Source organism: Actinopolymorpha alba DSM 45243, from assembly GCF_000373925.1.
In the GTDB taxonomy this organism is placed as follows: Bacteria; Actinomycetota; Actinomycetes; order Propionibacteriales; family Actinopolymorphaceae; genus Actinopolymorpha; species Actinopolymorpha alba.
The window spans coordinates 1-56972 of the sequence record NZ_KB892774.1 but is presented as its reverse complement, the minus strand read 5'-3'; the positions used below and the strand labels follow the sequence as shown (position 1 = coordinate 56972).

Here is a 56972-nt window from a genome sequence, read left to right as displayed (position 1 = left end):
GAACTCGCGCGGCCACCTCGCGTACGAACTGCGCGAGGCTCCGCGCGGACCGCCACAGCACGCCAACGGAGGACGCGGCGCGGTCGAGGAAGGTGGAGGACACCGGGCGCTGGTCGGGCATCCCCACCGTTGTACCCCACCTCACGCGATCATGTCCCGTAGGGACCCGAGAGGGATCCGTGCTGGACAGGAATTGCTGTGGAGCGATCGGGAGGGTTATGGACGGGACCGACAAGAATGGCGGTGTGCTCGACATGTCCCGGGAGCGGTTCGAGGAACTCGTGGGGGAGGCCCTCGACGAGATTCCAGCGGAGCTTGCCCAACTCATGGACAACGTCGCGGTCTTCGTCGAGGACGAGCCGCCGCCCAACGATCCCGACCTTCTCGGTCTCTACGACGGTCTGCCGCTCACCGAGCGCGGTCACTCCTACGCCGGTGTCCTGCCCGACCGCATCACCATCTTCATGAACCCGACATTGCGGATCTGCGACACCTACGACGAGGTGGTCGACGAGGTACACGTCACTGTCGTCCACGAGATCGCGCACCACTTCGGGATCGACGACGCCCGCCTGCACGAGCTGGGCTACGACTAGCTGTAGCGGGTCAGGGCGCGGGGCCGCCGGTCAGCTGTTGATGGCGGCGGGCGCGCTCGGCGGCGTGGGCCGGGGCCGGATCGTCCGGCGCAACGCTGGGGAGGGAGCCGAGCCGATCCAGCCGCGCTCGGCCGCGCGGATGCCCGCCTCGAACCTGCTCCGCGCGTTGAGGCGGGCCATGAGCTCGGCCATCATCCGGCGTACGGTCCGCAGCGAGACGCCCAGCTGGCGGGCCGCCGACGCGTCCGTCATCCCCCGGCCGAGGAGGCGCAGCAGGTCGCGTTCCTGCGGACTGGGGACGTCGGCGGCCGGATCGGTGGCGGGGGTGGCCGAGGTGCGGGTCGGCGTACCGCTGACCACGCGGGCGTCTCCCCACACGCGGTCGAACAACAACGCCAGCGCCGCGGTCAACGCGCGATTGTGAACGACGAACGCCGCGGTCGTGCTCAGGTCGGCCGGAACCAACGCGGTCGTACGGTCGACCACCAGCATGGCCGGCGGGACTGACTGCGCGGTCCGGGCGCTGCCGCCCGCCGAGATCAACCAGCGGGCGTGGGCGCGGATCGCGTCGTCGTCGAGGATGTCGCCGGCGTAGACGGCGCGTACCGCGACGCCGCGGCCGATCGCGCGTTCGATGGCGTGGGACTGGACGCCGAGCGCGATCGTGCCCGCACCCTGGACCAGGAAGCACATGATCGTCGACCGCGACGACTCCAGCATGTCCTCGATCCGGACCTGGACGGCGGCCTGCCCACGGGACAGCTCGGGCGGTCGCGCACTGCTGGAGTCCCGGCCGTACGCCGCGTAGACCGAGGTCAGGGCGGCGAGCGCCTCCTGGGAGCGGATCAGCTCCTGCTGCGCGGCAATGAGACTGGCCTGCCGGTGAGCGATCAGGGGACCAAGACTCTGCCGCGGGTCGCGGGGGACCAGCAGGCGCGGCTCCCCGGGTGAGGGGGCGACCAGGCCCGCCGCGACCAGCCGGTCGAGGGCCTCCTCGGCACGTGCTCGCGGTATCCCGAGCCGCTCAGAGACCTGGACCGCTGTGCAGGCACGCTCGCGTACGAGCGTGTGGTAGGCCTCGCGCATCTGCCGATCGAGGCCGAGCACGTCTGACATGCCCGAACTCCTCCGGTTCTGCCCCCCGAAGAAACTCCTCCGATTGTGCTCGAAGTTCGGTGACGCTTGACGGCCGCAGATCGTGAACCTGTGGAAAAGTTCCGCGCACGGGACGTCTCGGCAGAAGGAAGGGGTTTGCGGGCGGGCGGACGGCGGGAGCCGGGCAGCGTCGAGCGAATCTCGGACCGCATGACATCGCACCCGCCAACCAGATCGGAAGGTCTGATCAGCGGGCGCGGTCTGCTTCCGCCTGTTGCGGCGGGGGAGCAGTCAGAGCGGGCGTACCTCGACGATCTCGACCGTCAGCTTGCCAACGGGCGCGTCGTAGGTGACCTTGTCGCCAACCCGGTGGCCCAGGAGTGCGCGGCCGAGAGGGCTGGTCGGGGTCAGTGCGACGACATCGCCAGCCTGCTCCTCGATCAAGCCCACCTGGTAGGTCTCGGTGCTGCCGTCATCGAAGCGCAACGTGACGACGGATCCGACGGCGACCGTGTCGTCGGGTGCGTCGGCGGCCACGGTCGTCGCCGACAGCAGATCGTGGATCCGCACTAGGCGCCGGTCGATCGACTCGATCTCGATCTGCTGCGTGGCGAAGGACGCCTGATCGACGAGATCGCCTCCGGTCTCGCTGCCCTGCTCGGCGACGAGCTCGGCGCGCCGTTGCGTGAGCTCGATCTCATCCTGCTCGAGACGCTTGCGCGCTGATGCGGAGAGCTGGTGGATCTGATGGTCGAGAAGACTCACGGCGACCACACTCCCTCGGTTGCCCCCAGACGTGGCCCGGTTGTGTGAGGACACACAGTGAACCGGAACCCCCGTCGTCGACGAAGGTCCCCATCCTCTCACGGTCCGCCGACATCGGCGGTGCCGTATCAATGCCTGGACGCCCTAAGTGAAGAAGTCGTTACGCACTGCTGGTACTGGAGTGATCATCGCGGCGTCGAACTCCGTTCATATGCCGTCTTCGCGGTTGCGTGACGTTATGCGCCATGCGTACACGTAGTCCTCTTTGGTTCCGGTTAGGGTTGCTCGCCGTGGTGTCCGCGGTGTCGATGTCGGCGGCCGGCGTCGCGTCAGCGTCGGCGTCAGGGTCCGCGTCCCAACCAGTGACCGACCAGCAGTCACAGCGTCCCGGTTCCTCCGCGTCCAAGCCGATCGTCATCGGCCACCGCGGGGCCAGCGGATACCGACCCGAGCACACGCTCGCGTCGTACGAACTCGCGATCGAGCAAGGCGCCGACTACATCGAGCCCGACCTCGTCTCCACCAAGGACGGCGTCCTGGTCGCCCGGCACGAGAACGAGATCTCGGGTACGACGGATGTCGCGGCCCACTCGGAGTTCGCCAGCCGCAAGACGACCAAGGTGGTCGACGGGCGCGGCGTCACCGGATGGTTCACCGAGGACTTCACCCTCGCCGAGCTCAAGACGCTGCGGGCCAAGGAGCGGATCCCCGACCTGCGGCCCGATAACACGAAGTACGACGGGAAGTTCGAGGTGCCGACCCTGCAGGAGGTCATCGACCTCGCCAAGCGGGAGTCCCGGCTCCGGGGACGCACCATCGGCATCGCGCCCGAGACCAAGCACCCGACGTACTTCGACTCGATCGGGCTCTCGCTGGAGGAGCCGCTCGTCAAGGTCCTGCGCCGCAACGGGCTCGCCGGCCGCAACGCGAAGGTCGTCGTCCAGTCGTTCGAGGTCGGCAACCTCAAGCAGCTCAACAAGCTGGTCGAGGTCGAGCTCGCCCAGCTGATCGACTCCTCGGGGGCGCCATACGACTTCGTGGCGAAGGGGGATCCACGGACGTACGGCGACCTGCTCACCCCGGCCGGCCTGCGCGAGATCGCGACGTACGCCGACTGGGCGGCGCCGTACAAGGACCGGATCCGCCCGCGGGATGCCCAGGGTCGTCTCCTCGGACCCACGACTGTCGTTCGCGACGCCCACCGGGCCGGGCTCCGGGTGGTGACCTGGACCTTCCGGGCCGAGAACACCTTCCTGCCACTGGAGTACAAGGTTGGTACGGGCACCGCCGCGCACGGCGATGCCGTCGGTGAGATGCGAGCGTTCCTGAACGTGGGCGTCGACGCGATCTTCACCGACTTCCCCGACCTCGGAGTCGCGGCGGTCCGCGGCTCCTGACGGGTCCTGACAGCGAGCGCGGCGGAGCTGCCGCGCTGGTGATCATGAAGGCGGAAGGGGCCATACGTCCCTTCCGCCTTCATCATCCGGATCATGATCACCGGACGTTGGGCGGGTTGGGTCGGGCGTGGACGGGTTGGGTCGGGCGTTGGGCGGGGTTGGGTCGGGGGCACCCTTGGCCAAGAGAGCCGTACAAGGGTGCCCCCGACCCAACCGAGGCCGGCATCCTGGGAACGTGCCTGAGAATGAGCCCCCTGCCGAGGAGCCCGGTGCGGCGATCCACGCCGACCATCCGTTCCTACCGCCGCCGCATGAGCGCAATCCGGTACGCCGGCTGCGCGGCCGGCTGACCGCGCCCGTCACGCTGTGGACCGCGACAGCCGGCGGCCGGCGGGCGGGGCTTCCGGTGTCAGGGCTGGTCGTCGCCGACGGTGAGCCGGGCAAGGTCCTCGGACTTGTCGACGGCGACTCCGAACTCTGGCCGGTCCTGGAGAGGGCCGGCAGGTTCGCCGTGTCGGCCCTGCGCTGGGAGCACCGCTCGCTGGCGGACGCGTTCGCCGGTCTCATGCCCGCGCCCGGTGGGGCGTTCCGGCTGACCGAGTGGCGCGACACCGAGTGGGGGCCGGTGCCGGCGACGGTCGAGACCTGGGCTGGGTGCCGGCTCCTTTCCGCGCGGCCGATCGGGTGGGCGCTGGGCGTCGAGGCGGAGCTGGAGCACATCGAACTGGGTGAGGAGCACGACCCGCTGCTTCACCGGCGGGGGCGCTACTTCACCATCCCGAACGGCTGACCCGAACGACTGACCGGCGGCGGTTGGCCGGCGCCGCCGGGCGAGGTCACAGGCCGTACGCCTCGAGCAGGCGGAGCCAGAACTCGCTGACGGTGGGGTACGCGGGTACGGCATGCCAGAGCCGGTCCAGCGGCACCTCACCCACCACGGCCACCGTGGCGGCGTGCAGAAGCTCGCCGATGTCGGGGCCGACTGCGGTGAACCCCACGATCACCAGGCGTTCCTGGTCGACGACCAGCTTGACGTGCCCGGTGTAGCCGTCCGCGCGCACGGCAGCGCCCGCGACCTTGCCGAGGTCGAACTCCACTGTCCGGATGGTCAGCCCCTGGTTGCTCGCCCGCTCCTCGGTGAGGCCGACCGAGGCGACCTCGGGCGAGGTGAAGACCACGTCGGGCACCGCGGTGTGGTCGGCAGTCGCGGCGTACGGCGACCAGGCGACCGGTGACGCGTGCTCGCCGTGGGCGCGGGCACCGATCGCGTCGCCGCAGATCCGCGCTTGGTACTTCCCCATGTGCGTGAACAGCGCCCGGTGGTTGACGTCCCCGGCCGCGTACAGCCAACCCCCCTCGACCGCTGTGACCCGGCAGCTGTCGTCGACCTCCAACCAGGAACCCGGCTCCAGCCCGACGGTCTCCAGCCCCAGATCGGCCGTACGCGGCGTGCGTCCGGTGGCGACGATCAGGACGTCGGCGGTCACCTCTCCCGTGTCGGTCGCGAGGGTGGTCGGCCCGTCGCCGTCGCGGGTCACCGACGTGACCTCACTGCTGGTACGTACGTCGACGCCCGCGGCTCTCAGGGAGTTCGCGACATACTCGCCGGCGAAGGGTTCCAGTGCGGGCAGGAGGTGGTCGGCCTGCTCCAGCAGCGTGACCTGGGAACCGAGGTCGCTCCAGGCCTGGGCGAGTTCGCAGCCGACCGGCCCGCCGCCGAGGATGGCGAGGGTGCGTGGCGCCTCCTTGGCGCTCGTACCCTCCCGGCTGGCCCACGGCCGTGCCTCGCGCAACCCGGGGATCGGCAGAATCAGCGGGTCCGACCCGGTGCAGACGGCGACCGCGTGCCGCGCCTCGAGGACCCGCTCGCCCGATCCGTCAGGCGGTCGTACGACGACCCGCCGGGGTCCGTCGAGCCGACTGTGCCCGCGGACCACGGTGATGCCGGCGTCCTCCGCCCACTTCACCTGGCTGGTGTCCTCCCAGTGCGAGGTGACGATGTCCCGGCGGTTGAGGACGGCTGCCACGTCGAGGTTCCCCGTCACGGCCTCGGCGGCACCCGGGACGGCGCGGGCCGCCCGCAACGCCGCGCCGCTGCGCAGGAGCGCCTTGCTCGGCATGCAGGCCCAGTACGAACACTCCCCTCCAAGGAGTTCGGACTCGATGAGGGCGGCCGAGAGGCCCCGCGCGACCACGCGGGCGGCGAGGTTCTCCCCGACGGCTCCGCCACCGAGGACGATGACGTCGAACGTGGTGTCGGCCATGCTGCCAGCGACCTCTCATCCGGCGTGACGGCACCTCGCGGCGCGTAGACGCGGTCGGCGCGTACAAAAGGTGGGTAACCGCTGGGCGCGCGCCGAAACCTAGGTGGGGTGGGTCTGACCCGGCTGCCGGCTGGCTGGGCCGGCGGGCCCGGGCTTGGCTGTGTTGGCCAGCGCGGTAGAGGGGCCCCGCATGGAAGGCTGGGCCCGTGCATGTCGCCGTGTTGGGGCCGCTGGAGGTGCGGGACGACGAGGGCCGGCTGGTCGAGGTCGGCGGGGCGCGGCTGCGGGCGTTGCTGGTCCGGCTCGCGCTGGACGCCGGACGGATCGTCACGGTCCAGACCCTGGTCGACAGCCTGTGGGGCGAGACGCCGCCGGCGGGTGCGGTCAACGCCCTGCAGTCGCTGGTGTCCAGGCTGCGCCGCGTCGTCCGGGACGCCGACGGTGACCGAGCCCTGATCGAGTCGCGCTCGGCGGGGTACCTGCTCGCGGTCGAGCCGGGGCGGGTGGACGCGTACCAGTTCGAGGAGTTGGTGGTACGCGGGCGGCGGGCGCTTGCGGCCGGTGAGCTCGCCCGGGCATCCGCCTGGCTGGCCGAGGCTGAGCGGCTGTGGCGTGGCCCGGCGCTCGCCGACGTCACGGCCGCGGTGTTCGCCCTGGCCAGCGCCACCCGCCTCGACGACCTGCGGCTGGCGGCCATCGAGGACCGACTCGACGCTGACCTCAGTCTCCACCGGCACCTCGAGGTGGTCAGCGAGCTGCGGCGCCTGGCCGAGCAGCACCCACTCCGCGAACGCGTCCAGGCCCAGCTGATGCGGGCGCTGTACGCCACTGGCCGGCAGTCTGAGGCCCTCGCGACGTACGAACGCGTCCGGTCCGCGCTGTCGGAGGAGCTCGGCATCGACCCGTCGCCCGAGCTCGCCGCGGTACACCTCGCGGTGCTGCGCCAGGACCCTGACCTCGCACTGCCGGCGGAGTTGCCGGTCGTGCCGCCCGAGTCGCCGGTCGGCTTGCCCGAAAAAGGGCTGTCGTCTGAGGTGGCCCGGCCGGTGGCGGGTGGGTGGGGAGGACTGCCGCGGACCCACCTGCGGACCCAGCTCAGCAGCTTCGTGGGTCGCGAAGCCGAACTTCGCCGGTTGGGTGAGCTGCTTGACGGCGCGAGACTCGTCACCGTCGCCGGTCCGGGTGGTGCGGGCAAGACCCGGCTCGCCACCGAACTCGCCGCGCGGCTACGCCCGGACGCCGGCGAAGACGTGCCATCGCACGGGTCAGCCGCGCGGCCCGCGCGTCCTGAGTCGCCGGAGAACCTGTGGTTCGTCGAGTTGGCCCCGCTGACCGATCCGCTCGACGTACCCCAGGCGGTACTCTCCGCGCTCGGCGTACGCGAGGCGGCACTGCTGGAGCGGGCCCCGCTCGGCTCCTCACCGGCGTACCGCGACGCGATGACCAGGCTGGTCGAAGCTCTCGCACACCGGCACGCGCTGCTCGTCCTCGACAACTGCGAGCATCTCGTCGACGCCGCCGCACGGCTCACCGACACCCTGCTCGCGGCCTGCCCACGGCTGCGGATCCTCGCGACGAGCCGGGAACCCCTCGGCGTGGCGGGCGAGGCGACGTACCCGATCCCGCCGCTGCCCTGGCCGCCGGAGGGTACGCCGGTCGCGGACGCGACGGCTCTGGCGTACCCCGCGATCCGTTTGTTCGTCGACCGCGCGACCGCGGTGCGCCCCGACTTCGCCCTCACCCCGGAATGCGTGCCGGCCGTGGTCGAGATCTGCCGGCGCCTCGACGGCATGCCGCTGGCCATCGAACTCGCGGCGGCCAGGGTGCGCTCGCTTTCTGTCGGCCAGATCGCGGATCGGCTGGACGACCGGTTCCGGCTGCTCACCGCGGGCAGTCGCACCGCCCTGCCCCGGCACCAGACACTGCGCGCGGTGATCGAGTGGAGCTGGGACCTCCTGACCGAACCCGAACGCATCCTCGCCCGGCGGATCTCCGTCTTCCCCGGCGGAGCGACGCTGGCGGCGGCCGAGCGGGTCTGCGCCGGCGACGGCCTGCCCGCCGCCGACGTTCTTGACGTTCTCTCCGCCCTGGTCGACAAGTCGCTGCTGGACGCGGTCATGCCCGGGGACGGCGGAGGCGAGGTCCGCTACCGCATGCTGGAGACGGTCCGGGCGTACGGCGCCGAATGCCTCGCCGAGGCCGGTGAGTCAGCGGCTCTCCAGGCGGCGCACGGGGCGTACTTCCTCGACCTCGCCGAGCGGGCCGAGCCCGAGCTTCGCGGGCGGGACCAGCTGGACTGGTTGGCGGTGAACCGGGCGGAGTACGACAACCTCGTGGCGGCCGCGCGCTGGGCGATCGGGACTGGTGTCGCGGATCCGGCCGTGCGCCTGTGCGCCGCGCTGATGTGGTTCTGGTTTCTCCAGGGGAATCGCACCGACAGCACCGCGCTGGCCCGGCCGGCGCTGGAGCTTCCGGGCGAGTCGCCGCCCGCGGCCCGCGCGATCCTGCTGTGCTCGTCCGCGGCGGTGGCCTTCTTCTCAGGAGACGAGGCCGACGCCTGGCGGTCCCTGGCTCAGGTCCTGTGGCTGGTACGCCGGCCGGGCGTGGTCGCGAGCCAGCCCATGCTGGGGCTGGTCCGTCCGGCGATCGAGGCGTTCCGGACCAGGGAGGCGGCCGCGATGGCTGACCTCGGCCAACTCCTGCCCCAGCTCCAACCCTGGGAGCGTGGGATGGCGCTGCTGCTCCGCAGCCAGGTCGCCGAGAATGGCGGCGACCTCGAGGCTGCCTACGGCGACCTACTCGATGCGCGCGCGGCGTTCGAGGAGGCAGGGGAACGCTGGGGGCTCGGCGCAGTGCTCCGCAACCTGGCCGGCGTCCATGCCCGCAATGGCGATCACGCCGCCGCTGTCGCCGCCCGTGAACAATCCCTGGCGCTGGTCTGCGAGCTCGGCTCGACGGACGATGCTCCGGAGATGCTCGCGATGATCGGCATCGACCGGATGCGCCTCGGCGATCTCGCGAGTGCCCGCGAGACCCTCGAGGAGGCGTTGGCGGCGTACGAGCGGGACGGTCAGCAGGATGCGGACGGGTTGTGGTTCGGCCTGCTCGGGCTGGCCGAGCTCTCGTGGCGTACCAACGACTTCGCGGCCGCCCGGCAGCACCTCGACGCGGCGGCCACCGCCATCGACCGCGTGCCGGTGGTCGTGCCGCAACGGCGGGCGATGCTGCTGACCAGCCATGGCTGGCTCGCCGTCAGCGAGTACGACGCACCGGCGGCGAGGGCGGCCTTGGACCAGGCGCTCCCGATCGCCCTCGCCGCGAAGGACATGCCGTGTCTCGCCGGTGCGATCCAGGGGATGGCGGCACTCGCCCTGCTGGAGGGCGAGCCGCCACGGTGTGCGTTCCTGCTCGGCGCCGCGACGAGCGTGCGGGGCGCCCTCGACCTGAGCAACCCGGACGTCTCGCGGCTGATCCGGGCGGCTCGGGAGTCGCTGGGATCACCGGCGTACGACGACCACTATGAACGCGGTGCCGGGTTGTCCCGCGAGGACGCCATCGCCGCGATCGTGCCGTCGTCGAGCACCTCGACCAATCGCTCAGCGAATGCGCGTGGCCGGCCGAGATAGCCCGCGTGATCCCCGGGAAAGTCTGCGAACTCGGTCCCGATGAGGTCGGCAAGGGTGGCGCCGGCGCGGTACGGGTAGTGCGCCGCCCCGGTCCGTCCACCACCGAGCACGACCCGGCATCCGGAGCTCCTGGCGGCCCTCAGGGCGTCGAGATCGGGTTCGTAGCGGACGAACGGGCGCATCTCGTGGGCGAGAAGAAACTCGAAGTTCCCGGCGAACCGTTGCTGGATCTCGGGGTCGGGAGGGAGCGTCGGGTCCCACTCCAAGTCCGGCGGTCCGTCGCCGCCGTAGCTGGCGATGAACTTCTCCATCGCCGGCTCCGCTCCTTCGCTGTGGTAGATGTCGTTGATGTCGTCGAAGAGGCGGAGGTACGTCCCCCGGTCGGGCAGGAGCGTCACCACCGGCGGCTCGTGGGCAACCAGTGCGCGGACTCGCTCCGGATGTTGCGCGACCAGATCGAGGCCGACGATGGCTCCGCCGCTCCCGCCGAACACGAACGCCGGCTCGCCTCCGAGCGCGTCCAGCAGCCGGATCGCGTCGCCGGTTTGTTCATCCATGCGCAGGTCCTGCGGCGGACTGTCGAGCGTGCTGCGCGAATTGCCGCGCCGGTCGTACGTCACGACGGTGAAGCAGTCCGCGAGCGTCGGCGCGACCGAGCTGTAGAAGCCGGCATCTCCAAGCCCGCCAGGGATCATGAGCAGAAGGGGGCCGTCGTCTCCGAAAACCTCGTGATAAAGCTGCGCGCCGGGCACGTCGAGCATTCCGGTCCGCTTTGGGTCCACAGGAGTTCTTTCCTTTCTTCGAAGAGGTCGTCCTTCTTCACTGCGCGGCAGCGACGGGCGCCGTACGGGTCCAGTCGTCTTCAGGTACGCCGGCGGTAGGCGCGGAGCGCGAGCGGGACGAAGGCCACCAGCAGGCCCGCCATCCACGCCAGGCTGGAGAGCACCGGCTGGGCCACCGGCCCGCCCAGGATCAGGCCGCGGGTGGCGTCGACGAGGTACGTCACCGGATTGACCGAGACGAACGCCTGCAGCCATCCGGGCAGCGTGCCGGCCTGGACGAACACGTTGCTGCCGAACGTCAGCGGGAACATCAGCAGGATCCCGACACCCTGCACACCCTGCGGCTTCTTCATCGTGACGCCGAGCCACACCCACGCCCAGCACAACGCGAGCGCGAAGCCCATCACCAGTGCACAGCCCGCGAGCGCGCCGAGGAAGCCGCCGGTGAAGTCGAAGCCGAGCACCGCGCCGAAGCCGAGGAGCACGGCGAGCGAGAGCGCGTACCGCACGAGATCCCCGAGGACCGCACCCACCAGCGGGCCCGAGCGGGCGATCGGCAGGCTGCGGAACCGATCGAAGACTCCCTTGTCGATGTCGGTGTTCAGCGCGATGCCGGTGCCCATCGTGGAGAAGACGATGGTCTGCACCATCAGCCCCGGCAGGACGAACTGCAGGTACGAACGCCAGTCGCCGCTGATCGCGCCGCCGAAGATGAAGACGAACAGCACCACGAAGATGATCGGCTGCAGCGTCACATCGATCAGCGCCTCGGGATTGCGGCGGATCTTGAGCAGGCTGCGCCAGGTGAGGGTCAGGCCGTGGCGCAGGGCGCGCAGGGGGTTCATCCGCCGGGGTGCCGTCGCGATGGCGGGCAGTGCGGTCATGCCAACCTTCCTTCTGTGGCAGCGGTCTCGTCGGCGGGGGATGGTGGTCCGGCTGGCCCGTTGCGTGGTCCGGTCGGCTCGTTGCCTGCTCCGATCGGCTCGGCACGGTGGCCGGTGAGGGCGAGGAAGACCTCGTCGAGGCTGGGCAGGCGAAGGGCGAGTTCGCGTACGACGATCCGCGCGTCCTCCAGCCGGCGTACGGCGGCGGTCATCACCGCGGGGTCGTGCACGGGTACGCCGAGCAAGCCCGGGTCAGCCCCCTCGGTCGGCGCCACACCGGCCAGCTCGGTCATGAGCCGGGCCACCGCCGGCAGGTCGCTCGCCAGCGCCGGGCGGATCTCGAGCCGCTGCGCACCAGCCTTCGCCTTCAGCTGGGCCGGCGTACCGTTCGCCACCACCCGGCCGTGGTCGATCACGGCGATCTCGTTCGTCAGCTGGTCGGCCTCATCGAGGTACTGCGTGGTGAGGAGGACGGTCACCCCGTCCGCGACCAGCCCGCGTATGACGTCCCACACCTCGGCTCGGGCGTGGGGATCGAGGCCGGTCGTGGGTTCGTCGAGATACAACACCGTGGGCCGCCCGACCAGGCTCGCGGCCAGGTCGAGCCGGCGGCGCATGCCACCGGAGTAGGTGCTGGCCGGCCGGCCAGCCGCGTCCGTGAGGCCGAACCGCTCGAGCAGGTCCCGGGCTCGTTGCCTGGCGTCCTTGCGGGAAAGCTCCAGCAGCCGGCCGAGGAGGATGAGGTTCTCCAGACCGGTCAGCTCCTCGTCGACCGAGGCGTACTGTCCGGTGAGCCCGATCAGCTCGCGCACCTTGTGGGCGTCGCGGATGGTGTCGAACCCACCGACGCGGGCCCTGCCCTCATCCGGCTTGATCAGGGTCGCCAGGACCCGGACCGCCGTGGTCTTGCCGGCGCCGTTCGGGCCCAGCACGCCCAGGATGGAGCCGGTGCGGGCGGCGAGATCGACACCGGCCAGCGCCGTGGTCGACCCGAACCGCTTCACCAGGCCCTCTGCCTGGATCGCATACGACATCGTGATTCCTCCCAGGTACCACCGCTTTCGGGGTGCGGCGGTACGCCACAGAGGCTGCCCGGTGCCGCTGAGAGATCACGCACAAATCACTGACAGCTAGCCCTTGGGATAGGCGAGGGCGACGTCATGCTGGTGGTTCTGGCCGCTGGTCACCTGGAGGACGCTGGCCGCGGGCGGGTAGATCGTCGTGACCAGGGTGTACTCGCCGTCGGGGAGTTCGTCGAAGCGGTAGCGCCCGTCCGGCCCGGACGCTGTGACGCTCACCACCCGACCCCAGCTGTCGACCAGCGTGAGCCGGGCGTCGGAAAGCGCCCGACCGCTGCCGCCGCGTACGACGCCGTGCAGATGGCCGCCGCCGGCCAGCTCGACGTCCTGGCGCAGGGTGCCGTTGGCGGGGACGTGCACGATCAGAGCGGCTGGGGGGTACGCCGGTGCGTTGACCACCATCGTGTAGGTGCCGGGCACCAGGTCGGCGAGGGTGTACGAGCCGTCGGGTCCCGTGGTCTGGCCGGCCACGACCGCTCCGCGGGGGTTGGTGAGCGTGACCGTGGCGTTCGCGATGCTGGCGGCGCTGCGCACCACGCCGTACACACCGCTCTCCCCGCGCAGGGTCAGGTCCAGTTCGCGCGGGCTCTTCTGGTCGTTCAGCTCGATGATCTGCGCGTGCGGGTGGAACGCTCTGGCGCTGGCGATCAGGAGGTACGTCCCGTTGCTTGGCCTCGTCAGCTCGTACCCCCCGTCGCCGGCGGCGATGCTCCGGCCCAGCTGCCGGCCGGCCAGGTCGCAGAGTGTGAGGACGACGCCGGGGATCGGCTCGCCGCTCGCCTGGCGGACCCGGACGAGGAGTGGGTCGGTGTCGCCCTGGGTGTCGCGCTCGGGGACATCGTCTGGGGCGCCACGCTGCTGGGCGGGCACGGTGACGTTGACGTGGGAGGTGTCGTCGGTACTCACGGTGGGGTTGGCGTACTCCTTGTCCTGTGTGCGGGCGGGATCCTGCTTGAGGGCGAACGCGAGAAGGGCGGCGAGGGCCAGCAGGGGAACGCCGTACCCGAGAAGCGGTGGAAAGACCTCGGCGACCGCTGTGGTGGAGGCGCCGGCGAGGCGCTCGGTGAGCCGATTGGCGAACGCCACGCCCAGCGCCGACGTGCCGGCGCAGCCGCCGAGCTGCCACCACGAGATCGGCCAACGGGAGACGGTGAGCGCCGGCGGCACGAGGCCGATCCCGATGCCGAGACCGCCCATGGCGGCGTACTCCTGCCAGCGCGGCGAATTCCCCAGCGTCACCGACAGCAGCGCCATTCCGGTGGCGGCCAGGATGGCGCCGAGGATGGCGAACAACCGGTGTTTTCCGAACCTGGATATGAGGGGAGTCGCGGTCAGCACGGAAACGCAGGCGCCCGCGATCATGGGCAGGAGGAAGATTCCTGCTTCTGTCGGGGTCGCGCCCTCGGTGAGTTCGCGGAATACCGGGAGGTAGGTAATGGTGGCGAAGGTCGCGGCGCCGACGGCGAATGCGACTATGCCCGCGACGATGGGGGTGCGGATACGCTGGCGTCGACCCATAGTCGTCGCGGCTGTGAGTTCTGGCCTTGGACGCTTGGGAATGCCGAATGTCATCAGGAGCGCGACTGCTCCGACCGGCACGCTGGCGTAGAAACCCGCCTGCCAGGTCTGGTGTTCGGCCAGGGCGCCGCCCAGGAGGACGCCTCCGCCGGTGGCCAGGACGAAGACCGCGCCGAGGAATCGCGAGAGCCGCGCACGTGCCTTTTGCTGTAGGTGTGTTGTGACGATCGTGTGCGCGCCGATGATGAGGCCGCCCGCGCCGATTCCCTGGGTCGCCCGGGACGCGAGAATTTCGGTCAGGGTGTCTGATCGGCCGGCCAGGACGGATCCGGCGACGAATATCAGAATGGCGACCTGAAAGAGCCCCTTATATCCCAGGTGGCGCCCGAGCCTTGTGAATAGCGGCAATGCGATCGCCGAGCCGAGCGGATATGCCGCGACGAGCCAGGCGATCTGGGCAACCCATGAGGTGGAGTCGATAATTCGTACGTCACTGGCAATTGTTGGCAGGGCAGTCACGACAATTGTCTGGTGAAGGGCCGCGATGAAGACCGCCAGCACCGTGCTGGTGCTGATGGCGAGCAATCGGCCCTTGCGAGGTGACCTGTCGCTGCCCGTCGTGCCCATCGGCACGCGGGTCGCCGGCACTCTCGTTGTCGTTGCCACGGCCGCACCCCCGGGAGGCTCGGTTGATCCGAATCACTCTACGGGTCTACGTACGTACGATCAGCCACCGCCTGCGGCGTGGCACCCGCGCGGCGGCGCCCGGCTTGTCGTGTTTCTTCCAGGCTCGGCGGCTGGCTGGCTCAGAAGGCGGTGTAGCCGCCGTCCACGACGAGCACCGACCCGGTCATGAACGCCGACGCCGGACTGGCCAGGAACACCACGCTCGGCGCGATCTCCTCCGGCAGCGCGTACCGCTGCTGCGGCGCGTCCTCGACCCAGTGCCGCCGGAACTCCGGCCGGTCCACCGGCGCCATGTCGGTCTTGACGTAGCCCGGGGCCAAAGCGTTCACGCGGATGCCCTTCGGCGCCCATTCCGCGGCGAGCGACTTGGTGAGCTGGTGCACAGCCGCCTTCGAGGCGTTGTACGCCGGCTGCCACTGCGGCCGGTTGACGATGAGGGCGGAGATCGAGCCGACGTTCACGATGGAGCCGCCGCCGTGCTCGGCCATGTGCCGGCCGGCCGCGACACAGCACTTCCACAGGGCCCGCACGTTGAGGTCGAACACCTGGTCCCACTCATCGTCGGTGACCTTCCAGGATTCGTTGTGGAAGCAGATGCCCGCGTTGTTGACCAGGATGTCCAGCCCGCCGAGGCCCGCCACGGTCTCGGCGACGATCCGGTCGACGTCGGCGGGTACGGTCACGTCGCCGGTGATTGCCAGGGTCTTGACGCCGACCCCGTCCAGCTCCCGCGCGGCGGCCCGGTTACGGTCAGCGTCCCGGGAGACGAAGGCCACGTCGGCGCCCGCCTGCGCCAGAGCCGCGGTGAAGGCCTTCCCGAGGCCGCGGTTGCCGCCGGTGACGAGCGCCTTGCGGCCGGCGAGGCTGAAGGTGTCCAAGACGTTCACGTGTCCTCCTTCTTGTCCCTGCTCCCTGGCCGCCACCTTCCCACGTGCGGCGGGTCGAGTGCCTGGCCGCTGTCCGGGGTACGCCACCGCGGCGGCACCTCACCGGGCCGGGGAGGGGCACGGCTAGGCTTGGCCCGGGTCAGACGATGGTCGGGTTCGCTCGACGCATCCCAGACCACGGGCCGTTAGCTCAACTGGCAGAGCAGCGGACTTTTAATCCGCGGGTTCTGGGTTCGATCCCCAGGCGGCCCACCGCATCTGACCTGAGCAGATGCCGCGATTTGCGGCTGGGGTCACCGACCTGCTGTCAACCTCACCGAGTCCACTCGCGACCGTCGCGAGGTCGAGAAGATCCGCATGAGACTGCTCGCGAAGGTCGACCAACAGCGCACCGGCTCGACCAAGGCGACGCTCGGCTACACCCTCGACGCATGGCTACAGGTGCACGAAGCAGACGAGCAGACCCTCGAGGGATACCGCGGGTACGCCGAACGCGCCATCAAGCCCGCCCTCGGCGACGTGCCCATCGCGAAGGTCAGCGCCCGCGTCCTGGAACAGTTCCATGCGCAGCTGCGGCGCTGCCGGGCCCGATGCAACGGAAAGGCCCACCTCGAGCACGTCACCGATGAGCCGCACGACGAGTGCAACCAGGTCGTTCACCGCCGGGTGCGAGACCACGACCCGAGCGCTGATCAACAACCCCGTCCGGACCGTGGGACCTCAATGCCACATCACTCGAGGTCTCCGCAGTGCCGCATGTCGGCGGCGGGGTGAGACAGCGGTGGGTGACGAGGAAGAGGACGACGGCGCCCCAGTAGCCAGCCCGGCGGCGGTCGCTGCATGGTCCTGTCCGAGGCGAAGGCCGGCGAAGTAGCCGGAGCTGACCGACGTTCCATTGCGGCCTCACCGCGGGTGGGGAACAGCGACCCGCTGGGGTCGGGCGTGCTGTAGTGCGATCCGCTGGAAGACCTCGGCCTGTGTCGGGTACTGGAAGACCTCGGCCTGTGTCGGGTAGCAGTGAACCGTGTTGGCCAGCACCTCCAGCGGCACCTGGTTCATGATTGCCAGCGTAAGCTCGGTGATCATCTCACCGCCGTCGCCGAGAGCTGCCGTGGCGCACACGTCTCAGGCGGGCTGTCGCACCGCCGTCTTACGACGATTGTCGATCAGATTCCGCCAGAGTGCATCCGCGCCGCGGCGTGCGATATCGCTTGCCGAGCCTTCGACGTGCGCGTGCAACGCCCACCCGAGCACGGTAATGTGGTCGGTGGCGGTATTCGAGCCCGCGTTCCCCACGCGGAGCAGCCTGACGAGCGCTTCGCTGTCGGCAATGTCGGGGCGGGCCAGGAACACCGGTAATGGGTGGTGGCCGTAGGTTTTCTTCCAGGTCGCCGCCGCGTTCTGTTGGAGTGGTCGATGGTGATGGTGGCATCGACATCGATGTGCAGCCACCCACCTGCGGCGGGTGCGGCATCGGCCGCCCACGCCAGTGCTCGCGCGGCCGCGGCGACCAGATCGGCGAACACCGCCCGGCTCGTACACCCGCGGACCCTTGTACGTGTCCGCGAGCACGGCCGTGACCTGCACCGAAGGTGTGGCCAGGTCGGCGAGTTCGCGCACCATGCGCATCCCGGCATGCGGCAGGGCACCCAGGCCGTCAACAGAGATTCGTACCCAGCCTGGCGTGTGGAACCCTTCAGAAATCCTATTGTGTCTTGCAGGACAGACACTTTCGCATTTCGCACGCACTCATCTGCGGACTTTCGCGAAAAATCCAGCCTTGACTGACGCCATACAGACAAGGAGCGAACGCATGGAACGGGAAATCATCCGGGTCGAACCCATCGACAGCAATTTCGAGAAGTGGGGCGCGCCGGTGTCGACCTGTACCCGGGCCGGCAACATGGTGTTCATCTCGGGCATGCCGCCTTTCGACCCCGACACCGGGGAACTCGTCCCGAACGCACCGTTCGAACGCCAGGTCGAGCTCATCCTCACCCAGATTAAGAAGGCGCTCGAGGCCGCCGGCTCGGACCTCGACCATGTGCTGAAGTGCAACGCAATGTGCATCTCGGCCGACCACTTCAACGCTTTCAACGAGGTCTACAAGCGCTTTTTCCCGAACAACCCGCCTGCCCGCATCTTCTTCTGCGTGCCGGAGTGGACGGGCCCCTTCGACATCGAGGTCGACTGTATCGCCGTCACGAAGGACTGAGGGCTGGGACAACATGACCGCGCCGCGCGGTGACGATCACGACCCAGACGGTGCAGGCCCTGGTCGCCGTCAACGTCGCCGCGGTGCAGGCGGGCCGGCCCGACGCCCCCTCGCCATGGACAGCACACCGAGCCTGGTGCCCTGACCTACCAGATCGCCGCCACGCTCTACCAGCACCGGCAGGTCGCCACCACCCATCTGCAGCGCATGCTCGCCCCACACATACACAGCATCCAGATCCTGCGCCGGACCAGGAAGCTGCGCGAGCAGGGCCTGGCCCCCGCCACCGAGAGCTGGGTCGCCGCCCAAGCCCGCAGTGTGCTGGCCGACGACAGCGAACAGGTCATCGCCGACATCCGTACCGCCGCCAAGACGGCCGTCCTCGGCGAGGACAAGCTCAAGACCATCGAGGCGGTCTGCGGCTATCTGGAGAGCAAGAGCCCCTACCTGCGGTACGACACCGCGCTGACCCGCGGCTGGCCGATAGCCACCGGCATCATCGAGGGCGCCTGCCGCCACCTGGTCAAGGACCGCCTCGACATCACCGGCGCCCGCTGGTCACTCGCCGGAGCCGAAGCCGTCCTGAAACTGCGAGCCCTGATCAGCAACGGCGACTTCAACCCCTACTACGCCTGGCACCTCAAACAGGAACACCGTCGTGTCCACCAAGCCCGCTACCAGGACAGACCCCGCCTCGCAGCCCCTCGCGCGTCGACTCACTCTCGGACTCAACATCAAGCAGCCTAGCGATCTTGAACGTTCGTCGTCCAACAGGCCGTCACCCAAGCTGAACAGCTACATCTGGGCTCTGGCGTACCGCAGTGCGATCTCCTGGAAGACCTGGGCCTGTGTCGGGTAGCAGTGAACCGTGTTGGCCAGCACCTCCAGCGGCACCTGGTTCATGATTGCCAGCGTAAGCTCGGTGATCATCTCACCGGCGTGCGCCGCCACAAGCGTCGCTCCTGCGATCTCGCTGCTGCCGCTGCGCGTGTATATCGCCCCGAATCCCTCCTCCTCGCCGTCGATGAACGCCCGCGCCACCTTGTCCAGGTCGAGCTGGTAAGCGTCGATGGCGACACCTTCGTTGCGGGCTCGGCGCGGTGTCAGGCCCACCTCGGCCACCTCGGGATCGGTGTAGGTGCAGTGGGGAATGACGAGCTCTCGTGCCGGGCGATGCGCCCCGTCCAGCGCGTTCGCGATACAGAGCCGCGCTGTCGCATTGGCCGCGTGCGTGAACTTCTGCGGGAAGGTTGCATCGCCAATGGCATAGATGTTGGGGTTGCTGGTGCACAGGTATTCATCTACCTCCACGCCATCCCCGTCGGCGTGCACCCCTGCCGCGCCCAGGCCCAGGTGCTCCACGTGCGCCTTGCGGCCGGTGCCGAACAGCAGCGCATCGTAGGGCAGCTCGCGCGTCTCGCCGGTGCCCTGCGCCAGCAAACGGCCGGCGCCCGCCCGTACTGCCTTGAACCCCAGATGGAGCCTTAGCCCCTCCTGCTCGAACCGGCGACGGATCAGCTCCCCGACCTCCGGCTCATCATTGGGCAGCAGGGTCCCGCTGTCGCTGACCAGGTCCACCTCGCTGCCGAGACGGCGGAAGGCCTGGGCCAGCTCGCATCCCAGCGGACCGCTGCCGATGACGACCAGCCGGGCTGGCAGCTCTGTCAGTGAGAAGACGGTCTCGTTGGTCAGGTACTCGCCGGTCCGCAGTCCCTCGATGGGGGGCACCACGGGGTCCGATCCGGTGGCGATCACGGCCGTCCGAAATCGCAGTAGCCTGCCCTCGACCTCCATGGCATTCGGCGCGGTGAAGCGCGTGTGCCCGAGGTAGACCTCCGCCCCCGCTTGCTCGGCTACCTCGACCGCATCGCCTGCGCTGCTGAGGGAACGCATCTTGCGGACCCGCTCCATGACCGAGCCGAAATCAGTTTGGGGTGGGGCGTCGAGCCGAAAGCCGAACTCGGCCCCGCGGCTCGCCTCGTGCACCGCGCGTGCGCAGCGAATCAGCGCCTTGCTCGGCGTGCAGCCGAAGTTGACACAGGTGCCCCCGGTCAGTCGCTGCTCCGTCATAGCGACGCGGTGCCCGCCTGCGGCAGCAGTCGTGGCGGCGGTGAGGCCGCCCGGGCCGCCGCCGAGCACCACCAGGTCGTAGTCACCACCTTCGCGGTTGACCCAGTCAGGTGGGTGGCCCTGGCGGATCGTGCGCTGGTTGTGAACGTCGTCGGGGTACAGCTCGATAGTCGTCATGGCGCATCATCCTCCCTGGGCCAGGTTGGTCTGCTTCAACGACAGCGAGCCGACCGGGGCGGGTTGCGGTCGGCTTCACGCGTCGAGCCTCTTGTGCGACGTACGACAGTTAGTTTTCGGGTGCATGGTCCGAAAACCCAGGGCCTCACGTCCCCCCATCAAGGGGCCCTCGGGCCGTCGGTCGTTGCGGTCGCGCGCCCACGTGTCGTACTCACACCAGATGGCCTTTGCACACCTCGCTGACGGTGTGGACTTGGAGCTGGCGGCCTGGTCGCCGAACGCGCCTTTCGGAGTCGCCTGCGCGCGCTCGAGCAAAACAAGGACAGCTGACGGAGCCAGCTTCTTCGCGATATCTCTCGCGGCATTGAACTACGGCGTCATCGAGGATGGCCCCGGGTACACCTAACGGCCACATCGACCGCCCCGGTCGTCACCAGCCGGCCCAGCGCGGAGCGCGCCGCCATCGTGGACGGGTTCACGTGAGGCTTGAGCGTGGAAACCTAATCTTCGGTGATACGGGCAGTTTCACCACGTGGCGAGGATCGTCGACGCCACGCTGAAGAGTGGGTCCATCGCCGAGAGCTGCCGTGGCGCACACGTGTCAGGCGGCCTGTCGCACCGCCGTCCCAAGACGATTGTCGATCAGGTACCGCCAGAGTCCATCCGCGCCGCGGCGCGCGACATCGCTTGCCGTGCCTTCGACGTGCACGTGCTTGCCGTCGGGACCTGTGCCATCAATTGACCAGTCCACCACGATCTCGGCGATATCGCCGGCAACGAACACATGGCGCGCCCTAGCCTCCAGCGGCAGGCCGAGGCTGAGATCGCGCTCGAGTTCGGCAGCGATCTCGGCTCGATCAGTTACGGTTCGCCCGTCGTCCGCGATGAGCACGGCTCCTTCGTACAAGCCCGCCATCGCGCTGACCTTGCCGGAGTTAAATCGCTCAACCAGCGACGGGATAACGCCTTCGGGTTTAGTGGGGAGTGAATAGGACTCGGACATCACCGTCTCCTGTTCGTGTTGGTTGAACTGCGATGCGTCCCACCGTAGCGCGGGTTATGGCCTGGGCTGGAGGAGAATCCGAAGGCATTCTTCCATTTCACCAAGAAGCTTATGAACAACAATGCCAGGGAAACCCATCAGAATTACGCGACACTAGCGTCGCATCGTTAGTTAGTTGACATTGTGTGATGATGCGGTATGTCATCTGCGCTGGAGCTGACGGATGAGGATCGGGCGATGCCTTCTTCGTGGACGCGGTCGAGCACGGTTCCCGGCTGGCCGTGCGGAGTGGGTCCGGATCGTGTTGGCCGTGGCGGCGTGGCACGTTCAAGGTCTCCACCGATTCGGCCCTGGAGGCCAAGGTCCGCGACGTGGGGTTGTGCCGACCTACCGCCCCACCGATCGCGCCCCCGAGTCCTCACGGACGAACGCGGATGATCGTCTTCCCCTTGATCCGCTCGGTCGGGTTGAGGGCCGTAACGGCGTCGTCGAGGGTTGCGATGTTGCCGATGTTCGTCCGCAGTCGTCCGTCCCGCACCCGCTGCACGATTTCACTCAGTTGGCCACGATCGGCCTCGACGACGAAGTCGATCGCCAGGCCGTCGGTGGGCCGCGCCTCGGGCGGCCCGACGACGGTCACCAGTGTTCCTCCGGCGCGAATCAGGCCTGCGGACCGATTCTGGATGTCGCCGCCGATCACATCGAACACCAGGTCGACGCGGCCGACGTCTTCCAGGGTGTCGTTGTCGAGGTCGACGAACTCCTGCGCGCCGAAGTCGAGCGCCTTCTGACGGTCGGCAGCGCGCCCCGTACCGATGACATACGCGCCAGCCTCGCGCGCGAGTTGCGTCACCATCGTCCCGACTGCGCCGGCCGCGCCGTGCGCGAGGACACTCTGCCCCGCCTGAAGCCGGCCGTGCTCGAACAGCCCTTGCCACGCGGTCAGGCCCGAGATAGGCAGGCTCGCGCCCACCGTGAAGTCGACGTCGCCCGGCAGCGGCGCGAGGTTGCGTGCCTCGACGGCCACATACTCTGCCAGGGTGCCGTCGCGATGCCAGTCCGTGAGGCCGAACACCCGCTGTCCCACAGACAGACCGGTCGTGCCGTACCCGAGAGCGGTGACCAGTCCGGCCATCTCGTGCCCGGGGATCGACGGTGTTCGGTCACGGTCGACGCGATCGGTCCAGGTCGAGGTCCACTCCAGCTCAGTCGGGACGAATCCCGACGCATGTACCTGAACGACGACGTCGTTTATCGCTGCCGGCGGCTCGGGCCGCTCCACCAGCGTCATCCCGGCCTTTCCCGCGGCCCGGTCCGTCACCACGATCGCCTTCATGGGAATTGTCTCCCCGGTCATTTGTCTCTTTGGCGGAAATGTTGCCTCGATGGGCGGGTGTCGCTCACGGACGGACGCGGATGATCGTCTGCCCGCTGATCCGCTCGGTCGGGTTGAGGGCCGCGACGGCGTCGTCGAGGGTTGCGATGTTGCCGATGTTCGTCCGCAGTCGTCCGTCCCGCACCCGCTGGACGATCTCACCCAGTTGGGCCCGATCGGGCACAACAACAAAGTCGATCGCCAAGCCGTCCGCGGGCCGCGCCTCGGGCGGGCCGGCGATGGTCACCAGCGTTCCTCCGGCCCGGATCACGCCTACGGACCGCCTCTGGATGTCTCCGCCAATGACGTCGAACACCAGATCGACGCCGCCGACGTCTTCCAGCGCGTCGTTGTCGAGGTCGACGAACTCCTGCGCGCCGAAGTCGAGCGCCTTCTGACGGTCGGCCGCGCGCCCCGTACCGACGACATACGCGCCGGCCTCACGTGCGAGCTGAGTCACCATCGACCCGACTGAGCCGGCCGCGCCGTGCACGAGGACGCTCTGCCCCGCCTGAAGACGGCCATGCTCGAACAGTCCCTGCCACGCGGTCAGACCCGGCATCGGCAGGCTCGTGCCCACCGTGAAGTCGACGTCGCCCGGCAGCGGCGCGAGGTTGCGTGCCTCGATCGCCACGTACTCCGCCAGCCCGCCGCCGCGATACGAGTCCGTGAGGCCGAACACCCGTTGTCCCACCGACAGCCCCGTCGTGCCATAGCCGAGAGCGGTGACCACTCCGGCCAGCTCTTGCCCGGGAATCGACGGTGTTCGGTCACGGTCGAGGCGATCGGTCCAGGTCGAGGGCCACGTCAGCTCGCCCGAGGTGAATCCCGACGCATGAACCTGAACAACGACGTCGTTTGTCGCTGGTTCCGGCTCGGGCAGCTCCACCAGCGTCATCCCGGCCGTTCCCGCAGGCTCATCTGTCACCACAATCGCCTTCATCGGGCACGTCCCTTTACCCAGTCCTCGCCTGTACGGCATTTTTCGGTTCACCAGTGTTAGTGGCACCAGACCTCGGCGTCTTACCACGCTGATCGGTGGGGGTTGTGGCGCGAGGGCGTCGTTGTCGAGCGACACTTCGAAGCGGCTCAGCACTTCTTCGGCGTTGGCGTACGTCTGCCGCATCTGCTCCGCCATCGCAGAAAGGTCGGTGATCGCGTTGTTCGTATCGGCTGGTGTTGGCGCGTGGAACTCTGCGTCGCGATGTGAGAACTGTCCGGACACGTAGACGTGTCGCCGTGCCGTACGGCCTGACGACCACGTACCCGGTCGGGTCGAGCACAAACCGGTCGACTGCAGGTAGGCCGGGTGCGGCGGGTGGGCGCCGTGCCCTTCTTCGTCGCGATGCCCTCAGCCCTGCCGTGCGTTGAACCGCGGGTTCAGCTTGTTGATCAGGTGGACGCGGCTGCGCCGGCGTACGGTCGAGCTCTCCACAGACGCGCGGGTCGTCGGCGGGGTGTCGCTGCTGTATCTCCCGCCGGGTGGGGAGGACCTGGAGATCGGTGCGGGACGGGCGGCGGAATGACGGGCGACGCCGGCTCCGCCCTCCGGGTTATCGATGCCCCTGATCATCACCGGTACGAGATCGTCCGCGACGGAACGGTCGTCGGCTATGCCGGCTATCAGAAGACCGAGCTCTCCGTCCTGACATTTGTCCCCGGATGGGCGCTGGCTGTCCGTAGCTAAGCGGTCAGGCCCTCTGCGTGGGAATCCGTGCGCTTTCCTTTGCCGCGAGTTCCTCGTCGTCGACGAAGGTGATCATTTCAACGCCGGGAGCACACAGCATAACGACGACAAACCGGCTCGTTCTGTCCGCGAGCAGGTTCGCGGCGGTGTAGTGGATGACCTCGCCGCCGGGTTCCCAGAAGGCCTCTCCGGCCTTGATCGGATATGGCGCCTGGCCTTCGAGCTCGAACAACATTTCGCCTTCGAGCATGTAGCCGAAAACAGGGCCGGAGTGGCGGTGTGGAGCTATGCCAGGGTCCCCTGGAGGCAACTCGAGGACTCGGACCATCGCGAACGAACCCTGCACGATGAACGGCGGCTCGACCTGCAGCAGATCCTTCTGTGTCATGTGCGTGTCAACAACAGGCATATGACAACGCTAGCTCCGCGCAGCCCGCTACCGGGGCACTCGGTCTCGCCTGAGCAGACCCGATCTCCGGGGTCGCGCACGAAGATTGTTGCGCTGAGATGACCCGCTCTGGAATCACATTTCGTGACCGACCCTCCCATTGAGTCCCCTCCGCGGGAGCCTCATACGGTGCCGGCGAGGCCGCCGACGCCGCGCCCGCACAGCCGGCCGCCGTGTATTCGGCATACCGCGCGGGAAGGGCCGGGTGACTGACCCGCCGCGTGTTCCCCGCCGAGGTACCTGACCCGCATTAGCTGACCGGCGACCACATCGCCGGCTCTCGGATGACCCCGGAGCTTCCCATGAAGGGGCTCTAAGGTCCAGATTTTTCGTGGCCTCAGCGTCGGTCGTGCAGTCTTCCGTTGAGCACGCGGATGATCGGTGGACCGGCGCCGATCATCCGGGCCGGTAGCCGACAAGGAGCAGCTGGTCCGCGCCGTGGTCCTGCTCCGCGCGGAAGAGATCACGGAGCGCGAGCATGCTGCGCTACAACGCCTCAGATCGTTCAATGGATGGTTCGGTGGAGGGACGCACTCGTCCAGCGCAACTCACTGCAAAAGGGCGCATACGGCTGCGTCCTCGGCTCGATCGCCGTGGGGAACCCGCCCGCCCGAGGGTTCCCCACACTCCGACTCGAGGAAGGGTCAGACCCTGGCCTCTTCCCCGACGCTGGCCTGTGGAGTCGAGACCGCCTTCGGTGCCCGGCGTCCGGGCATCCACCAGTTGGCCTTGCCGCAGAGTTCCATCACCGCGGGGACGAGGACCATCCGGATGATGGTGGCGTCGACGAGCACGGCGATGGCCATGCCCAGACCGATCTGCTTGACCGCCACGTCGGGGCCGAGTACGGCGGTCGTGAAGACGGCGATCATGATGGCGGCCGCAGCCGTGATGACCTTGGCGGTCCGCGCCAACCCGCGAGTGACGGCCACCCGGGTGTCGCCGGTGCGCTCGTACTCCTCACGGACTCGCGAGATCAGGAAGACCTCGTAATCCATCGACAAGCCGAACAGGAGCGGGAACATCATCATCGGCACCCAGGTCGTGACCGGCATCTCGGTGGGGAAACCGAGGGCCGAGCCCAACCATCCCCACTGCACGATCGCGACCAGTACGCCGTAGGCGGCGCCGATCGACAGCAGGTTCATCACGGCGGCCTGCAGCGCGATCGTGACCGACCGGACCAGCGCGACCAGCAGCAGCAGGGACAGCGCGATGACGACCGCGATCATCAGAGGCAGGCGCGAGCTGGTGTCCTCGGCGAAGTCGATCGCGCCCGCGTTCGGGCCCCCGACGTAGACCTTTTCGCCGCCGGATGCCTTGGGCAGTACGTCGTCGCGGAGCTCGTGCACCAGGTCCGCGGTCGCCTCATCCTGGTATCCGGTCTTGGGGAAGGCCATGAAGATGGCGGCCTGCCCGTCCTTGCTGACCCGAGGCGGTGTGGCATAGGCGATGCCCTCGGTCTTGCTGACCGCTTCGACGACGGGACGCAGATCGGCGTCCTTGGAGTCGACCTCGGTGGCGAAGATCAGAGGTGCGCCGTAGCCGGGACCGAAACCCTCGGAGATGATCGTGTACGAGGTGTAGCTGCTCCGGTCGTGGGGCTGGACGCTGGCGTCGGGCAGGCTCAGCCGCATCGACAGCGCGGGGGCGGCCAGCACCAACAGGCCCGCGCCGGCCAGAATCGCGGCGACCAGCGGCCTGCGCTGCACCACGCCGGCCCAGCGTTCGGCGGGGGTACGACGCTCCCGGGACGGGACACCGTCGGCCCCTTGTCGGCGGGACGTGCGACGTGGCGGTCGCAGCGAGTTGATCTTGTGGCCGGTGAAGCCCAGGAACGCCGGCAGCAGGGTCACCGCGGCGACCATCGTCACCAGCACTGTCACCGATGCGCCGATGGCCACGCCGGTCATCATCTTCTGTCCCATGGCGATCAGGCCCAGCAACGCGATCACGACGGTCGTGCCGGCGAACAGCACCGCGTGACCTGCGGTGGTAATGGCCTTGACCGTGGCGCTCTCTGGCGCGTCGCCCTCCTGCAGGCTGTCCTTGTAGCGGGTCAGGATGAACAGCGCGTAGTCAATGCCGACACCGAGCCCGATCATCGTGGCGACGAGCACGGTGAAGTTCGGCGAGGGGACCAGGTGCCCCACGAGCTTGGTCAGGGCGATGCCCCCCACGATCGCCATCAGTGCGGTCACGATCGGCAGACCCATCGCCACCAGTGACCCGAAGGCGATGAACAAGATCACCGCAGCCGTCAGAACGCCAATGCCCTCGGCCGGACCCTGCGGGGGTGTCTCGGCCTTCTCTGCCTTTTCCCCGCCCAGCCCCAGCGTCACGGCGTCACCGGAGGCGTTCGTGACCGTGTCCACTAAGGGCTTGACCTCGGTCTTTTCCACATCCTTGTCGGTCAGTGGGATGGTCGTACGGGCGATACGACGATCCTTCGTCACCAGAGCCTCGTCCTGATAAGGCGAGATCACCGGTCCGGTAATGGGTGAGGCATCCAGATCGGCGATGACCTTCTCGATCTTTTGTCGGGCGGCGGGGTCGTCGATCCCCTTCTCTGCCTTGATCGCGAGAGTCAGCGTGTCCCCTTGTTGCTCGGGGAAGTGCTTCTCGATCAGAACCTGCGCCTTGGCGGAATCGGAGTCTCCACCGGAGAAATCGTTGTCGGAGGCGGCGCCGTAGCCGAAGCCGGCGAACGCCACGGCTATCACGGCGACGATCCAGGTCAGGAGGACCAGGCGACGGCGCCGGTAACAGAACCGGGCTAGTCCCGCCAGAGCTCCATCATTATGGGGAGTCTCGGTTGTCTTCATCTTCTCCTCAAGCCATCTCACTCGCCGTGAATCACCTGTTTCCGTTCTCATGTCATCGGTGTTCATTCCGGCGAGGCTGATCGTGCATGGGGATCGTCGCGCAGGTGAGGCTGTCGTGACCTCTGACAGCGGATGGCAGCGTCTACGCAATTGGGCGTAGACGATTCGTGTCTCGCTACGCTCGTCGTCGTAGGTTTCTCCGCGCGAGAATCAATCGAGCAACAGAGAAGCGTCGACCTGGACGAGCACGTCTACGACGCCCTCGGCGCCGGGGCGAGCGGCTTCCTACTCAAGGACGTCACCGCCGAGCGGCTGTTCGACGCGGTGCGAGTCGTCGCGGCCGGCGAGGCGCTCCTCGCGCCGACGGTGACCCGGCGACTGATCGGGGAGTTCGCGCGACTGCGCCCGCCACCGCCCCGGCAGCCGTCCCCGCTCGGCGTGCTCACCCCGCGGGAGACCGAGGTGCTGCGACTGCTCGCCGAGGGCCTGTCCAACCCGGAGATCGCCGAGCGGCTCGTGGTCAGCGACGAGACCGTGAAGACGCTCGGCTTGCGGGACCGGGCGCAGGCGGTCATGGTCGCGTACGAGAGCGGGCTGGTCGTCCCGCGCGGCAACCGGAGCGGAGCCTGAGCGCCTAGAGATGGAGCACGATGTACTGCTGGTCGACCTCGACGCGGTAGGTCTCCGCTTCGTACGGCCCTTTCGTGTAGCCCGCGTCGACGAGATCTGCGTCGCTCGTGGCGAGTGAGGTCGTGGTTTCCACGGTGGTTTCGTACGCACGGACCCGGGTCTTCGCGGGGTCGAACCACGACTGCCCGGTCCTGACGTCGAACTCCCACTGATGCCAGGGACAGCGGACGATCTCGCCGCGCCGCACGTATTCGTACTCGCCGGGCATCTCTGACCGCACCAGTCCGGAGAGAACGCCCTCGCAGAGCGGGCCGCCTTCGTGGGGGCATTGGTTCCGGATGGCGTAGAAGTCGCCGTTGACGTTGAACAATCCGATCGAACGCCGTTCCACGGTGATGATCTTGCGTTGTCCCGGAGGGATCTCGTCGACGGTCGCGACCACGTATTTCGGCATCGTCAATCCTGGCTTTCTGACTTCACCGAAGCCCGTACAACGCCTTGGCGTTTCCGGCGAAGATCCGGCGGCGGTCCTCTTCTGGCAGGCGTACGCGGAAGGCGCGATCAGGGTCGTCGTAATCCCAGTGCGGGTAATCGGTCGAGAACATCACCCGATCGGAGCCACCCAGATGGTCGAGCACCTGCAGGAGATGACGCGGGTTGTGTGGCTCCTCGATCGGCTGCGTTGTCACCCACATGTGCTCGCGAATGTAGTCAGACGGCCGGCGCTTGAGATGGGGCACTTCCTCCTTCAGCCTCTTCCAGTGTTTGTCGAGTCGCCACATCAGAGACGGCAGCCAGGCAAAGCCGCCCTCGATGAGGACCACCCGGAGTCCAGGAAATCGTTCGAAGACGCCTTCGCAGACAAGGCTCACCACGTGCGCCTGGAACGCCTGTGCCATATCGGTGTGGTCCTCGATGTAGTAGGACGGCCAGCCGGATGCGGTGATGGGTACGCCGCGGGCGCCGCCGCCGAAGTGGATACCGACGGGCAGGTTGTTGCGTTCGGCCGCTTCGTAGATCTTCCAGTATTTCCGGCGACCGAGAGGCTCGGCCGTCCGTACGATCAGGAGGACCTGGACAAAGCCGGGGTGGTCGGCGAAGCGGTCGATCTCCTTGACCGCGAGTTCGGCATCTTCGTACGGCACGGCGACTCCGGCGCGCAGGCGGGGCTCCTTCTCCAGCCATTCGGCGATCTGCCACTCGTTGACCGCGCGGCACAGGGCCGAGGAGTATTCCGCGTTGAGTTGGGTGCCGGCCGGCCCGAGGCAGTTGAGGATGCCGTACTCGATTCCCTCCGGGTCGAGGTGCTGCTTGCGCATGAATTCCAGGTCACCACCGGGCGGGCGGCCCGAAGGCGGCCAGGCGTCATGACGGGCGGCGGCGGGGCTTCCCTTGGGATAAAGCGAGCCGGGATGCGTTCGCGAGCCAAAGAGTTGGCCGTGGCGGCGCCAGCGTTTCGCGAGGTAGGGATCGAGGGCCCCAGGCCAGACCGCGTTGTGGATGTCGCAGTCGACGACCGGGCCTCTGTTCTTTCTCGCGGTCGCGACCATAAGCCCTCCCCTTTCGTTGGTGACAGCGGCGTCAGAAGCGATAGGTCTCGAGTGCGTTGGTGGCAAGGATCCGGTGCTCGACCTCAGGGCGAAGTCCAGAAGGGAGCACGCCTTCCTCAGTGTCGAACTGCCAGTGTGGGAAGTCGGTGGCGAACAACAGCATCTCGTCGCAGCCGAGCTGCTCGATCGTCTCAATGAGCTGCCGCGGCTCGCCGGGTTCGTCCAGGGGTTGGGTGGTGAGCCTGAGGTGATGACGGATGATCTCCGAGGGCGGGCGGTCAACCCAGGGGACCTCCCGCCGCAGGCCCTTCCAGTTCTTGTCGAACCTCCACATCAGCGCGGGTAGCCAGGTGAAGCCGCTTTCGATGAGCACCACCCGGAGCGCCGGGAATTTCGTGAAGACGCCTTCGCTCACCAGGCTTACGACCTGCGCCTGGAACGCCTGCGAGAGGCAGACGTAATCCTCGAGGTAATAGGACGGCCAGCCAACGGGCGTTGGGGGATTGCCGCTCGCGCCGCCCGCGTAGATGCCCACGGCAAGACCGTGCCGCTCGGCCGCCGCATAGATCGGCCAGTAGCGACGTTTGCCGAGTGGAGCCTCGGCCCGCACGGGAAGGAGAACCTGTACGAATCCCGGATGCTCGGCGAGCCGGTCGATCTCCGCGGCGGCCAATTCTGGATTCTGGGCGGGAATGACGATCGACGCACGAAGGCGCGGCTCCGGGGCGAGCCATTCGGCGGCCTGCCAGTCGTTGACGGCTCGCGCCATCGCGAGCGCCCAGTCGTCGTTGTGGATCGCCGAGATCTCGAAGCCGCAGTTCAGAACGGCGTACCGGGCCTGCCATCGGTCGAGCACCTGCGCGCGCAGCAGGCCCAGGTCGCTGCCAGGCGGTCCTCCTGTGGCCGGGGCCGATCCGGGGAGGGCCGAGATCGGTGCGCCTTTCGGATACTGATGCGGGTCGATCGCGCGTACGCCACTCTCCGACAGGTAGTCGCGCCAGCGCTGGTCGAGATACGGCGCCAGGACGTCGACCGAGCCGACAGCGACCTGCACGTCGCAGTCCACGAGGTCGGCGTTTCCCCATCGTGGAAGTCGGCCGGGGTAGGTGGTCTCACGGGTGTCGACCATGTCGCAGTCCTTGTCCTTGCGCCTGTGGAGTCGGAGAGGAACTGCCGAGTGCTGGGCCCGTCTGTGGAATTCATATTCCACGATGCGACAAGCTAAGTCGACCAGACCTACGTGGTCAAGCCTGAACCTCGTGCCGGACAGCGCTGCCGAGCGTGGGTGACGTGCGTTTCTCGCTGTGCGGCTGGCCGCATGTGGACCCTGGCCGGTCTGGCTCGGAATGGAATGAAAGTTCTACGATACGAAATCTCAGCGTGCCTCGCATCGTCTGGAGAGGCCTGAGAGTTCGGGCAGCCTCGAAGGGTTTTCGAGGAGGCGAACGGGATGTCATCACCAGCACCGGGCTCGACCCGCGTCGGGACACCGCCCAACGCCTCGCCTGGTTCCGCCGACCGAAGTGGCGTGAGGAAGACAGACACTCGATCCTCGACGCCGGCCTGGCGGGGTACGAAGCGCAACAACCTGGTGGGGTACGCGTTTCTGGCGCCGTGGTTCGTGGGGCTTGCCGTGCTCACGGCCGGGCCGATGGTGACCTCGTTGTACCTGTCGTTCACCGACTTCGACCTCTTCACGGCGCCGTCCTGGGTCGGTGTCAGCAACTACGTCGAGATGTTCACCAGCGATCCGAGGTACCTGCAGTCCCTCACGGTGACCTTCGTCTATGTCGCGCTCTCGGTGCCTCTTCAACTCGGTTTCGCGCTGCTGCTCGCGGTGGTGCTCAACCGGGGCCTTCGCGGCCTCGGCTTCTACCGCGCTTTGTACTACGTCCCGTCCCTGTTGGGTGGAAGCGTCGCCATCGCCGTGGTCTGGCGCCAGGTCTTTGATCAGAAAGGCCTTGCCAACCAGGTGCTCGGATGGTTCGGGATCGCGGGAAAGGACTGGATATCGATTCCGGACACCGCGCTCCACACCTTGGTTCTGCTCAGCGTGTGGCAGTTCGGGTCACCCATGATCATATTCCTTGCCGGCCTCCGGCAGATACCCCGCGAACTCCACGAGGCGGCGGAGGTCGACGGAGCCGGTCCCGTGCGGCGGTTTGTTCAGATCACCCTGCCGCTGCTGTCGCCGATCATCTTCTTCAACCTCGTACTCCAGATCATCCAGGCGTTTCAGGCGTTCACCTCCGCGTTCATCGTGAGCGGCGGCACCGGCGGACCGTCGGATTCCACCCTCTTCTACACGCTCTACCTCTACACCGAAGGCTTCGGAAACTTCCGCATGGGATACGCATCAGCGATGGCGTGGGTGCTGCTCGCCATCGTGGCGGCGTTCACCGCGGTCAATTTCCTGATGTCGAGGTTCTGGGTCTTCTACGGCGACGAAAGGAGCTGACATGGCCACGGCGCGTACGAACGTACGACATGCGGGTGCACGCCAGCGCACATCGTCGCGCCTTGTCCCGTCGCCGCGTCGCCTTCTGCTCCACACGGCGTTGGCCTGGGGAGCTGCCCTGATGGTGTATCCGCTGCTCTGGCTGGTGAGTAGCTCGGTGAAGCCGGACACCGAGATCTTCACCCAGCTGGGTTTGTGGCCACGGACCTTCGATCTCGCCAACTACTCCGAAGGCTGGTCCGGCGCGAGTCAGTCGTTCACGGTCTTCTTCACCAACTCGCTGGTGATCACGGTGGGATGTGTCATCGGCAACATTCTGGCGTGTTCGGCCGCGGCGTACGCCTTCGCCCGGATCGAGTTCCGCTTCAAGAAGCTGTGGTTCGCGGTCATGCTTTCCACGCTCATGCTGCCGCACCACGTCACCCTCATCCCGCAGTACGTGCTCTTCTTCAACCTCGGCTGGGTCAACACCTATCTGCCGTTGATCGTCCCGAAGTTCCTGGCCACGGATGCGTTCTTCATCTTCTTGATGGTGCAGTTCATCCGCACCATCCCACGTGAGCTCGACGACGCGGCGGCGGTGGACGGCTGTGGTCCGTTCCGTTTCTACCTTCGCATCGTCCTCCCGCTCCTGCGTCCAGCGCTGGTGACGACCGCGATCTTCACCTTCATCTGGACCTACGGCGATTTCCTCAGCCAGCTCATCTACCTGACCGAGCCGGGGCTCTACACCGTGCCCTTGGGGTTGCGGATGTTCCTCGACTCCCTGGGCGGCTCGGCCTGGGGTCCCATGTTCGCGATGTCCGTCGTGTCGCTCATCCCGACCTTCCTGGTCTTTCTCTTCTTCCAGCGAAAGATCGTCGAGGGAATTTCCACCACCGGAATTCGGGGGTGAGCGGCGTACGTCTCCGGAAGGGGTACGCCAGATGAACCCGCACCTCTCGAGGCGTCGGCTCCTTGCCGTCGGCGCCCAGGCGTCAGCCGCCGCGGCCGTCCTCGGGTTGTCGGCCTGCGGCAGGAACGAAGCGAGCACCAACGGCAAGGTCCAACTCCGGATCAGCTGGTGGGGAGCGGCGGAGAGCCACAAGCGCCAGCTCGCCGGCGTCAAAGCAGTCGAGAAGCTGCACAAGAATCTCACCTTCAAGCCGGAGTACACCGACCCGGATTCGTACTGGAACCGCCTCGCGACACAGGTGTCCGGCGGCAACGCTCCCGACGTGCTGTCGATGTCGTGGAGTCGGTTGGCGGAGTACGCCGGTCGCAATGTCCTGCAACCGCTGGACGAATACTCGCCGGAGCTCATCAACCTCGACGACATGGACAAGAACTACGTGGATCTCGGTCGGGTCGACGGCAAGCTGTACGGCGTCGGGCGCGGGATGACCATTCCCTGCGTTCTCGTCGACGAAGACGTCCTCAAGAAGGCGAAGGTCGAGAAGCCGCCGGACACCTGGACCTGGAACGACTTCGGTGCCTTTGCGAAGAAGATTCATGAGGCGGTCGGGGGCGACTTCTACGGCTCCGAGGACGGCTCTGGAAAACTCGACTATCTGGAACTCTGGGTACGCGGGCGGGGTGGCCTTTTGTACGACGACGGAAAGATCGCCGTTCCACGGAAGGATCTCGTCGAGTGGTTGGAGTACTGGTCCGAGCTGCGCGCGTCCAAGGCGTGCGTGCCGGCGAACGTCCAGGCCGCCTACCAGAACGGCGTCCAGAACAGCCCGCTGGTGAAGGGCAGCGCCGCGATCCTGCTCCTCAACTCCGACGCGAGCATGAATTTCGCCGGGCTGACCGAACACCGGCTGATCACGCTGGTGGCTCCGACCGGAGGCAAGCGGGTGCAGTACTTCCGCGCACCCAGCATGCTGTCCTGCTTCGTGCGTTCCCCGCACAAGCGCGAGGCCGCGCTCACGATCGGCACGCTCGTCGCGAACCTCGAGGTGGCGAAGGGCTACGGTCTCGAGAGCGGCCCGCCGCCGTCGAAGAAGGTCCAGAAGCTGTTGAAGAGCGAGGACCTCGACGTCATGGAACGCCAACTGATCGACTTCAGCGATCACCTTCTCGCGACGTACGCCAGTGCGCCGCCGCCGCTACCACCGAAGGGAGCCGGCGAGGTGGGCCTGATTCTTGGCCGGGCGGCGGAGGACATCGCCTTCGGGCGGATTGACATCGAGGCCGGCGCTGACCGGTTCCTCGCCGAGGCCGCGAAGGAACTCGCATCCGCCTGACCGCATCGCCATTATCCGCATCCGCATTGACCGACTGCCGCCAGACGGACTCAAGGAATGAGGGACCACACATGAGCGCCCCGACCGGTCGTGGCGAACCTCCGACGATCGCGATCGTCTTCGACCCTTCGGATCCAGTCGTACTCGAACCACCCGTGCAGTGGGCGATCAGCCACCTCACCGGGGTCCTGGCCGATGCGGGCATCAGCGTGCGGCCAAGCCCGCCCGACCGCCGTACGCCAGCCGATCTGTTGCTTGTCATCGGTGGGGAGGGGACCGGCCCTGCCGAATCGTTCACGTTCCGCCGTCAAGCTAGCGTTGACGGCGCGGTGCAGGTCACGGGTGGGGATGCACGCGGTCTGATGTACGGCGTACTCGAACTCGCCGACCGGGCGACGTTCGCCAGCGACGCTCTCGCGGAGCTACGCGGGACTGAGCCGGAGACGCACCAGCCGGCAACACCGGTCCGGAGCATCTCGCGGGTCTTTGTCAGCGACGTCGAGGACAAGCCGTGGTTTCACGATCGGGACTTCTGGGCGGATTACCTGACGGAGCTCGCGACGAACCGGATCAACCGGCTGCAGTTGGCGTTCGGCATGCAGTACAACTACGGCCATCATCCGGCGACCGAGAACTACCTCTGTTTCCCTTATCCGTTCCTGCTTGACGTCCCCGGTTACCAGGTACGCGCTGGCGACCTGCCGGACGGCGAACGCGACCGCAACCTCGCCAGCCTGCGGTTCGTCAGCGAGGAGGCGAAGCGTCGTGGCCTGCATTTCCAGCTCGGCCTGTGGAACCACGCGTACGACCAGGGTGAGGGTTCGGAGCCGCATTACCCCATCCGGGGCCTGACACCTGAAACGCACGCGGCCTATTGCGCGGCCGCGTTGGCTCAACTGCTGCGGGAGTGCCCGTCCATCGACGGCCTGACGATCCGAGTCCACTACGAGGGTGGCATCCCCGAGCCTGACCACGAGGAGTTCTGGCAGACCGTGATGACCGCGGTCGCTGGCGTCGGCCGGCCGATCGAGATCGACATGCATGCGAAGGGAGTCGACGATGCGCTGCTGGAGATCGCCCGTGGCACGGGAATGCCGATCCTGGTGTCGGCGAAGTACTGGGCCGAACACCAGGGTCTGCCGTACCACCAGACGACGATCCGGGAGCGCGAACGTGCCACCAAGGACCCGGGCAGCGGACTGATGGCGATCACCGCGCATCAGCGGCGCTTCACCCGCTACGGGTACGGCGACTTCCTGCGGGAGGGAAGCGATGTCGGGCTGCTGTTCCGGATCTGGCCCGGCACCCAGCGGGTGTTGCTGTGGGGCGATCCGGTGTTGGCTGCCGGCTACGGACGGCTCGGCACCCTTGGTGGTGCGCTTGGCGTGGAGTTGTGCGAGCCGTTGACATTCAAGGGCCGCAAAGATACCGGCGAGCCGGACGGTCGGGACCCGTACGCCGATCCCGCGTTGCGCCTCGGCGGTCAGGAATGGAAGAAGTACCGCTACACCTACCGGCTGTGGGGCCGGCTGCTCTATGACCCCGACGCCGATCCTGAGTCCTGGCGACGTTTCCTGCGGGGGGAGTACGGCGATGCGGCCGAGGCCGTCGAGCAGGCATTGGGGCCGGCCAGCCGGATCCTGCCACTCGTGACCGTGGTGCACGGCATTGGCGCGTCCAACAACGGCTACTGGCCTGAGATCTACCTCAACATGCCGATCGCCGACGGCCCGAACGCCGACCACTACGCGCGAGACACCGCGGAGCCTCCAACGCTCGGCGGCGTGACTGCGTTCGATCCGAGCCTGTTCTACCGCATCGATGAGTACGCCGACGACCTCCTCGCCGGTCGGCGGGACGGCCGGTACTCACCGGTCGAGGTGGCTGGCTGGCTGGATCGGCTGGCGGAGAACGCCGAGCGCAACCTCGCCGGCGCGGTAGCCCGGGTCGCGGATTCCCAGGCACCGGAGTTTCGTCGCCTCGCGGTTGATGTCGCGGCGCAAGCGGGGCTTGGCAGGTTCTTCGCCGGGAAGTTCCGGGCCGGTCTCGCGTACGCGTTGTACGAACGCACACAGGACCGCCGCTATCTGGACGACGCCGTCGCGGCGTACCGCAGCGCGCGCGACGCGTTCGCTGCCGTCGTCGAGGTGACCACCGGTGTCTACCGGGCCGACCTGACGTTTGGCGACCTGCGTTCGGAGCACGGACACTGGGCGGACCGGTTGCCGGCCATCGAGGCGGACCTGGCTGACCTCGAGCGCCGCTACGCCGCCGTGCGCACCAGCTCCGCCATGCCGAGCAAGGCCGACTTGACGGAGGTACGCCGGAGCGCGCGGCCGGCGTTCGACCACGCCCAGCCGGGGCCGTTCGTACGCGGCGACGAGGTGCCGATCGAGCTTGTCCCGGCCGAGCCGGCGTTCGAGGGCAAGGTCGTCCTGCACTACCGGCATCTCAACCAGGGCGAGGATTTCGAGACCGTGGAGGTGAGCCGGAACGACGCAGGTTACGAGGTGACCATCCCCGCTTCCTACACGGATTCGGCGTACGCCCTCATGTACTACTTCACCGTCCACGACCCGGCCGGAGATGCCTGGATCCTGCCGGGGCTCGACGAGTCGCTGGCCAACCAGCCGTACCACCTGCTCCGGCAGAAGATCCGCTGAAAGGAGCGACCTGTGCCCAACGAACGCGTGAACGTCCCACACGTCCTCGGTGATCCACCGCCGTTTCACCGCAAACTCCTCGACTACGGCGAGCGGCCCTACTGGTCAGCGGACGGGAGCAGGATCGCGTTCATCGAGACCAACTACGGCGACGCCTGTGAACTCGATCTCGAGACCGGCAAGGTCCGCCACCTCACCAAGGGCCTCGGCAAGCACCATTCGTTCCTGCGGGTGCTGATCCTGTCGAACGGCGACTACCTCCTGATCGGTCCGCAGGCGTTCAAGGATCGCGACACCAGCCGGCACGTCGAGGCTGAGCTTTGGGTTCTCGACAAGAACGCCAGCCGGCCGCCGAAGCCCCTTGGCCGCCGCATCTTCGAAGGCTGCGGCGTTTCGACCCACACTCCACGGATCACCTATGCGGTGAGTGGCCGGAACGACCCGAGCCTTGGCGGTCCAGACAGCTACGAATGTCACGTCACCGAGATCGTGTACGGCGACGACGGGCCGGAGTTGGGGGACGACCGGGTCTTCTACCGGACGCGGGGCAGCCTGCGTCCGGAGCCACAGGATTTCCGCCACGACGACACCGAGGTGGTGTTCGCGGAGTACGTCGCGAACGCAGGTCCCCCTCATCCGCGCTGCGTGGTCAAGGGCTGCCGGCTCGACAGCGGGGAGTTCACGACATACCTCGACGAGGCGATGGTGCACAACGAGTGCGAGGGCATCTTTCCCGACCACGAGTACATCTGCCTCGAGTCGTCCTGCGACACCCAATGGCCGCTCTTTCCGCCGCGAGACCTGTGGAAACTCAAGCTTGACGGTTCGCAGGAGCGGGTCCGGATGACGTCGATGCCGGTCGACCACACCTGGAAGGCGACCAACTCCAACGTGAGTCCGGATGGTCGATGGCTGGCGTTCATGGTGGCGTTGCGGACAGATGAGGCGGGCTTCGGTCGTGGACTCGGCCTCCTCGATCTCGAGGCGTGGCAACGCACACCGGAGGCGGAGCAGTGGGAAACCCCCGCGGATCGAGCCGGCGAGCACGCGGAGAAGTTCGTCAGCTTCCTTTCTCGTGGTAGCTGAACTCGGCCGAGAGTTTCCGCGCGGCCTGCAGGAGGAGCGGAGCAGCCTGGGCGACCACCTCGTCGGTGATGCGGGCGGCTGGGCCGGACACTGAGATCGCCGTAGGGGTTGGCGTTTCGGGTACGGTCACCGCGATGCAGCGGACGCCGACCTCCTGCTCGCCGTCGTCGACGGCGTACCCCCGCGCGCGGATCGCGGCGAGTTCGTCGAGAAGCTGGCGAGGTTTGGTGAAGGTGCGGTGTGTCCGCGCCGGCATGCCGGTGCGCTGGAGCAGCGCGGTGACCTCGTTGTCGGATTGCTGTGCCAGAAGGGCTTTGCCAACGCCAGTCGAGTGGAGCGCGACCCGGCGTCCTACCTCGGTGAACATCCGCATCGCATGCCGGGATGGAACCTGCGCGACGTAGACGGCCTCATCGCCGTCGAGCAAGGCGAGGTTGGCAGTCTCGCCGAGCGCGTCCATCAGTGCGGTCAGATGGGGGCGCGCCGAGGCGCCCAGCATGCGGCTCGCGGTTTCGCCGAGCCGGATGAGCCGAGGGCCCAGGGCGTATCGGCGGGATGCCTCCCGGCGCACGTATCCGCCGGCGACGAGGGTGCGTAGGAGCCGGTGGATCGTGGGTGCTGGTAGGCCGGATGAAGACGCGAGCTGGCTGAGGGTCACCTCGCCGTCGGCGTCCGCCATCAGCTCAAGCAGGTCAAGCGAACGCTCGACTGACTGGACGCCGCCCCCGGACCCGCCGGGAGATGCGTCTGTCGCGTTCTGCTTCCGCTCAGTCGGGCGCTGCTTCCGCATGGCGAAACACTACTGGTCGGTCAGGTCGTTGATCCGGATGCCTTCAGATTCCGTAACACGAAAAGTATCATCCACATAAAGAAACAACGAGGGGAGTGGCGCAGGTGGTCGACATCTCGGTGACGGGCGAGGTCATCGCACGTGGGCAGGAGATCCTCTCAGAGGAAGCCTTGGCGTTCGTGGGCGAACTACACGCGCGTTTCCGTCCGCGCCGGGACGAGCTTCTCGCCCTCCGGACCAAACGCAGGGCGGAGGTGGCCCGGACCGGTCGGCTCGACTTCCTTCCAGAAACAAAGGCGATCAGGGAGGATCCGGCCTGGCGGGTCGCGTTGGCGCCGAAGGACCTACGCGACCGTCGGGTCGAGATTACCGGCCCGACTGACCGCAAGATGACGATCAACGCGCTGAACGCCGGCGCGCAGGTATGGCTGGCTGATCTGGAGGACTCGAACACCCCGCACTGGAGCAACGTGGTGGGAGGCCAGGTCAACCTCGCGGACGCGATCCGGAGGCAGATTTCGTTCAGCTCACCCGACGGGCGGGAGTACGCCCTGCGGGACAACGGCCAGCAGACCACGATCGTGGTGCGTCCGCGGGGTTGGCACCTGGACGAGCGGCACCTGGTGGTCGATGGGCGTCCGGCGGTCGGTGCGCTGGTGGACTTCGGGCTTTACTACTTCCACAACGCGCACGAGTTGCTGGCACGCGGGAGTGGGACGTACTTCTATCTTCCCAAGCTGGAAAGCCATCTCGAGGCACGGCTGTGGGCCGAGGTCTTTGCCTATGCTGAGGAGCGGCTGGGCATCAACCAGGGCACGATCCGGGCAACCGTCCTGATTGAGACGATTCCCGCAGCGTTCGAAATGGAGGAAATCCTCTACGAGCTGCGCAGCTATGCGTCGGGCCTGAACGCCGGTCGGTGGGACTATCTTTTCAGCATCATCAAGTACTTCCGCGATGCCGGGCCAGACTTCGTGCTGCCAGACCGTAACGCCGTGACCATGACGGCGCCCTTCATGCGGGCCTACACCGAACTCCTGGTGGCGACCTGCCATCGGCGCGGCGCGTTCGCGATCGGCGGCATGGCGGCGGTCATCCCGAGCCGGCGCGACCCCGAGGTCAACGAGCAGGCACTGGCGAAGGTCCGGGCAGACAAGGAACGCGAGGCCAACGACGGCTTCGACGGCTCCTGGGTGGCCCACCCGGACCTGGTGCCGGTGTGCAGGGAGGTGTTCGATGCCTGGCTTGGCATCCGGCCCAACCAGCTCGACCGGCTGCGTGAGGATGTCAACGTCACCGCCGAGGACCTTCTCGACGTGGGTTCTACGCCGGGAGAGGTGACCGAGGCGGGCCTTCGTAACAACGTGTCCGTGGCGTTGCAGTACCTCGCCACCTGGCTCGGGGGCAATGGCGCCGCCGCCATCTTCAACCTGATGGAGGACGCCGCGACCGCCGAGATCTCCCGCTCCCAGATTTGGCAGTGGATCCACAACTCAACCCGGCTCGACACCAGCGAAACCATCACGGCGGACCTGGTGCGCCGCGTCGTGGACGAGGAGCTTGCCGGGATTCGAGACATCGTGGGGGTGGACTTTTTCGCGGCTGGTCATTACCCGCGGGCGCGCGAACTCTTCGAGAGGGTCGCGCTGGCAGACGAGTACGCGGACTTCCTCACCATTCCGGCCTACGACCTCATCAGGTAGCGGCCGACCCATTGCTGCGCCGGATAACCTTCATGGCAACGGCGAGCACCAGGCCAATGAGAGCGACAACGCTGGCAACGGTGAGCAGGGTGAGCAGATTGGTACGCAGTGAGTTGGCGAACGACTGATAGATGGCAAGAGCGAGTGCTTGGGTCGGGCCCTCCGCAATTCCGGCCACATACTGATCCCGGGCCGCGCCAAGTGCGTAGATCGCGACGAGGGCGGCAAGGGCTGTTCCTATTCCCACTGCGGCGAGGGTGACCCATCGATGTTTGGAAACCAGCAGCGCGAGCGCCAGCAGGATGGCTGGGGGTATCCAGATCCACGGTGCGGTGTCGTCAATGAACCGAGCGGCCTCTCGCGCTTGGGCGACTGACTGGTCGTTCATCACGACGACCCGCGTGTATTCCTTCGGTAACGGAGGTAGTGGGATGCTCTGGGCTCGTAGCCTTTCTCTTAACGGCTGGACCAGTTCGGAAACGTCAATGGCGACCTCGCCGCCTCGACCGCTGAGCAGTTGGTCTCGGACGAGCAGCGTCGCGTCGACCCAGACCTGAGTGGCCTCCGGCGTGTTGAGCACAACCGGAACCTGCGCCGTGATGATGCTCATCACCCCGGGTGGAACCTGCTGCCCGCTCGACTCCAGCCCGTTGGTAATCAGACCGACAAGGGCGCGATGTACCTGGGAATCCTGAGGAAGTGAACGCATCGTGTCGGCGTAGGCAGCCGAGTGTAGCTGCGAGTCGGCCCACCTGATCGGCACGGCGGCGGCCGTCGCTATGCACGCGAGCAGGACAAGCAGACCGGAAACTACGTTGCGCATATCCTCGCCAACTTTGAGTGTCAGAAGCGGCGCCTGACTCCAGCATTTGGTCTGACGTTTTACCCGAAATTGAGCGTCTGGGAAATCCTAGCCGGGAAGGCTGGTCGGGGGGCTACGTACGACCGGGGCCCTACGCCGCAATGATCACCAAGGATCAAGAGGACAATGGGAGAGTGAGGCGCAGGAAGAAGGTGGGTCGTCACGCCACCATCACCGAGAGTGTCGAGTCTGCTGAGGCTGCCGACGCAGGAACGTGCGGAGCTTGGGTCGCCTTCGCGTCTCCGCTCGCCGAGAGGGAGTTCGTGGACGAGGACGGCGTCCGATGGCAGCTTCGCCGCGGGACGCTCAAGGTCCCTCGTCTCGAACAACTGCTGCGCGATCCGTATGTCCGCGTACTCCACCAGCAGGGAACAGATCTTCGGGAGGTTCCAGTCGAAGACCGAGCGGCGTTCCTCGCGTTGATCCGGCCGTACCTCAAAGGGGTGAGGGGCCCGTCAGCTCACGATCTCACGGACTTCGTGATCGGCGAGTTCAAGGACGATGGGCACCGCTCCCTTCTCTTCATCGAAGAGCACTGCTAGGTGCTGCCGCCGACTGGGGCGCGGTGCTGGCGTTCCTGCCCGTGCGGGCGTCGATTCTGTCATGATCGCGCCATGAATCAGTCGCGTCGCGTCCGTGTTCCGCCACACCTGGCGGCGGTCGTTGTGATCCTGGTCTTCATGCTGGCCAACCTGCGACCGACTGATAACCCTCCGTCGCTCGATCAACGCGAGACCGTTGCCGCCGAGCTGGATCAGGTCCCTGGGATCACGATGGTTCTGCCCGTCGAGCTCCCGCCTGGATATGAGTTCGGCCGCTACTACAGGTTCGGCGATGCCAGCCTCGAAGAGCCTTTGCGAGTGGAAGCTCGCGAAGTCACCTTTCTGACCGATCACGGGAAGCCTGAGAACGGGCTGCCCGTCATCGTGCTGTGCGTTGAGTACGCGAACGCGAAGCAGTCACGCTGCTCCGCTGGGAATCCAGCTGATCGCATTCAACGCCGGCACGGACCGGCTCTGCTCACCTTTTATGCCGCCAGCGATGGCTCCCGCGAGTTCGAGGCCTGGAAGAACGTCCAGCTCACCACCGACCTTGAGAAGGTCCGCTGGCTCCACTGACATGTCGCCGGTAGCGGTAAGGATTGAAACTATGGTGAGGATCGTTGTGGATGACCTGTCCGGGCCGCGGATCGCCGCGTTCCTCGACGAGCACGTCCAGGAGATGCGGTCCATCACGCCGCTCGAGAGCAAGCACGCTCTCGACCACCTTCGGTCGGCTGAGCCTCGAAAGCGGTTCGGCCGAGTTCTTTCTACCTGCCAGGAAGTTGTACGAGAAGTTCGGGTTCGACTACTGCGAGCCATTCGCGGACTGCCGGCCTGACCCCAACAGCGTTTTCATAACGAGGCTGCTCTCAGGCTCGTAACCGACTCCCGCACCAGGGAAACCTGGTTGCGACTGCTGGTCATGCCAGGGCAGGCTGCTGGGAATGGCGGCGGTATTGGTTGTCGGCGGTCCGGGGTCCGGAAAATCATCGGTAGCGAACGGGCTGCGGCGTCGTGGCCTGCGTTCGATCGACTGTGACTACGGGCTCGCTCGTTGGGAAGATCCGGAAGGCATACCGGTCGAGTTCCCGGCGAATCCAGACCTGGAATGGCTGCGGAGCCACCACTGGCAGTGGATCGACGAGCGGTTTGAGCAGGTCCTGAGCGAATGTCGAGAGCGCTCGACAGCGCTGTGCGGAGCTTCCTACAACCTGGCCAACTATCTGCCGCGCTTCGAGCTGCTGATCCTGCTCCAGGTCGATGACGCGACGACGGCACAGCGACTCGCGGATCCGCGGCGCAACAACGACTTTGGAAGGATCGGAGCGACCCTCGAATGGTCGCTGGACTGGCGTCCACGGCTGGAAGCGGAGATGCTCGGGGCCGGCGCTCATGGTGTCGATGCTCGGCAGCCACTAGAGCAGGTCGTCGATGATGTGATCCGGATAAGCCGAGCGTACGGCGTCGACCTCGCTAACAACTAACGATGCCCATCCCAGGCTGGCCAGGACGGTAGTTCCCCGGAATTAGGGATGTCACTTCTCGGGCCTGATGTGCGAGAACGCCGAGATTCCTAGCGTTCTGGCTGTGGTCGTGCGACTCATTCTCGTCTTGCTTATGGCCGCCTCGGTGCTTGCTGGGGCGGCAACCCCAGCGTCGGCGCACGGGATCAGTGCCGGGGATGATCTCTCACTCGCCGCGACGGTCGCGGGCACCGAACTCACCTTGACGATTCGTCGTACGCCGGCGGCGCCCGGCCCTCTTCAGGTCGACGTGATCGCCCACCAGCCCGTGCGCGATCTCAAGCTGGGGTTGAAGGTCCGGTCCACCGAGACCGGGTTGATCGGCATGCGGGAACGCGTCGAGCTGCTCGGTGGCTCGCTGCGTACGGGCTCCCACGCCGGGGGAGGATTCGAGGTGCTCGCCCGCCTACCTCTGCGAGGTGCCTCATGACTGCCATCAGCGTGGTCGTCTGCGATGACGAGCAGTTGCTTCGCGAGGCGCTGGTGCGGTTGGTGAGTAACGCGTCCGACCTACGGGTGGTGGGGACCGCAGTGAATGGTTGGGAGGCGGTGGCTGCTGCCGCCGAACACCGGCCGGATGTCGTCCTCATGGACATCCGGATGCCTGTCATGGATGGCATCGAGGCCACCCGCACGATCATCAAGGCCCGCGGCGAGGCGGCGACCCGTGTCCTCATCCTCACGACGTACGACCTGGACAGCTATGTGTACGAGGCGTTGCAGGCGGGTGCCAGCGGCTTCCTGCTGAAGGACGCGCCCAGCGAACGCCTGCGTGACGGCATCCGGATCGTCGCGTCCGGGCAGGCCGTGCTAGCGCCGGAGGCGACCGCGCGGATGATCGAGGTGCTCCGGCCCGATCTGCCCACGGAGGCCGATCGGGCTTTGCTGGCCGCGGTGCGCCGCCGCCTCACCGACCGGGAGCGGGAGGTTTGCGAGCTCATCGCGGAGGGATTGTCGAACGACGACATCGCCAGCCGGCTGGTGATCAGCAAGTACACCGTGAAGGGGCACGTGTCGAACATCCTGGGCAAGCTCGGGTTGCCCGATCGGGTGCAAGTCGTCCTTGCCTGGTCCCGCTTCCGCGCCCAGCTGTGAATACTGATCGCCGCGGTGGATGGTCGCTGTCCCGGGGCGGATCAGGGTGGGCAGAGGGGGCAGCAGTACGTCGCGAGCCAAGAGGTCAAGGGATGCAGGTCGTCGAAGGTGGCCCGCACGTGGTCGACGGCGCGTGGCGTGTGTAGCCAGTCCGGCGCGCCAAAGTCACGTTGGGCGAACAGTCTTCGGTAGCGGAGCAGGTTCGCCCGGGGGTGGTCAGGCGGGTATGCCCGTGGGACCCGCTTGAGTTTCTCGCCCTGGATCTCGTAGCCATTCTGTTGCAGGCACGCGGTGATGTGCGCGAGTTCGGCGCCGGTGTCGGCGGCCACCGCCGCGCGGTACCGCTCGACCTCTGTGGTGTCAGCCTTCCACCACGCTCCTTCGACGGAGAGTCCGCTCAGGTTCAGCTCGAGCCAGAAGACAACATGTGGAGCGATCTGGAACACAGCGATCTGGCGCTGCCACGACTCGTGGTGGCGATGGATCGTCCAGACGTGCCCTTCGCCGGTGTAGCCATCAGCGACTTCGGCGCACAGCGCGATCATCGGGTCGCGGACGAGCCGTTCACGTTCAGCCCGGTATGGCTCCAGGGTTGACAACGCCGGTACGCCGTCGAAGCGTAGTAGGAGATCGAACGCTTCGACCGGCCAGCCGTTGAAGGGCTCGGGCATCCTCCCACCACCTCCACGCATCGCCACCCCAGAACGTGTCACAGGCAGCAGTTGCCGCGTGGCCAGCTCGCTCGCATGGAGGAGAAGGAACTGCTGATCTCGCCCCGGACACTGTCCGAGAGTTCGAAGTCGTCGAGGAGGCGTTCGAGTGCACGGTCGAGTGCCGCGACCACTGCCGACGACGGGTCGATCTCACGGCCGGCGAGCTCGGAGAGCCCACGAGTCAGTGCGTGGACGCTGGCCACCTCATCTTGGGTGAGGGTCAGTGCGAGGTCTTGGTCGATGGGAGTCGCGGCATTCGGCATGGCACACCTCGATCAGAGTGGCAGGCTCCAAATGATGCCGATAGTGAAACATGGACGTTTCAGATTTGCAATGGATACGATTCAGCGTGTGGATGAGAAACTGCTCGATGCGACCGTGGAGGTCCTCGCCGAGCTCGGCTTTGGCGGCGTGAGTCTCGAACGAGTTGCGGAGCGGGCGGGGTCGTCCCGCGTCAGCCTGTGGCGCCAGGGTGTGACGAAGGAAGCGCTCCTGAACGGGCTTCTCTCCCGACTTGCCGTCGACTTCCGCGACACGATGTGGCCAGTCCTGACGATGGCTGGCACCGGCGCCCGCCGGCTGGAGGCGACGCTCGATGGTTTGTTCGACGTGATCGATCGGCACCTGGACCTGCTGGCCGTTTCCGATGAGGTCTTCCACTGGGCGGCTGATCACGTGATCGACTCGACCGGTCGGCAGGTCGGGTTCCTCGATCCGGTCCTCGCGGCGCTGGAAGCCGGCCGCCATGACGAGACGCTCGCCGTTGAGCGTGACCTGACCGATGCGGCCGAAACGCTCTTCAACACAGCCTGCTGGGGATACGTCCATCTTCGTGCCCGGCACCGCTGGTCGCGAGCGCGCGCCAGGCGCAACGTCAGGGCCCTTGTCCTCGGCGGACTCCTGCGCTGACGGGCCTGCGTCCCTCGCGTACCCGTGATCGTTAGGCCGTAGCAGGTATGGGTCCGGCCCCCGATTGCCGGGGCGGGTGAGCGATGAGTTTTCTCCTCCTGTCGGGTCTGTACCCCTGAACCTGAACTACGGAGGACCACTGAATGGATACGAACACGCGGACAGCCGGGCGGCGGGAGTGGATCGGGCTGGCTGTCCTGGCGTTGCCGACCTTGCTGCTGTCCTTGGACATGAGTGTGTTGCACCTCGCCGTGCCGCACCTGGCCGCCGATCTGGGGCCGAGCAGCACCGAGCTGTTGTGGATCTTGGACATCTACGGATTCATGATCGCCGGACTCCTGGTCACGATGGGCACGCTCGGCGACCGCATCGGCCGGCGCAAGTTGTTGTTGCTCGGCGGTGCGGGGTTCGGAGTGGCCTCGATAGCTGCGGCATACTCCAGCAGCGCGGAGATGCTGATCGTGTCGCGGGCGCTGCTGGGTGTGGCGGGTGCGACATTGATGCCGTCCACGCTCGCCCTGATCAGCAACATGTTCCGTGATCCGAAACAGCGCGGCACGGCGATCTCTGTATGGATGACCTGCTTCATGGGCGGCATGCTGATCGGGCCCCTGGTCGGAGGCGCCCTGTTGGAGTACTTCTGGTGGGGATCGGTCTTCCTGATGGGCGTACCCGTCATGCTCTTGCTGCTGCTCACCGCGCCGGCGTTGCTGCCGGAGTACCGTCACGCGGATGCCGGCCGGTTGGATCTCAGCAGTGTCGCGCTGTCACTGGCCGCGATCCTGCCGATCATCTACGGCCTGAAGGAGATGGCTCGAGAGGGCGTTCATGGTACGGCGCTGGGGGCGCTTGTGATCGGGCTGGTGGTTGGAGCTGTGTTCGTACGACGTCAACGCAGGCTTGCCGACCCGATGCTGGATCTGCGGTTGTTCCGGTTGCCTGCGTTCAGCGCGGCCCTGAGCATCATGCTGGTCGGCGCCATCACGATGGGCGGGGTCTTCCTGCTTGTCAACCAGTACTTGCAGCTGGTCGAAGGGCTTTCGCCTTTGCAAGCGGGGTTGTGGATGATTCCGCAGGCGGTGGCCGTCGTTGTCGGCTCGCTGCTGGCTCCGCGGCTGGCGCAGCGGTTCCGGCCCGAGTACGTCCTTGGAGTCGGCATGCTGATCGCGGCGGCCGGCGTCCTTCTGCTGACCCAGGTTGGTGGCGGGGGCGGCCTTGGACTCGTGGTGGCCGCGATGGTGCTCGCGTCGTTCGGCATGGGCCCGCAGGGCGTACTCTGCACCGAAATGGTCATAGGCTCGGTGCCGCCGGAGAAGGCTGGAGCGGCGTCGGCGATGTCGGAGACAAGCGGAGAGTTCGGCATCGCGATGGGCGTCGCCATCTTCGGTAGCGCGGGCACTGCCATCTACCGCGCGCAGTTCGACGTACCCGCTGGTGTTCCTGAGTCGGTCGTCCTGTCCGCACGGGAGAGTCTGGCCAGTGCTGTAGCTGTTGCAGACCGTCTGCCCGACCAGCTTGCGGCCGCCTTGTTGGGTCCGGCCCGGGATGCGTTCGCTGCTGGACTGAACGTCGTGTCGGCCCTGGCGGCGGCCATTGTGATCGTGTTTGCCGTGCTGGGGATCCTTCTGCTCCGTAAGGCGCGGCCAGGATCTCCCGAATCTATGAACGAAGAGGGCGCGTCCATTTCCGAAGGTCCCGAAGAGGTGCCGGTAGCGTAGAAATTCTCGAAGAGTCGGCTTACCGGTCTCCCGTGAGGCGGCCGGTCGCGAAGTACGCCTTGCACACGCCGTCCTCGGCATAGTCGGTGGCGATCTCCAGGATGCTGCGGCCGTCGGGTGAGGGAAGGAGCGCTGAGCTGTAGTTGGGGCAATAGTTGTTGTACGCGCCGGGGACGGCGACTGGTGCGGCGACTTCCCGCCACGGCCCTTGCCCGCCGCGTTCGTTGATCATGAGCGTTGCGCCGTTACCAGCGGCGAGCCGGCCATCGGCCTCCTGCAGGAGTTGGCCGACCAGCACCAGCCGCGGCTCGCGTCCGGGGCGCGGAACCACCGCTATTGTGGGGGTGTGACTGAAGTACCGTCCGGTCGCGCTCACGATCCGCTTCCCTGCGTCGGCTGGGTCGCCCCAGTCCGTGCCGTCGGGCGAAGTTCGCGAGTACACCGCGCAGTCGTACTGACCTGGAACGCCGCAGATCTCGTAGATCATCACGTACCTGCCGCTGGGCAGCCGGCGTACGATCGGCATTCCCGGGCGGAACGCACCCGCGCGGCTTAGCACACTGACCTGCTTCGCACTCCATGTCACACCATCGGTCGAGACCGTACGCACAAGCTGTTGGCTGCCCGCCGGGCCTTCCGACTCATCAGCGACATGGCAGACCAGTCGACCGTACGCATCGACGGACAGCTCGGGTTCCCACATGCCACGGGCATTGGGTGACTCTGCGCAGGTGGAAAGATACGTCCACGTCCTGCCCAGATCGCTGCTCCGCCAGACTCGCTGGGTCATCCGCCGATCCGGGCCGGCGTCGGCGCCGACACTGCCTGCCCACAGAAGTGTCCCGGCGGCGAGGTTACCCACCTGCCGGGGAAGCTCGATGATGCTGGCGCAGCACAGGCCGTTCGTCCCCGCCTGCTCTGATGCTGGGATCGCGCCGACCTGATGGAAGCTGCGACCGTCGTCGACGCTCTCGAGGATCGCCCCCTCGCCGCCGCGAGCGGTGAACGTGACGACACTCGCGATGATCCGTCCGTTGGCAGGGCCGGAATGCTGGAGGCGGAGGACACGTGGATAGAGGGAGACGGTGCCAGTGAGTAGGGTCCTGGTCGTTTGCGATTCGCCCGCGGCGACGGGGCTGATGGCGGCGGGGCGGTCTGATGCGGCTGCGGATCCCATGGTGGACGGTCCGGTGATGGCCAGTGCGAGTACGCCGATAAGACCTGCGGGCAGCAACCGCCGACGCATCTTGACCATCCCCTCCAGCCGAGCTCCAAAGCTCGCCGGTCCAGTGAATCCGGCCGGCGCTGGGCCGATCCCGCCATGCTGAGTTCCTCACTGTGCAACGTCAAATCTATTCCTGGCAAGCGCCTGGTCCGGTTCAGGTCGCACGGGTGGCAACCGGAAATGTGTGTTGCCGGATCGAATTACGTCCGGATGGGGCGTTGGTTGATGTCGATCCAGGGTGGGGGTATGTATTCGGGTCTGCCGTTTGGTCCCATGCGGACTTGCCAGTCGCTGTTGTGGATGAGGTTGTGGTGCGCACCGCACAACAGCACGCCGTTGTTGAGGTCGGTTCGGCCTCCGTCGACCCAATGGGTGATGTGGTGGGCATCGCACCATTTGGCGGGGCGGTCACATGAGGGGAAGTTGCATTCCATCCCGTCGCGGATGCCTAGGGCGTGGCGTTGGGCGGCGGTGAAGAAGCGGGTGGTGCGGCCGAGGTCGAGGACTTGGCCTTTGCCGTCGAGGACGGCGGGGATGACGTCGGCGTCGCAGGCCAGGAGTCTCGCGGTTTCGGCGGAGATCTGTTCACCGCTGTCGAGTGTCGCGTAGCCGATTCCGGTGACGAGTTGGGCCAGTGTCATGGTGATGATGATTTGTGGCTTCGTCCCACCACGCGTGGGCGCTTCACCGGCGGCGAGGGCAAGGTCGAGGAGTTCGACGAAGGCGTCGCCCAGGCGGCGGGAGGCGGTGCGGGTATCAGGCCCGTTCGCGTCCGTCTTCCGTGGTCTGGCCAGCGGGTCGAGGAGTGCTTTGAGCCGGGCCATTTCGTCGGTGGGCAGTTGCACGCGGGCGGACTGCAAACCTGGACCGGAGTGGGAGAAGGTGATGGATCGCTTCTGCTCGGCGCGTTTGCGTTCCCGCTCCAACTGCTCACCCAGCCGCCGCTCAGCATCTTCGGGGTCGATCGTCTCGTAGAGGTGGATGCCCAACTGCCGCAACTCTTTCGGATCGTGGCGGGTCGCCAACTGCAGTAGACGCGCTTCACCCTCGCGTTTCTGGTCGTCGCTGATGTCCTTGGGCAGAAGGTTGATCGACTCGCGGATGATCTTGGCGTGCAGCGCTGAGATCCTTCCCGCGGCAAGAGCTTGTCCGGTGGCTTGAAGGTTGGTCTCCAGCGCTTTGGCGAGCTTGACATCCGCGCCGACAGTGGAGGGGTGCAGCTTCAGCTTGTGCCGTAGCCACGCAGCCGTCGACGTCGCACCCGCCTGGGAGGCGAGTTCGCGCGTGTCAGCGTCGTGGATGAGCCGCAGCCGTAATGCCTCAGCCATAGCGACGATCTGGTGTGCCTGCTGCAGCCCGTCAGTAGACTCGGCGTCCGTACGTGACCAGACAGGGGAGTTCAACGCCTGAGCAAGCCCGTCCTGAACCATATCCAGTAACCCGCGCAGTGGCTGCGTGGGCGGGGCGCCAGTCGTGACATCCATAACCGGAACACTATCGGCGACCACCGACAAAACCCCGCCCGAAAGAGGCCATTTCAAGACCTGCGGGAATGTAATTTTCCGTGCCTCTTAATAGCTCTCCGTAACTCTGAATAAGAACTCTGCTGAATGAACCGTAGGTTCATTGAATGGGCCACCGTCCGGCCGAAGAGGGAACTCTCTGCTGTGGATCCCGCAATGCGGCAGCTCGCAGAGCTGACGCAAAATCAGTTCCGGTTCTCGTGGCCTGTCCGCTAAGCATGACCACGAGAACCCTCACGGACGAGAGGCAGTGGCAGGATGGTGGCGGAGAAGACGCTCGTGCTCGAGCTCACTCTGACCGTACGTGACATGACGACCGACGATCTTCCTGGACTGGCTTGGTCCGGTTCGCCGCTCCACATCGAGAACATGGCAGGGCAGTTGAAGCGTGCCCGCGTGGGAGTAGTCGACTACCTGGTGGTCTGTATTCCTTCAGGAGCAAGTGTGGCGAAGGGCGGCATCGACTACGAAACCAAGCCCGGCGCCGGATCACTCACGCAGTTCGCCGTACGCGCCGAGTTCCAATCGCTCGGAATCGGTACCTTCCTCATTGGTGCGACGGAGGACCGCATCCGTGCCCGCGGGTTGTGCTCCGCCGAACTCGACGTGGAGGAGAACAACCCGCGGGCGCGGGCGTTGTATGAACGCCTTGGCTACGTCGCATTCGGACGCCAGCTGGAGTCCTGGGATCAGCAACGCCCAGACGGCACCATCGAGCACTACGAAACCATGTGCACACTGATGCGGAAGGACCTCTAAAGCCAAGGTGGATAGCTACGCGTATGCGCGCGCCTGCAGGGTGAAGAGTTCGGCGTAGTGACCTGCGGCGGCCATGAGTTGTTCGTGGTTACCGACCTCGACAATGCGCCCGTCATGCAGCACCACGATGAGGTCCGCCATCCGTACGGTGGAGAACCGATGGGACACCAGCACGGTAATGCCACCAGGATCGCCTGAGGCGGCACGGGATGCGTTGGCGAAGCGCTGGAAGAGCGCGTGTTCGGATTCTGGATCGAGCGCTGCGGTGGGCTCGTCGAGGACCAGCAGTAGTGGGTGAGTACGCATGAACGCGCGGGCGAGAGCGAGGCGTTGCCATTGCCCAACAGACAGGTCGACACCCCCCGACCATGCCGGACCCAACTGAGTGTCAAGCCCGGCGCCAAGCTGGGCGACGACTGCGGTGGCGTCGCCGCGGTCGAGCGCTTGCTGGATTGCCTTGGTGTCACCTATTCGCGCGAGATCTCCCACCCCGACGGTTTCCATAGCACGGAACTCGAACCGGTCGAAGTCCTGGAAGCCCGCGGTGACGCGGGTCCGCCATCCAGTGGTGTCAATGTCGGCAAGGTCCATGCCGTCGACGGTGATCGAACCCGAGGTCGGCTCGTAGAGCCGTAGGAGAAGCTTGACCAGCGTTGTCTTGCCAGCGCCGTTCTCGCCTACGAGCGCGATGGTGCTCCCAGCTGGCAGGTGGAGGTTGACATCCTGGAGTGCGGTGGATCCCGCTTGTGGGTAAGTGAACTCCACGCCGGACAGGGTGATACCTGTGCGCAGCCGATCAGGCGCATCGCGCCCCGTACCGATCTCCATACGCTCCTTGGCATACGTCACGAACGCCGCATAGGTCTTGAACAGCCGCCAGGTAGCGGACGTGCCGCGAATGTGGTCGGCCACCATCCCAGCGGTCTGATCGACCCGCGTGGCGAGCAGGACGAGCAGGGCTATGTCGCCCGCGGGAGCCGCACCATTTCGCACCAGGATGATGACGTAGATGATCGCGGCGCCATAGCCGAGTCCGAACGCCACTCGTGCGGCCAGTTCGACACCGAGTGCCCGCGAGCTGGCCTGGATCTTCTCCCGCCGTTCGGCGGAAAGAAGCTCCCCGGAACGCTCGAGAAGCAGCCGAGCAAGCCCGGAGGTCCGGACTTCGACGCCGTGCCGAGAGGCCCGGGCGATGTCACCAAGCAGGGTACGCCTGCGCACATGTACTGCGACCCGTTGACGTGCCTCCTGCTGCCAACGTCCGTTGAGGTTGCCCGACCAGATCCTGAGTAGCCCGAGCACGGGAAGCAGGAGGAGTTCGAGACGCACACTGGCCAGCAGGGCGAAGGTCGCGGCGACATCCATGACGGCGACCATCGTTCCGACCAGAGCGGTGGCGATGAAGCTCATGTCGCTGGCCTGGCCACGCAGGTAGGCGACCCGGTCGGCGAGGGTGGGATTCTCGTGATGGTCAATGCTTGGTATGCCGGAGACCAGCGACATGAGTTCGCGATGGATATGGACATGGCCTCTGTCGTTGACGGTGGACTCAACGGGATTGAGGATCGGCGAGATGAGAAGGGTGAGCGCCAAGCCCACCACGAGAACGCCGGTCCCCATTCGCACGGACCCCGTATCGCTGCCAGCGATTGCGTCGATGACGAGTTTCAGACCCACGAGAACCGCCAACGGGGCAAGGGCTCGCACCGCGGTCAGGAGGAGCTGGAGGCAGGTGAGTTTCGGGCTCGGTGTGAACGCGAAGCCGAGCCAGAGACGCAACGGAAGCAGCCGCTCAGACATCGCGCCCTCCTGCCAACGAATCGTCGCCGGAGGTTGGCGCGAGCGCGTACCGTTGCGCCTGCAACGTGAACATGTTCGCGTACTCCCCGCCGAACGCCATCAGCGCGTCATGAGTCCCCGACTCCGCGATCCGCCCGTCCGCGAGGACGACGATCCGGTCGGCTGGGCGTACGACGGAGAACCGGTGCGAGATGATCAGGGAAGACACTCCGGCCGTATGGTCGAGGTAGCGTTCAACAAGCGAGGCTTCGGCGCGGACATCGAGCGCGGCCGCTGGCTCGTCGAGAATCAAGAGTCCTGCCCCCGTTTCGACGGCGGCCAACGCCCGGGCGAGTGCGAGCCGTTGCCATTGACCAGTGGACAGGTCAACGCCGCCCTCGAACTCCGCCGAGAGTTCGGTGTCCCAACCACGGGAGAGCCCCTCCAGCAAGGCCGCAGCACCTGATCTTCGCGCTGCGGAGATAGCCGAGTGCCGCAGGTCTGAGGAGGAAGTACGTTCCGATCGCAGCAGGACGTTCTCTGTGACAGACAAGGGAAGTCGCACGAAGTCCTGCGCGATGGTGGTAACGCGCGCCTGCCAGCGCGAGAGGTCCGCATCGCTCAGTGCGGTCAGTTCGATGCCGTTGACCAACACCCGGCCAGACGTCGGGTGATACACACCGGCGAGCAGCTTGACAATGGTGGACTTTCCGGCGCCGTTGACGCCGACCAGGGCGAGCCGCTCCCCAGGCGCGATCCGCAATGACAGCCCGCGTAGGACATCGCGATCCTGGTGGCGATAACGAAAGCTCACATCCTCCAGGACGATCTCGATCGGGTCATTCCAAGGAAGGGCCTCACCCAGAGTGGACGAAACGCGAGCTGAGGAAGGAAGGGATGTGGATGCGGCGGCGGGATGCGACGAATGGTCGACCTTGGCGGAGAGATCTTGAAGGGCGCGCAGCGCCTGCCGCCCGGTCTGGCCGCTGCCCAGGCCGGAGTCCCACATCATGGACGCGCCAATCGTGTTAGGTGCCATCAGGAGAGCGGGAATGACGGTGCTGGCCTGCGTGAGCGTCAGGTCTCCCGCCGTGGCGGCATTGATACAGCTCACTACCCCGAACAGCAGGATTGCCAGGTACCCGATGAACGCCACGGTCGTGATTGCCGCCGAACGCCTCCGCGCGTTCCAAACCATCGCGATGGTCGAGTTCCAGGTCTCGACGTAGCGCCCGGTCAACCAGGATGCGAGGCCGAAGACCCTTAGCTCCTTGGCGGATCGGCCCATGGCGAGGTCGAACACATAATCTGCGCGTCGTTGTCCCTCGGTGTCGCCAGCCCAGACAGCACTCTCGACCCTGCGCAGGCGTGCGAGCCAGGCTTCTATCAGCAGCGTGACCACGACCAGCAGGACGGCGTACCACCAGGCGTAGAGCGATCCGATCAGCAGACAGATCCCGGCCAGCGACAGATGGGTGGTGATAAGACCGACCTGCGATGCGAGCGCCAGACTGATCGAGGTCCACCCCACCCCCGCTGAGGCGGCGTAGAGGTTGTGCACGCCTGGGTCGTCAAGATGGCTGACTCCCCGGGGACGCACGAACGGCTCCAACCGCGCGAGATCGGTCGCGGCCTCCGCGGTCGCGCGCAGTGCGGCAGTCAGATGACTTTGAAGAAGTGGGAGCGCGGAGTTCGCCAGAAATGCGGCGACGAGGAGCGTGACCAGCCGGAAGAACGACGTGAGCTCAGCACCCGAACCAGTGGCGATCCGAGCACCCGATCCGATCACGAGTCCGGTCACATAGAGCAATGCCACCCCAGTGAGCGAACCCAGTACGGCGCATGCCACGGCCACCAGAAGGTAGCCACGAGCGACGCGATATCCGTACGCCAGAACAGCAAGCAACAGCGGTCTCCTTCACCTCGATACGTGCTTGATCAAAAGGGGAGCACGTGAGGTGTCGGGCCCAGATCGATCGAGGCGCTAGGAGCTACGACGACGAGGCGGCACCGCACGTGTCGAACGCGACATGGCAACCACCTCCAAAACCGAGGTCTTTGACCTTGGGGCAGGACTCTACACAGCTCCCGGTGAGATTTCGCGTGATTAAACGACGAGCTCGGCGCTGGGTGTGAGTAAAGGCTTCGATCAGCACGGTTGCTCGGCAGTTACAGGTCGCCGGGATGATCGAGCGGTTCCCGGCGCCGAACCGCGAGCATCGCTATCGCATCACACCCGGCGGATGGGCCCAGGTCCTGAAGATCCAGATGGCTGGTCCCTGCTCAGGTGCGAGGAGCAGACGCCGTTCACGACCCATTTCGCGATGATCCCCGTACGCCGCTATCGAATCCTCTATCGTGTGGGGAACTCTGTCCCACCCTGGAGGAACATGTTCCACGAATTCCGGTTCAGCTTTGCCAGGCCAGGGTTCTCGCCCAGCGTCTCATGAGAGCTCAGGTCCGGCACAGGTCACGTAGGTGCGGGATATGGAGCCCGAGCCCCTCACCGCCATAGCGCCCCGCGAGCTTCGCTGGCCCGCGTCCGCCCAGGTGTGGCGGGACGTGATCTTCCTCCACTGGCCCTGCGCCCCTGATGCCGTTCGCCGGCTGCTTCCGGCTGGCACCGAGCCGGACGTGATGGACGGCGTGACCTGGGTCGGTGTCGTTCCCCTGCATATGCACGCGGTACGCCTGCCCGGTCTGCCTCCTCCGCCGTACCTCGGCGACTTCCTCGAACTCAACGTGCGCGTCTATTCGCGCGACGCGCGAGGCCGGCGCGGCGTTGTTTTCCTGACCATGGAAGCATCCCGGCTGGCCTTCGTTCTCGGAACTCGCGCGGTCGGCCGACTGCCATACACCTGGTCGACCATCGAGCGCGAGCACGATGGGGAAACCTTCACCTACCGCGCGCGGCGTCGATGGCCGGGTCCCTCCGGGGTGGGCGTCGCGTTGCGCGTTCGAACCGGGAAGCCCGTAGCCCCGTCCGAGGTCGATCAGTTTCTCACCGCGCGGTGGGGGCTGCATTCGCGGTGGTACGGCCGAACGGTCTATACCCCGGTCACGCACGAGCCGTGGCCCCTGCATGGTGCGGAGCTTCTCGACTGGGCTGATCACGGCCTCCTCGCGACGGTTGGACTTCCGGTCGAGGGCGCGCCCACGAGCGTGCTGTACGCCCCCCGAAGTCCACGCCCGTACGGGCTTTCCGTCGCCTGTCAGATAGCTGTCAAGCTGCCCTTGCCTCGACTGCCCGTTGCCCGTCAGGCGTGTAGGGGGTGTTCGTGGTCGGAGTGTCCGGAGGGTTCGACTTGGAGGGTTGAGTGTTCGAGGTCGAAGTGTCCGGTGAGGCAGGTTTGGAGTTTGTCGAGGATTTGTGGGGCGTGGCCGTCTTGGAAGCATCCGGTGTCCAGGACGATGTGGGCGGTGAGGATGGGTAGGCCGGAGGTGACGGTGTGGACGTGGAGGTCGTGGACGTCTTGTACGTGGTCGACTTGGAGGAGGTGGCGGCGGATTTCGTTGAGGTCGACTTGGGTGGGTGCGGCTTCGAGGAGGATGTTGACGGCTTCGCGTAGGAGGCGGATGGCGCGGGGGAGGATGACGAGTCCGATGACGATGGAGACGAGTGCGTCGGCGCGTAGGAATCCGGTGGTCGCGATCACTCCGGCGGCGATGAGGACGCCGATGGAGGTGAGGGTGTCGGTGGTGACTTCGAGGAACGCGCCGCGCATGTTGAGGCTGGCGTCTCGTGCGCGGAAGAGTAGTGCGACTCCGATGAGGTTGCCGGTGAGGCCGATGAGGGCGAAGAGTGCCATCCCTGCGGGTTCGACCGGCGTCGGTTC

General features: G+C 66.8%; 52 protein-coding genes, 1 tRNA gene and 3 pseudogenes (1 of these 56 running past the window's edge). 27 read left to right on the top strand and 29 right to left on the bottom strand.

All coding sequences use genetic code 11. The features are described from left to right. A protein-coding gene (locus B141_RS52335; RefSeq protein WP_020578032.1) for a metallophosphoesterase family protein crosses the window boundary here: on the bottom strand, positions 1–121 show its start. 1601 nt of this gene lie to the left of the window's left edge; 121 of the gene's 1722 nt are visible here — the first part of the coding sequence; its start codon is at positions 119–121; its stop codon lies beyond the left edge, outside the window. 97 nt (positions 122–218) lie between these two features. On the opposite strand from B141_RS52335, the gene B141_RS0125540 reads away from it, so the two are divergent. Next, positions 219–596 (top strand): metallopeptidase family protein, encoded by a 378-nt coding sequence (locus tag B141_RS0125540; RefSeq protein WP_020578031.1) that lies wholly within the window; start codon positions 219–221, stop codon positions 594–596. A gap of 30 nt (positions 597–626) precedes the next feature. Here B141_RS0125540 and B141_RS0125535 read toward each other — a convergent pair whose 3' ends face one another. Both B141_RS0125535 and B141_RS0125530 read right to left on the bottom strand, forming a co-directional pair. Next, positions 627–1712, bottom strand: coding sequence for a helix-turn-helix transcriptional regulator (locus B141_RS0125535; protein WP_020578030.1), 1086 nt, complete (start codon positions 1710–1712; stop codon positions 627–629). A gap of 270 nt (positions 1713–1982) precedes the next feature. Continuing rightward, positions 1983–2456, bottom strand: coding sequence for a GreA/GreB family elongation factor (locus tag B141_RS0125530; RefSeq protein WP_026257573.1), 474 nt, complete (start codon positions 2454–2456; stop codon positions 1983–1985). 245 nt (positions 2457–2701) lie between these two features. Here B141_RS0125530 and B141_RS0125525 point away from each other — a divergent pair, with 245 nt between their 5' ends. After that, positions 2702–3853: a glycerophosphodiester phosphodiesterase gene (locus B141_RS0125525; RefSeq protein ID WP_063828664.1), complete on the top strand. Its 1152-nt coding sequence runs from the start codon at positions 2702–2704 to the stop codon at positions 3851–3853. 235 nt (positions 3854–4088) lie between these two features. Then, entirely contained in the window at positions 4089–4643 is a 555-nt protein-coding gene (locus B141_RS0125520) for a flavin reductase family protein (RefSeq protein WP_020578027.1), read from the top strand. 46 nt (positions 4644–4689) lie between these two features. Here B141_RS0125520 and B141_RS0125515 read toward each other — a convergent pair whose 3' ends face one another. Further along, positions 4690–6117, bottom strand: a complete 1428-nt coding sequence (locus B141_RS0125515) for a dihydrolipoyl dehydrogenase family protein (protein ID WP_020578026.1) — start codon at positions 6115–6117, stop codon at positions 4690–4692. A 206-nt stretch (positions 6118–6323) separates the two neighbouring features. Between B141_RS0125515 and B141_RS42685 the strand changes: the two genes are divergently transcribed. After that, positions 6324–9743: an AfsR/SARP family transcriptional regulator gene (locus tag B141_RS42685; protein WP_020578025.1), complete on the top strand. Its 3420-nt coding sequence runs from the start codon at positions 6324–6326 to the stop codon at positions 9741–9743. On the opposite strand, the gene B141_RS46855 is transcribed toward B141_RS42685, so the two are convergent. From B141_RS46855 to B141_RS0125485, 5 genes are all read right to left on the bottom strand, one after another. Beyond that, complete coding sequence (locus B141_RS46855) at positions 9635–10525, bottom strand: alpha/beta fold hydrolase (RefSeq protein WP_202805912.1); 891 nt, start codon at positions 10523–10525, stop codon at positions 9635–9637. The two genes, B141_RS42685 and B141_RS46855, sit on opposite strands and share 109 nt — an antisense overlap. Before the next feature lie 80 nt (positions 10526–10605). Beyond that, positions 10606–11409 carry an ABC transporter permease gene (locus tag B141_RS0125500; RefSeq protein WP_020578023.1) on the bottom strand — a complete coding sequence of 268 codons (804 nt, stop codon included), beginning with the start codon at positions 11407–11409 and terminating at the stop codon, positions 10606–10608. Continuing rightward, positions 11406–12443 (bottom strand): daunorubicin resistance protein DrrA family ABC transporter ATP-binding protein, encoded by a 1038-nt coding sequence (locus B141_RS42680; protein WP_020578022.1) that lies wholly within the window; start codon positions 12441–12443, stop codon positions 11406–11408. Before B141_RS42680 ends, B141_RS0125500 begins: the two co-directional genes overlap by 4 nt. Positions 12444–12539: 96 nt before the next feature. Then, positions 12540–14672, bottom strand: a complete 2133-nt coding sequence (locus tag B141_RS0125490; RefSeq protein ID WP_157181275.1) for an MFS transporter — start codon at positions 14670–14672, stop codon at positions 12540–12542. Positions 14673–14812: 140 nt separating this feature from the next. Beyond that, positions 14813–15580, bottom strand: a complete 768-nt coding sequence (locus tag B141_RS0125485; protein WP_020578020.1) for an SDR family NAD(P)-dependent oxidoreductase — start codon at positions 15578–15580, stop codon at positions 14813–14815. 179 nt (positions 15581–15759) lie between these two features. On the opposite strand from B141_RS0125485, the gene B141_RS0125480 reads away from it, so the two are divergent. Next, positions 15760–15832, top strand: a tRNA-Lys gene (locus B141_RS0125480). 105 nt (positions 15833–15937) lie between these two features. Then, positions 15938–16354 (top strand): tyrosine-type recombinase/integrase, encoded by a 417-nt coding sequence (locus B141_RS0125475; protein WP_020578019.1) that lies wholly within the window; start codon positions 15938–15940, stop codon positions 16352–16354. 129 nt (positions 16355–16483) lie between these two features. Here B141_RS0125475 and B141_RS0125470 read toward each other — a convergent pair whose 3' ends face one another. Together B141_RS0125470 and B141_RS51670 are read right to left on the bottom strand one after the other, a co-directional pair. Next, positions 16484–16702 (bottom strand): hypothetical protein, encoded by a 219-nt coding sequence (locus B141_RS0125470; protein WP_020578018.1) that lies wholly within the window; start codon positions 16700–16702, stop codon positions 16484–16486. Between the two features lie 114 nt (positions 16703–16816). Beyond that, positions 16817–17284: pseudogene (locus B141_RS51670) on the bottom strand (IS1380 family transposase); the annotation flags it as partial. Between the two features lie 109 nt (positions 17285–17393). Here B141_RS51670 and B141_RS0125460 point away from each other — a divergent pair. Then, positions 17394–17795, top strand: a complete 402-nt coding sequence (locus tag B141_RS0125460) for a RidA family protein (protein WP_020578017.1) — start codon at positions 17394–17396, stop codon at positions 17793–17795. 423 nt (positions 17796–18218) lie between these two features. Further along, positions 18219–18542 (top strand): annotated as a pseudogene (locus B141_RS51665) (ISKra4 family transposase); the annotation flags it as partial. Between the two features lie 48 nt (positions 18543–18590). On the opposite strand, the gene B141_RS42670 reads toward B141_RS51665, so the two are convergent. The 4 genes from B141_RS42670 to B141_RS0125430 form a co-directional block, all read right to left on the bottom strand. Continuing rightward, entirely contained in the window at positions 18591–20042 is a 1452-nt protein-coding gene (locus B141_RS42670; protein ID WP_020578015.1) for an FAD-dependent oxidoreductase, read from the bottom strand. Between the two features lie 601 nt (positions 20043–20643). Continuing rightward, entirely contained in the window at positions 20644–21045 is a 402-nt protein-coding gene (locus tag B141_RS0125440; RefSeq protein ID WP_040422253.1) for a YybH family protein, read from the bottom strand. A 418-nt stretch (positions 21046–21463) separates the two neighbouring features. Then, positions 21464–22381 carry an NADP-dependent oxidoreductase gene (locus tag B141_RS0125435; protein WP_020578012.1) on the bottom strand — a complete coding sequence of 306 codons (918 nt, stop codon included), beginning with the start codon at positions 22379–22381 and terminating at the stop codon, positions 21464–21466. 64 nt (positions 22382–22445) lie between these two features. Then, positions 22446–23348 (bottom strand): NADP-dependent oxidoreductase, encoded by a 903-nt coding sequence (locus tag B141_RS0125430; RefSeq protein WP_237742800.1) that lies wholly within the window; start codon positions 23346–23348, stop codon positions 22446–22448. A gap of 460 nt (positions 23349–23808) precedes the next feature. On the opposite strand from B141_RS0125430, the gene B141_RS51655 reads away from it, so the two are divergent. Further along, entirely contained in the window at positions 23809–23946 is a 138-nt protein-coding gene (locus tag B141_RS51655; RefSeq protein WP_237742803.1) for a hypothetical protein, read from the top strand. Beyond that, a complete protein-coding gene (locus B141_RS50390; RefSeq protein WP_020578009.1) occupies positions 23943–24107 on the top strand; it encodes a hypothetical protein in 165 nt (54 codons plus the stop codon). Before B141_RS51655 ends, B141_RS50390 begins: the two co-directional genes overlap by 4 nt. 4 nt (positions 24108–24111) lie before the next feature. On the opposite strand, the gene B141_RS0125415 is transcribed toward B141_RS50390, so the two are convergent. After that, a complete protein-coding gene (locus tag B141_RS0125415) occupies positions 24112–24516 on the bottom strand; it encodes a cupin domain-containing protein (protein ID WP_026257569.1) in 405 nt (134 codons plus the stop codon). 683 nt (positions 24517–25199) lie between these two features. Continuing rightward, a complete protein-coding gene (locus B141_RS0125405) occupies positions 25200–27380 on the bottom strand; it encodes an MMPL family transporter (protein ID WP_020578007.1) in 2181 nt (726 codons plus the stop codon). 150 nt (positions 27381–27530) lie between these two features. Between B141_RS0125405 and B141_RS42665 the strand changes: the two genes are divergently transcribed. Beyond that, positions 27531–28010, top strand: a complete 480-nt coding sequence (locus B141_RS42665) for a LuxR C-terminal-related transcriptional regulator (protein ID WP_020578006.1) — start codon at positions 27531–27533, stop codon at positions 28008–28010. A 4-nt stretch (positions 28011–28014) separates the two neighbouring features. Here the strand turns inward: B141_RS42665 and B141_RS0125395 are convergent, their stop codons facing one another. From B141_RS0125395 to B141_RS0125385, 3 genes are read right to left on the bottom strand one after another with little or no spacing between them, the layout of a single operon-like run. After that, positions 28015–28464 carry a Rieske (2Fe-2S) protein gene (locus B141_RS0125395; protein ID WP_020578005.1) on the bottom strand — a complete coding sequence of 150 codons (450 nt, stop codon included), beginning with the start codon at positions 28462–28464 and terminating at the stop codon, positions 28015–28017. Positions 28465–28486: 22 nt separating this feature from the next. Beyond that, on the bottom strand, positions 28487–29560 hold the full coding sequence (locus B141_RS0125390; RefSeq protein ID WP_020578004.1) for an amidohydrolase family protein: 1074 nt from the start codon (positions 29558–29560) through the stop codon (positions 28487–28489). Between the two features lie 31 nt (positions 29561–29591). Next, complete coding sequence (locus B141_RS0125385; RefSeq protein ID WP_020578003.1) at positions 29592–30689, bottom strand: amidohydrolase family protein; 1098 nt, start codon at positions 30687–30689, stop codon at positions 29592–29594. A 399-nt stretch (positions 30690–31088) separates the two neighbouring features. On the opposite strand from B141_RS0125385, the gene B141_RS0125380 reads away from it, so the two are divergent. From B141_RS0125380 to B141_RS0125360, 5 genes are all read left to right on the top strand, one after another. Further along, positions 31089–32018 carry a carbohydrate ABC transporter permease gene (locus B141_RS0125380; RefSeq protein WP_020578002.1) on the top strand — a complete coding sequence of 310 codons (930 nt, stop codon included), beginning with the start codon at positions 31089–31091 and terminating at the stop codon, positions 32016–32018. Position 32019: 1 nt separating this feature from the next. Then, the gene (locus B141_RS0125375) at positions 32020–32913 is read left to right on the top strand and encodes a carbohydrate ABC transporter permease (protein ID WP_020578001.1); all 894 of its coding nucleotides are present in this window, start codon (positions 32020–32022) and stop codon (positions 32911–32913) included. A gap of 31 nt (positions 32914–32944) precedes the next feature. After that, a complete protein-coding gene (locus B141_RS0125370; protein ID WP_020578000.1) occupies positions 32945–34246 on the top strand; it encodes an ABC transporter substrate-binding protein in 1302 nt (433 codons plus the stop codon). A gap of 71 nt (positions 34247–34317) precedes the next feature. Further along, positions 34318–36909, top strand: a complete 2592-nt coding sequence (locus tag B141_RS42660; protein ID WP_020577999.1) for a hypothetical protein — start codon at positions 34318–34320, stop codon at positions 36907–36909. A gap of 12 nt (positions 36910–36921) precedes the next feature. Next, on the top strand, positions 36922–37995 hold the full coding sequence (locus tag B141_RS0125360) for a TolB-like translocation protein (RefSeq protein ID WP_020577998.1): 1074 nt from the start codon (positions 36922–36924) through the stop codon (positions 37993–37995). On the opposite strand, the gene B141_RS0125355 is transcribed toward B141_RS0125360, so the two are convergent. Next, entirely contained in the window at positions 37970–38785 is an 816-nt protein-coding gene (locus B141_RS0125355; protein ID WP_020577997.1) for an IclR family transcriptional regulator, read from the bottom strand. The two genes, B141_RS0125360 and B141_RS0125355, sit on opposite strands and share 26 nt — an antisense overlap. A 104-nt stretch (positions 38786–38889) precedes the next feature. On the opposite strand from B141_RS0125355, the gene aceB reads away from it, so the two are divergent. Then, the gene (aceB, locus tag B141_RS0125350) at positions 38890–40488 is read left to right on the top strand and encodes a malate synthase A (RefSeq protein ID WP_040422268.1); all 1599 of its coding nucleotides are present in this window, start codon (positions 38890–38892) and stop codon (positions 40486–40488) included. On the opposite strand, the gene B141_RS0125345 is transcribed toward aceB, so the two are convergent. Continuing rightward, positions 40481–41311 (bottom strand): hypothetical protein, encoded by an 831-nt coding sequence (locus B141_RS0125345; protein ID WP_020577995.1) that lies wholly within the window; start codon positions 41309–41311, stop codon positions 40481–40483. The two genes, aceB and B141_RS0125345, sit on opposite strands and share 8 nt — an antisense overlap. Before the next feature lie 140 nt (positions 41312–41451). Here B141_RS0125345 and B141_RS0125340 point away from each other — a divergent pair, with 140 nt between their 5' ends. From B141_RS0125340 to B141_RS0125315, 6 genes are all read left to right on the top strand, one after another. Beyond that, a complete protein-coding gene (locus B141_RS0125340; protein WP_157181271.1) occupies positions 41452–41892 on the top strand; it encodes a hypothetical protein in 441 nt (146 codons plus the stop codon). A gap of 72 nt (positions 41893–41964) precedes the next feature. Continuing rightward, positions 41965–42468, top strand: a complete 504-nt coding sequence (locus B141_RS0125335) for a hypothetical protein (RefSeq protein WP_020577993.1) — start codon at positions 41965–41967, stop codon at positions 42466–42468. 31 nt (positions 42469–42499) lie between these two features. Next, positions 42500–42730, top strand: a complete 231-nt coding sequence (locus B141_RS0125330; RefSeq protein ID WP_026257568.1) for a hypothetical protein — start codon at positions 42500–42502, stop codon at positions 42728–42730. Between the two features lie 106 nt (positions 42731–42836). Continuing rightward, positions 42837–43376 (top strand): DEAD/DEAH box helicase family protein, encoded by a 540-nt coding sequence (locus B141_RS0125325; RefSeq protein WP_020577992.1) that lies wholly within the window; start codon positions 42837–42839, stop codon positions 43374–43376. Between the two features lie 103 nt (positions 43377–43479). Beyond that, complete coding sequence (locus B141_RS50840) at positions 43480–43845, top strand: ATP-binding protein (protein ID WP_202805911.1); 366 nt, start codon at positions 43480–43482, stop codon at positions 43843–43845. Further along, positions 43842–44510 (top strand): response regulator, encoded by a 669-nt coding sequence (locus B141_RS0125315; protein ID WP_020577990.1) that lies wholly within the window; start codon positions 43842–43844, stop codon positions 44508–44510. The genes B141_RS50840 and B141_RS0125315 overlap by 4 nt, the downstream gene beginning before the upstream one ends. Positions 44511–44551: 41 nt before the next feature. Here B141_RS0125315 and B141_RS42655 read toward each other — a convergent pair whose 3' ends face one another. Next, a complete protein-coding gene (locus B141_RS42655) occupies positions 44552–45181 on the bottom strand; it encodes a DUF2461 family protein (protein WP_020577989.1) in 630 nt (209 codons plus the stop codon). Between the two features lie 38 nt (positions 45182–45219). Continuing rightward, positions 45220–45486 (bottom strand): hypothetical protein, encoded by a 267-nt coding sequence (locus B141_RS49630; RefSeq protein ID WP_020577988.1) that lies wholly within the window; start codon positions 45484–45486, stop codon positions 45220–45222. Between the two features lie 88 nt (positions 45487–45574). Here B141_RS49630 and B141_RS49625 point away from each other — a divergent pair, with 88 nt between their 5' ends. Further along, positions 45575–46132 carry a TetR/AcrR family transcriptional regulator gene (locus B141_RS49625; RefSeq protein WP_020577987.1) on the top strand — a complete coding sequence of 186 codons (558 nt, stop codon included), beginning with the start codon at positions 45575–45577 and terminating at the stop codon, positions 46130–46132. Positions 46133–46275: 143 nt separating this feature from the next. Continuing rightward, the gene (locus tag B141_RS0125295; RefSeq protein ID WP_020577986.1) at positions 46276–47850 is read left to right on the top strand and encodes an MFS transporter; all 1575 of its coding nucleotides are present in this window, start codon (positions 46276–46278) and stop codon (positions 47848–47850) included. 19 nt (positions 47851–47869) lie between these two features. On the opposite strand, the gene B141_RS0125290 is transcribed toward B141_RS0125295, so the two are convergent. Both B141_RS0125290 and B141_RS46080 read right to left on the bottom strand, forming a co-directional pair. Next, positions 47870–49105: a sialidase family protein gene (locus B141_RS0125290; protein ID WP_020577985.1), complete on the bottom strand. Its 1236-nt coding sequence runs from the start codon at positions 49103–49105 to the stop codon at positions 47870–47872. Positions 49106–49275: 170 nt separating this feature from the next. After that, on the bottom strand, positions 49276–50559 hold the full coding sequence (locus tag B141_RS46080; RefSeq protein WP_084678506.1) for an HNH endonuclease signature motif containing protein: 1284 nt from the start codon (positions 50557–50559) through the stop codon (positions 49276–49278). A 348-nt stretch (positions 50560–50907) separates the two neighbouring features. Between B141_RS46080 and B141_RS0125280 the strand changes: the two genes are divergently transcribed. Next, a complete protein-coding gene (locus B141_RS0125280; RefSeq protein ID WP_157181270.1) occupies positions 50908–51357 on the top strand; it encodes a GNAT family N-acetyltransferase in 450 nt (149 codons plus the stop codon). Positions 51358–51372: 15 nt separating this feature from the next. On the opposite strand, the gene B141_RS42645 is transcribed toward B141_RS0125280, so the two are convergent. Next, entirely contained in the window at positions 51373–53157 is a 1785-nt protein-coding gene (locus B141_RS42645) for an ABC transporter ATP-binding protein (protein ID WP_020577982.1), read from the bottom strand. Then, entirely contained in the window at positions 53150–55042 is a 1893-nt protein-coding gene (locus B141_RS42640; protein ID WP_020577981.1) for an ATP-binding cassette domain-containing protein, read from the bottom strand. Before B141_RS42640 ends, B141_RS42645 begins: the two co-directional genes overlap by 8 nt. 581 nt (positions 55043–55623) lie before the next feature. On the opposite strand from B141_RS42640, the pseudogene B141_RS52935 reads away from it, so the two are divergent. Continuing rightward, positions 55624–56259: pseudogene (locus tag B141_RS52935) on the top strand (YqjF family protein); the annotation flags it as partial. Positions 56260–56393: 134 nt separating this feature from the next. On the opposite strand, the gene B141_RS0125260 reads toward B141_RS52935, so the two are convergent. Further along, a partial coding sequence (locus B141_RS0125260; RefSeq protein WP_020577979.1) for a cation diffusion facilitator family transporter occupies positions 56394–56972 on the bottom strand: 579 nt, incomplete at its 5' end.

What these genes read in the sequence shown, in the direction of transcription:
- B141_RS0125540 (WP_020578031.1), top strand. Translation starts at nt 219, where the DNA reads ATGGACGGGACCGACAAGAATGGCGGTGTGCTCGACATGTCCCGGGAG.
- B141_RS0125535 (WP_020578030.1), bottom strand. Translation starts at nt 1,712, where the DNA reads ATGTCAGACGTGCTCGGCCTCGATCGGCAGATGCGCGAGGCCTACCAC.
- B141_RS0125525 (WP_063828664.1), top strand. Translation starts at nt 2,702, where the DNA reads ATGCGTACACGTAGTCCTCTTTGGTTCCGGTTAGGGTTGCTCGCCGTG.
- B141_RS0125515 (WP_020578026.1), bottom strand. Translation starts at nt 6,117, where the DNA reads ATGGCCGACACCACGTTCGACGTCATCGTCCTCGGTGGCGGAGCCGTC.
- B141_RS0125500 (WP_020578023.1), bottom strand. Translation starts at nt 11,409, where the DNA reads ATGACCGCACTGCCCGCCATCGCGACGGCACCCCGGCGGATGAACCCC.
- B141_RS42680 (WP_020578022.1), bottom strand. Translation starts at nt 12,443, where the DNA reads ATGTCGTATGCGATCCAGGCAGAGGGCCTGGTGAAGCGGTTCGGGTCG.
- B141_RS0125475 (WP_020578019.1), top strand. Translation starts at nt 15,938, where the DNA reads ATGAGACTGCTCGCGAAGGTCGACCAACAGCGCACCGGCTCGACCAAG.
- B141_RS0125460 (WP_020578017.1), top strand. Translation starts at nt 17,394, where the DNA reads ATGGAACGGGAAATCATCCGGGTCGAACCCATCGACAGCAATTTCGAG.
- B141_RS42670 (WP_020578015.1), bottom strand. Translation starts at nt 20,042, where the DNA reads ATGACGACTATCGAGCTGTACCCCGACGACGTTCACAACCAGCGCACG.
- B141_RS0125440 (WP_040422253.1), bottom strand. Translation starts at nt 21,045, where the DNA reads ATGTCCGAGTCCTATTCACTCCCCACTAAACCCGAAGGCGTTATCCCG.
- B141_RS0125435 (WP_020578012.1), bottom strand. Translation starts at nt 22,381, where the DNA reads ATGAAGGCGATCGTGGTGACGGACCGGGCCGCGGGAAAGGCCGGGATG.
- B141_RS50390 (WP_020578009.1), top strand. Translation starts at nt 23,943, where the DNA reads ATGACGGGCGACGCCGGCTCCGCCCTCCGGGTTATCGATGCCCCTGAT.
- B141_RS0125415 (WP_026257569.1), bottom strand. Translation starts at nt 24,516, where the DNA reads ATGCCTGTTGTTGACACGCACATGACACAGAAGGATCTGCTGCAGGTC.
- B141_RS0125405 (WP_020578007.1), bottom strand. Translation starts at nt 27,380, where the DNA reads ATGAAGACAACCGAGACTCCCCATAATGATGGAGCTCTGGCGGGACTA.
- B141_RS0125395 (WP_020578005.1), bottom strand. Translation starts at nt 28,464, where the DNA reads ATGCCGAAATACGTGGTCGCGACCGTCGACGAGATCCCTCCGGGACAA.
- B141_RS0125390 (WP_020578004.1), bottom strand. Translation starts at nt 29,560, where the DNA reads ATGGTCGCGACCGCGAGAAAGAACAGAGGCCCGGTCGTCGACTGCGAC.
- B141_RS0125385 (WP_020578003.1), bottom strand. Translation starts at nt 30,689, where the DNA reads ATGGTCGACACCCGTGAGACCACCTACCCCGGCCGACTTCCACGATGG.
- B141_RS0125375 (WP_020578001.1), top strand. Translation starts at nt 32,020, where the DNA reads ATGGCCACGGCGCGTACGAACGTACGACATGCGGGTGCACGCCAGCGC.
- B141_RS0125370 (WP_020578000.1), top strand. Translation starts at nt 32,945, where the DNA reads ATGAACCCGCACCTCTCGAGGCGTCGGCTCCTTGCCGTCGGCGCCCAG.
- B141_RS42660 (WP_020577999.1), top strand. Translation starts at nt 34,318, where the DNA reads ATGAGCGCCCCGACCGGTCGTGGCGAACCTCCGACGATCGCGATCGTC.
- B141_RS0125355 (WP_020577997.1), bottom strand. Translation starts at nt 38,785, where the DNA reads ATGCGGAAGCAGCGCCCGACTGAGCGGAAGCAGAACGCGACAGACGCA.
- B141_RS0125345 (WP_020577995.1), bottom strand. Translation starts at nt 41,311, where the DNA reads ATGCGCAACGTAGTTTCCGGTCTGCTTGTCCTGCTCGCGTGCATAGCG.
- B141_RS0125340 (WP_157181271.1), top strand. Translation starts at nt 41,452, where the DNA reads ATGATCACCAAGGATCAAGAGGACAATGGGAGAGTGAGGCGCAGGAAG.
- B141_RS0125335 (WP_020577993.1), top strand. Translation starts at nt 41,965, where the DNA reads ATGAATCAGTCGCGTCGCGTCCGTGTTCCGCCACACCTGGCGGCGGTC.
- B141_RS0125330 (WP_026257568.1), top strand. Translation starts at nt 42,500, where the DNA reads ATGGTGAGGATCGTTGTGGATGACCTGTCCGGGCCGCGGATCGCCGCG.
- B141_RS0125325 (WP_020577992.1), top strand. Translation starts at nt 42,837, where the DNA reads ATGGCGGCGGTATTGGTTGTCGGCGGTCCGGGGTCCGGAAAATCATCG.
- B141_RS0125315 (WP_020577990.1), top strand. Translation starts at nt 43,842, where the DNA reads ATGACTGCCATCAGCGTGGTCGTCTGCGATGACGAGCAGTTGCTTCGC.
- B141_RS42655 (WP_020577989.1), bottom strand. Translation starts at nt 45,181, where the DNA reads ATGCCCGAGCCCTTCAACGGCTGGCCGGTCGAAGCGTTCGATCTCCTA.
- B141_RS49630 (WP_020577988.1), bottom strand. Translation starts at nt 45,486, where the DNA reads ATGCCGAATGCCGCGACTCCCATCGACCAAGACCTCGCACTGACCCTC.
- B141_RS0125295 (WP_020577986.1), top strand. Translation starts at nt 46,276, where the DNA reads ATGGATACGAACACGCGGACAGCCGGGCGGCGGGAGTGGATCGGGCTG.
- B141_RS0125290 (WP_020577985.1), bottom strand. Translation starts at nt 49,105, where the DNA reads ATGGTCAAGATGCGTCGGCGGTTGCTGCCCGCAGGTCTTATCGGCGTA.
- B141_RS46080 (WP_084678506.1), bottom strand. Translation starts at nt 50,559, where the DNA reads ATGGATGTCACGACTGGCGCCCCGCCCACGCAGCCACTGCGCGGGTTA.
- B141_RS0125280 (WP_157181270.1), top strand. Translation starts at nt 50,908, where the DNA reads ATGACGACCGACGATCTTCCTGGACTGGCTTGGTCCGGTTCGCCGCTC.
- B141_RS42645 (WP_020577982.1), bottom strand. Translation starts at nt 53,157, where the DNA reads ATGTCTGAGCGGCTGCTTCCGTTGCGTCTCTGGCTCGGCTTCGCGTTC.